We start from the raw sequence: 57,065 nt of genomic DNA, 5'->3' as shown, positions 1-57,065 counted from the left end.
CCGAGCCGCCGGTCGGACATGACCTCGGTCACGAGCGCCTCGTCGTCGCTGCGCAGGTAGGAGCCGGCCGAACCGGCGCGCAGGCCGCCGTGCTTGCGGGCGGCGTCGTCGATCAGATAGGTCAGCGCCTGCGGGATCGGGGTGCGGGACCGGCGCTGGAACAGGGCGTGCAGATCAGTGGCCGCATAGCCGATGTCGAGCGCCCGGCGCACGCTGGCCGCCGTGACCCGGTGCACGCTGGCGCCGCCCGCCGACTCCAGCTCGGCGACCGCTTCGAGCTCCGTCGCCAGCTCCGGCTCGGGCGGGCCCGGCACGACCACGGACAGGTCGGCCTGCACCAGCACGTGGTCGACGGGCGCCGGAACGAGCGCGTCGAGCGCCCGCACGGCCTCGGACGGCCCGGCGACGTGGTCGATGCCCAGCGGATCCGGGTCGTCGCCGCCGGACTGGAGCAGCCGGCCGTACGAGGTGAGCGACCCCAGCCCGGTCAGCCCCAGCAGCGCGGCGCCGGTCAGTGCGTCGCGATGGGCCTGCTCGCGGCCCCGGGCCCGGCGCGGCGCCTGCCACGCGAGCAGGGCGAGCACGTCGTCCGGCCGCGGCGCCGCACCCGGCGGAAGCCCGGCCAGCACGGCGAGCACCTCGCGGCGGGCCTGCGGGGCGCCGGACCGCTCGGCGTCGGGGGCGAGCGCGTTGATCGGACGGTCGCGCTCGTCGCGCTGCCCGACCAGGCTCGGCTGCCTGGTCATGATCAACCAGGCGTTGGCGAGCGTCTCCCAGCGCTGCGCGATGCTGAGCGCCCGCCACAGGTCATAGGCGCCGGTGGGGAGGAAAACCTCGGCCGCCCCGGTGATCTCCGTTTCGCCGAGCAGGCTCGCCGTGTGGGCGACCTCGAGCAGCAGGGCGGTCGACGGCTCGTCCACACCCACGGCCCGGCTCAGCCGCTTGAGATCGCGAACCCCCAGGCCACCGGTCTTGAGCACGGCGGCCGGCTCGGCGGCGAGGGCCTCGAGCAGCGTCTCCACGCCACGGACGGCCTCCATGCCCTGCCCCGCGCCGGCCGAGTCCACCGCCTTCGGATCGCGGATCGAGCTCTCGGGCGCCGGCGGGGACGGGCGCAGCTCACCCAGCGGCCCGGCCTCCCGGCGCAGCAGCATCCCGATCTCGCGCGGCAGCTCCACCAGCTCGCCGTCCGCCCGCGGCGCCCGCCCCACCTCGGAGACCGGCACCAGAACGTGATTGTCGATCAGCCACTGCACCGGCTCGGCGACCTTGCCACCCGCGCTCAGCGCACCCACGGGCGGGCCGGCGGCCAGGCGATCCAGGACCGCTCGCGCGCCGGCGGGGGCCGCGAGCACCGTACGGCGGAGTCTGGCCTTGTCCGCACACAGCGCCGCGGCCTGCGGGTCGAGATAGTCCGCGGGGCGCCCGAGGCCCGCCGGATAGGGCGACGTGACCTCGTCCACCGCGCCCACGACCTGCATCTGCTCCTCGGAGCCGTGCAGCAGGAAGCGGGCGCGGAGCCGGTCGATCGCCGCCAGCACGTCCGCGTCGGGCGCCGCGTCGGCGGTCAGCGCGAGAATCGCCGCGACCGAGGTGAACGCGGTCTCCTCGGCCCGGCTGAGCCGGGCGGCGTCGAGCACCGCCAGCGTGAACTCGTCCAGGGCGTCCAGGCAGCGAGCCACCGAGCCCCGGGACTGGGCGCGCACGGCGAGGGCGGACACATCGGCGGGCACGGGCACGACAAGATCAGGGCGCAGCTGAATGAGCGCGCCCAGGGCTTCGTCCGGGAGCGCCCGCAGCTGATCGGCGAATGCGGTGGCCATCGCATTCAAAGCTAGCCGCCGTGGGACCATGGTCATGGGTCCGGGGCGTGGCCGGGTCCCGCGACGTCGTCGTTCTCACATCGCCGGCGTCGCGAGAGAGCGACGACCAAGGGGAGTTCTCGTGGCTGCTGGAAAGAACATGCCGGGTACGGCGGTGCCCGCGGGCCGGGCGACGCAGGGTCCCGGGGGCCATGAGTCCCCGCTGAAGGACGGGCACCTGGAGGTGTCCGAGCTGCTGGCCGACCGGGCCGCCGCGCCGTCGCCGTTCGGGGACGACCAGACGTTTCCGCTGCCGGTCGAGAAGCTGACGTACACGCCGACCACGACTCCGTGACGGCTGGCTCCTCCTCCTCGCCCTCCTTCCCTGCCGAGGGTGCGGCTTCCTCGCCCGGGGGGTTTCTCCCGGGCGGCTCCTCGTCCGGCGGCTCCGCGCGGGGCGGCTCGCTTCCGAGCGGCTCGCTTCCGGGCGGCGCTTCACCGGGCGCGTCCCTTTCGGGCGGCTCCTTGGCTGGTGGCGCTCTTCCGGGTGGCGCCTCTCCGGCCGTCGGGTTCGATCTCGACATGACGCTGATCGACTCGCGGCCGGGGATCCGGGCGGCGTATCGGGAGCTCAGCGCGCGTACCGGCGTGTTTGTCGACGCCGATCTCGCGGTGAGCCGGCTCGGGCCGCCGCTCCGGACGGAGATCCGGCAGTGGTTCCCCGAGGCGCAGGTCGAGGAGGCCGTGGCGACCTATCGGGCGCTGTACCCGGACTTCGCGATCGCGCCGACCGTGCCGACTCCGGGGGCGGTCGCCGCGCTCTCCGCCGTACGGGCGGCGGGTTTGCGGGTCGTGGTGGTGACCTCCAAGCTGGGGCGGCTCGCGATCATGCACCTCGAGCATCTGGGCCTGCCCTACGACGAGCTCGCCGGCGACCTCTTCGCCGAGGGCAAGGCGGCCGCGATCACTGAGCACGGCGTCCGCTGGTACGTGGGCGACCACACCGGCGACATGATCGCGGCGCGCACGGCCGGCGTGCCGGGGATCGGGGTGGCGACGGGTCCGTGTTCCCCGTCCGAGCTGTCCTCGGCCGGAGCTGCCGTGGTTTTGCCCGACTTGACCGGGTTTCCGGGACTGCTGGCCGAGATTACGGTTGGGCCCTGACCCGCGCGCTGGATAACCTTGCCGTGAGCAATCGAGTCCATTGAGTGAAGTTGAGGTCAGCGGTGCCCACGGGTCGAGTGAAGTGGTACGACGCGGCGAAGGGGTTCGGGTTCGTCACCAGCGACGAAGGCGGGGACGTGTTCCTGCCCAAGGGCGCCCTGCCGTCCGGGGTCGCCGACCTCCGTGCCGGTCAGCGGGTCGAGTTCGGCGTGGTCGACAGCCGCAAGGGCGCCCAGGCCCTCGGCCTGAAGGTGCTCGACGCCCCGCCGTCGGTGGCCGAGCTGCGCCGCCGGCCGGCCGACGAGCTGCACGGCATGGTGGAAGACATGATCAAGGTGCTCGAGGCGAAGGTGCAGCCGGACCTGGGTCGCGGGCGCTATCCGGACAAGCGCACGGCGCAGAAGATCGCGCAGCTGGTGCATGCGGTGGCGCGAGAGCTCGAAATCTGAGGCTCCTACGAGACACGGCCGCCGGGACCGCCCGGCGGCCGTTCTCTTTGCCCAGATCCGTCCGGCCTCGTCGCCCGGCGTGGCGTGCTCGGCGTGCTTCTCCGCCCTGCTCGGCGCTTTTCGCCCGGCGTGGCGTGCTCGGCGTGCTTCTCCGCCCTGCTCGGCGCTTTTCGCCCTGGTCGGTGTGCTTCTCTGCGCTGCTCGGTGTGCTACCTCGTGCTGCTCGGCGTGACTCCGTCTGTCTGCTCGGCGTCTTCGCTCTTCGCTTCCTTCGCGAGCTCGCTGGAGTCTTGCGTGCTTGCCGTGGCGGGCTATTTCGTCAGCAGGCTCGGCACCGGCGGGGTGAGACCGGCGGCTGCCGCGCGGCTCAGGAGGGCGTCCGCCGCGGCCAGGCCCTCGTCGCCGAGCTCGAGGGTGAACTCGTTGACGTAGAGCTTGATGTGCTGCTGGACGACGTCGGGCTCCATCTCCTGCGCGTTGGCCAGCACGAATTCGCGGCTCGCGTCGGGGTCGGCCCAGGCCATGCTCACCGAGGTGCGGATCCACTCGGCCGCCTCGGCGGGGTCGACGGCGCCCTTGCGGGCCAGGATCGCGCCGAGCGGGATCGGGAGGCCGGTGTCGCTCTCCCACCACTCGCCGAGGTCCACGAGCGACGTCAGGCCGTAGCGCTGATAGGTGAAGCGCGCCTCGTGGATCACCAGCCCCGCGTCGAACCGCCCCTCGGCGACGCCCGGCATGATCTGGTCGAACGGCACGACCTCGATCTTGGCGGGCGCATTGTCGGCCGACCAGAGCCGGAACAGCAGGTAGGCCGTGGTGCGATCGCCGGGCACCGCCACGGTGGACCCGGTGAGGTCGCCGTCGTGGCCGTCGCGGGTCACGACCAGCGGGCCGCAGCCTCGCCCCAGCGCCCCGCCGCACGGCAGCAGCTCGTAGTCGTCGAGCAGCCACGGCAGTGCCGCATAGCTGACCTTGACGAGGTCGAACTCGCCCCGCTCGGCCGCGGTGTTGGTCACGTCGACGTCCGCGAACGTCAGGTCGACCGGCTCGGCCGCGGGGATGAGCCCGTGCACGAGCGCATGGAAGACGAACGTGTCGTTGGGGCAGGGCGAAACCGCCAGAGAAAGCGCCACGGCTTCACGGTAACGACGGATCCGCCGGGACACGCCCATGCGCCGGTGTCTGACTTGCCACAAGTTGTGTCCGCCACATCCCGTCTCCGTAGCCCCCGCAAGGGGTGACGGGCGGCTGACCGGCTTGCCGCCGTGGGGCACGCAGCGGCTTGTCCACAGAGTTATCCACAGGCCTTCGCGACGGCGTCGGTAAGCGCGGAGAATGCTTCTCGCAGGCGCCAAGCGGCTCGATCGCGGGGGCCGACCGGGTTCGAGACGGTGCGCAGCTCGACGAAGGCAACCCCCGCGCCCTGAGCCGCCACGGCGACACCGTGACCCTCCATCGCCTCGGCCACCGCTTCCGGAAAGCGGCTCCGCAGGGCATCCGCCGTGGCGGCGGTTCCGGTGACGGTGGCCAGCGTGAGCACGTCGCCGACAACAGCATGGGGGAGGGCAGCGGAGAGAGCATGGAGAAGCACATCATCGGCGGCGGCGACGCTGCTGCCGAAGCCGAGCTCCTCAATCGGCATGAAGCCGGGGCGACGATCCAGCGCGAGGTCGCTGGATTGTTCAATCTCCGCCTCCGCCGCCCGGTTTGCCTGCGCCGCCCGGTCCGCCCCTACGGGGTGGTTCGCCGCCGCGTTCGCCTGCGCCGCCCGGTCCGCCTCGACGGGCCGGTTCGCCGCCGCCGGGTTCGCCTGCGCCGCCCGGTCCGCCTCCGCCGCTGGGTTCGCTTCCGCCTCCCGGTCCGCCTCCGCCGCCGGGTTCGCTTCCGCCGCCTGGTCCGGCTCGCGCCGCGCTCCGGGCGGTTGGTCGGCGTTCGGCGCGGTGGGCGGGGCGGCCGGTTCGCCGGACTCGGCACCGAGATCGGCGGCGATGCTGCGCGCCCCGAGCACGGTGGCGCCGACGGGGGCACGCTCGGCGAAGCCTCCGGCGATCCCGGCACAGATCACGGCGTCATAGGGCAGTCCACGCGCCTCCGCGAGGGCCAGCAGCCGAGCCGTTCCCGCCGCGGCCGCCGCGGGCCCCACCCCGACCGGCTCGACGTGGACGATCAGCCCGGCATCCCGGTCCGCCGCGCCTAACTCACCTGACGTATGCGCTGTGGCCGCCGTGTGCGCCGCTTTCGCACTGCCCGCGGTGCCCCGGGCGTCTCCTGCATCCGGCGTGCTCGCGGGGTGCGCCGGTTTCGGGCTGGGCGGGGGGACTGTGGTGGCTCGATCGGCCGGAGTGGGGTCGGGGCGGTGGGCGGGTAGGCCGACGCGGACTGCGGCGGCTTCGGGTTCTACGGCGGTGACGATGAGGAGGCGGCGGATGGTGGGGGGCAGGGTCACTGGGGTGCCTCGTCGGGGTTGTCGCCGGGTGCCTGGTTGTCGGTGCCCCGACTGGTGCCGGTGACGTCGGTGCTGGTCGCCGAGGTGGGACGGTAGATGTGGAAGCCGGGCGGGGCGGTGCTTCCGGCGTGCGGAGCTGGCGTTCCGGGCTGGGAGCCGGCTTGCGGAGTGGGCGTTCCGGGCTGGGGGCCCGCGTGCGGGGTCGGCGTTCCGGGCCGGGGGTCGGCGTGCGGAGTGGGCGGTCCTGCCTGTGGTGCGGTGCCTGGGGCGGCCGGGGGTGAGGGTTGCCGGCGGGTGTCTTCTGAGTTTGTTCGGGAGAAGAGGCGGCGTTTGCGGGCCGGCTGCGGTGGGGTGGCGACGTCCGGGGTGGTGCGACGGGCCGGGGAGGCCTGGTCGGTGGGATTGATCATGGTGTCTGCGGCGGGTGGCGTGGGCGGGTGGGTGCCGGGCTCCGGGTGGTGGGGGCCGGGAGGCGTCGTGCCAGCGGGGGAGGTTGCGCCGCCCGCGGGGGCTGGGGAGGTGGGGATGGGGTTGTCGGGGGTGGCGTCCGGGCGGCCGTGGAGGCGTTCCTTGTGGAGGCGGCCGGCGATCAGGGCGCCTCGGACGGCGGCGGCGGTGGCGAAGGTCGCGGCGATGATGATGCCGAGGCGGCCGTCGAGGGGGATGATGCCGATCGCGCCGCCGAGGACCCAGGCGACCATGAGGACTGTTTCGGAGTGGGCGAAGGCGCTGGCCCGGAGGCATTCGGGGACGCGTTCCTGGATGCTGGCGTCGACGGCGAGCTTGGAGATGCCGCTGAAGATGCTTGCCACCAGGGAGAAGAGGGCGACCATCGGCAGCGAGAAGAAGATTGCCGTGAGGACGGCGACGGCGGCGGTCAGGGTCAGGCCGCCGGACTGCAGGGCTGCCGGGCGGCGGATGCGCAGGCGGGTGCCGGCCGCGGTCGCGAGGAAGGTGCCGCCGGCGAGGGCCGCGCCGACGAGGGCGACTGCTCCCTGGCTTCCGATGTCGTAGCCGAAGAACGTCGACGAGAGCCCCTGGCCCTTGACGGCGAAGGCCAGGTAGAGGAGCAGGAAGCCGTACAGGAATCGGAAGCTGGCGCTGCCGATCAGCGTGTTGATCACCAGGCTGCCGGACAGGGGCCGGTCCTCGCCGCGGGGCAGGCGCAGCATGGTGCGGAACGGGCGCGGGACGGCCTCGGGCGGGTCGGAGTCGGCGCGGGGTGGGAGGCGCAGGGCGATGACCACGCCGACGAGGAAGATCAGGGCGGCGACGCGGAGCGGCCACTGCGGACCGAACTCGAAGGCGAGCAGCCCGATCGGGGCCACCACCGCCCCCGCGAAAGTGCCGTAGACGCTGGCCCGGGCGCCGACCTGGGACAGCCCGACGCCTTCCGGGAGGAGGCGCGGGACGGCGGCCGAGCGCGCCACCCCGTACGCCCGGGAGAGCGCAAGCACCCCGAATGCCGCCGGATAGAGGCCCCAGTCGAGGAGGTTGTTGGCGATCACGTACGCCAGGAAGGCGCGACCGAGCATCGTCACCGCCAGCGCATAGCGCCGGCCGTGGCGGAAGTGGTCGAGCAGCGGTCCCACCACGGGGGCCAGCAGGGCGAACGGCACCATCGTGATGAGCAGGTAGAGCGCGACCTTGCTGCGGGCCTCGCCCAGCGGCACGTCGAAGAAGATGGTGCCGGCCAGCCCGATCGCGATCAGGGTGTCCCCGGCACAGGAGATGGCGTGCAGGTCGAAAAGCCGGATCATGCCGGTCTCGTTGGCCGCACCCCGCGCCCGGGCGCTGCCCACGCGGCGCGTCGCCCACACGCTGCCCAGCACGCCGCCGCGCACCAGTATCCGCAGCGCCTTGATGCTGGTGCCGACGGTGCGTCCGAGGGTGGGGAGCAGCGGCATCGTCCCATCCTTTCGCATTCGTGCCACCCGCTCCAGGCCGCGGGTGCGTATTCGGGGGAGTCGTTGCCGGTCCGGTCGGGGCGTGGGGGACAATGGAACCGTGACGACCAGGATCGCCGGAAGCCGTGCTGCCCGACTCGACCAGGTCTGCGCCGATGCGGTCGGGGTGGCAAGGGGCGCGATCACCGAGGTGGACGCCGAGGACGTCGGCGATCATCTCGAGGTGGTGGCCGAGGGCGACCGGGTGGTGACCCACTTCTTCGAGAGTCATCTCGCCGGCTACAAGGGCTGGCGCTGGGCGGTCACCGTGACGCGGGTGCCGCGCTCCCGGCACGTGACCGTCTGCGAGACCGTGCTGCTGCCCGGCCCCGGCGCCCTGCTCGCGCCGAGCTGGGTGCCGTGGAACGAGCGCGTCCAGCCCGGCGACCTCGGTGTGGGCGACCTCATGCCGACCGCGCCCGACGACGACCGGCTCGCCCCGGGCTATGTGCTCAGCGACGACGCCGCGGTCGAGGAGGTCTCCTGGGAGCTGGGCCTCGGCCGGCCCCGCGTGATGTCTCGCGAGGGCCGGATCGAGACCGCCCAGCGGTGGTACGACGGCGACGCCGGCCCCGAGGCCCCGATCGCCCAGGCCGCGCCGCGCAACGCCCGCTGCGGCACCTGCGGCTTTTATCTGCCGTTGGCCGGCTCGATGCGCACGATGTTCGGCGTATGCGGCAACCTGTACGCACCCGACGACGCCAAGGCGGTCAGCGCCGACCACGGCTGCGGGGCCCACTCGGAGGCCCTGCTGGGCTCGGCGGAGCAGCCGGTCGAGGAGCTTCCGACGGTCTACGACGACAGCGAGGTCGAGTCCGTCGCGGTCAGCCGCGCGCACGGCTCGGTCGAGAGCACCGAGCCCGCCGAGGACTACGGCCACAGCTGACCTTCGCGTACGTCGTCGGAGCACGTCGCGTAGGTCACAGCGGCCGAGGGCTGGTGGAGAGAGCCGCTGGTCATGGCCCGATGACTTCCGCTCGTGTCGGCGGATGGCGTCCGGTGGCCCGGAACGGGAGTTGGCGGAGGGCCTGATTGTCGTACGTGTGTTCGATGATGGACGCATGTTGGCAGACGTACGGCATCTCGGTCAGGACGCGGCGAAGCTCGCCGCGTCCCCGTTGTGGCCGCTTGCCGACGACGAGCTGACGGAGGTGCTGCGGGCGGCGCATCGCCTCGAGCAGGCCGCTCTCGCCCTGCAGGCAAATGTGGTGCAGCAGGCCGCTTCTCGGGGGCTCCCGCGAGCGCAGGGGCATCGCAGCACCGGCGGCTGGGTGCGCTCGGTGCTGGTGCTGGATCCGCAGCCGGCGCGGGAGCTGACCGCCTTCGGCGCAGCTTTGCAGCGTCCGGCGGTGCAGGACGCCGTGCTCGACGGGCGAATGGATCTTCGCCAGGCCGCCGTGGTCGCGGCGACGTGTGACGTCATTCCGGGAGAGCTGGCCGACTGTGCCGAGGTCGGCCTCGGTGACACTGCCGGCATCGTCGTGCAGGCCGAGGCGACGCAGATCGAGATGGCCGAGCGGTTGCCGGCGTACCAGCTGCGGCGCGTGGGCGAGCGGATCCTGGCGCACGTGGCGCCGGAGATCGCCGAGCGCATCGATGAGGCGGCTCTGGCCCGTCAGGAGGCGCGGGCTCATGCCCAGCGCGGACTCACCCTGGCGTCGCCGGTGCGCGGGCTGGTGCGGGTGTCTGGTCAGCTGGGAGTCGAGGAGGCCGCCATCGTGCAGGCTGCCTTGCATCCGCTGTGCACTCCGGCGCCTGATGATGAGCGCAGTCCGGCGCAGCGTCGTGCCGATGCTCTGACGGACGTGTGCCGGCTCGCGCTGCGTACGGGCGAGTTGCCGAGCGAGGGTGGCGAGCCTGCTCAGCTGGCGGTGACGGTTGCCTACGATCCGCTGACTCGCACGTTGGGCGGAGCGGTCACGGAGGCAGGGGAATGGTTGTCGGCGGGCGCTGCCCGGCGGCTCGCATGCGATGCCCGGGTGCTGCCGCTGGTGCTCGGTGGCGCCGGCCAGGTGCTGGACGCCGGTCGGAGCCGTCGGCTGGCGACCGGCTCGTTGCGGCGAGCGCTGGCAGTGCGCGATGGCGGTTGCGCATTCCCAGATTGCGGACTGCCTCCGCGCTGGACGGATGCGCACCACATTGTTCCGTGGAGTGCTGGTGGCGGGACAGCTTTGGACAGCTTGGTGCTGCTGTGTCGTCGTCATCATCGGCTGGCGCACGACGATCTGGCGGGCTGGCAGATCCGGCTCGGCGCCGACCGGTTGCCCGATTTCATCCCACCGTCCGCGCTGGATCCGCTGCAGCGACCCCGCCGCAACCTCTACCACCCGCGCCGGTAGACCAGCGCAGCGGCCGGTAAACCAGCGCAGCGTCGGACATCGCTGCGCTCTATGGCCCTGCGTTTCGCGCGTTCCTGCGTTGTCGCACGGGCGTGCGTTGTCGTGCGGGCGCGTTTTGGCGTGCGTTCCTGCGTTATCGCTTGGGCTTGCAACCGCGGTCGTGCGCGCTGTGTGCCGGGCGCTGCCGGCGAAATGGTGCTTCACGGCGGGTCGAGGGCCGGGGCGGCGGGCTCAGGACGGGTCGGTGACCGTGAACTCGGGGTGGGAGAGGGCTCGGCGGCGACGGCGGTTGGCGTCGTGGCGGAGCATGGTGATCAGCCCGGGGATGCCGACGACGACGCCGGCGACGCAGGTCTTCCACCAGAGGTCGGGGGCGCCGGCCAGCCAGCAGATCAGGGCGGCCAGGGCGAAGGCCGCCATGCCGCCCACGGCGAAGGGGACCATCGGCGGGTCGAGGGGGTCGGGGCGGGGCTTGCTGCCGGTGACCACGTCCAGGCCGTGCGGACGCGCGCCAGCGGTTCCGGAAGCGGGGGACAGGTCGGCCACGTCATGAGCGTACGTCCGGACGTGATCGCTCGTGGGGACGCGTGAGGGTTGTAACACTTCCGTTCTTTCACCGACTCCCCGGCACTGCTTCGATGCAGGTAGCAACGATCTTTCGAGCACCGCTGGGAGCTGCCCGTGTCCACTACCTCTGCCGAGACCTCGGCCGGGTCGTCCGGACGTACGCCGAGGAATGGTTTTGATCGGTATTTCGAGATCTCGGCCCGGGGCTCGACCCTGGGGCGGGAGATCCGTGGCGGATTCGCCACCTTCTTCACGATGGCCTACATCGTGGTGCTCAACCCGCTGATCCTGGCGGCGGGCGTGGACGCCACCGGCGCGCAGCTGCCCGTCACCGCCCTGGCCGCCGGTACGGCGCTCGTGGCGGGCGTGATGACGATCCTCATGGGCGTCGTGGCGCGCTTCCCGCTCGCGCTGGCGGCGGGGCTGGGCGTGAACGCGCTGGTGGCGTACGAGATCGCGCCCGAGATGACCTGGGCCGATGCGATGGGCCTGGTGGTCATCGAGGGTGTGCTGATCGCCGTCCTGGTGCTGACCGGGCTGCGGGAGGCCGTCTTCCGGGCCGTGCCGACCGCGCTGAAGACGGCGATCGGCGTCGGCATCGGGCTCTTCCTGATGATCATCGGGCTGGTGGACGCCGGGTTCGTGCGGCGGATCCCGGACGCGTCGGGCACCACCGTGCCGGTCGAGCTGGGCATCGGCGGGGTGCTGTCGAGCTGGCCGCTGCTGGTCTTCTGCGTGGGGCTGCTGCTGACGATCGTGCTTTTCGTACGGCGGGTGAAGGGCGCCATCCTGATCGGCATCCTGGCCACGACCGTGCTGGCGATCATCGTGGAGGCGGTCGGCAACATCGGCCCGTCGTTCGTGAACGGGCAGCCGAACGCCAAGGGCTGGTCGCTCAACGTGCCCACGCTGCCCGACAAGATCGTCGATCTGCCGGACCTGTCGCTGCTCGGCCACTTCAACGTGCTCGACTCGTGGGGGCGGGCCGGCTGGCTGGTCGTGGTGATGTTCGTCTTCACGCTGCTGGTCACCGACTTCTTCGACACGATGGGCACGATGGTGGCGGTCGGTCAGGAGGGTGGCCTGATCCGCCACGACGGCATGCCGCCGCGTACGCGCGAGATCCTGCTCGTGGACTCGGTCGCCGCAGCCGCCGGTGGCGCGGCGAGCGTGTCGAGCAACACGTCGTTCATCGAGAGCGCGTCGGGCGTCGCCGAGGGCGCCCGTACGGGTGTCGCGAACCTCGTCACGGGCGTGCTTTTCCTGCTGGCGATGTTCCTGGCGCCGCTGGTGACGGTGGTGCCCTTCGAGGCCGCGTCGACCGCGCTGGTGATCGTCGGCTTCCTGATGATGATGGGTGTCCGGAACATCGACTGGACCGACTACGAGATCGCGATCCCGTCGTTCCTGGCGATCACGCTGATGCCCTTCACCTACTCGATCTCCAACGGGATCGGTGCGGGCGTCATCTCGTACGTGGTCATCAAGCTGGCCGTCGGCAAGGGGCGCGAGGTGCACCCGATCCTGTACGGGGTCGCGGCGCTCTTCGTCCTCTACTTCCTGCGCGGCCCGCTGGAAGCCGTCCTGCTCTGACGAAAGTCACCGGGCGCCTCCGGACCGGGCGCGCCCGGTGACTACCGTCATACCTGTAAACGATGTCGTTAGCCAAGCTCATTAGCTAGGCTAAGTAACTGTGATGGAGCGGTCGGTGGCGGATCGGTTGACAGCCGAGGAGCTCGCTGTTGCGCTGCGCGAGGCGATTCACCGGCTCAACCGCCGGGTGCGCCAGAGTCGTCCGGTGGGCGATCTGACGTTCAGTCAGCTCTCCGCGCTGACCAGCCTCCAGCTGGCCGGGGCGCTGACCCCGCGCGAGCTGGCGGATGTCGAGCGCGTCCAGCCGCCGACGATGACCAAGATCGTCGGCAAGCTGGAGGACCGCGGGCTGATCGAGCGGACCCCGCACCCCACGGACCGGCGCCAGGTGATCCTGGCGGCGACCGAGGAGGGGCGGGCCGTCTACGGCCAGTTCGAGAAGCAACGCAACGAGTGGCTGGCCCGGCACCTGCGGGAGCTGACCGAGGACGAGCGCGACACCCTGCAGCGGGCGGCGCAGATCCTCCAGCAGGTGGCCAAGGCCTGAGGCGCGGCCGCCTCCCGTCGTTCCGTCACGTGGCGATGACGCGTACGACGTGACGAGGAGGCCACCTGGTGGCGCCAGTGGTGGGCACGACTTTCCGGTCCCTGCAGGTTCGGAACTACCGGCTGTTCAGCCTCGGCCAGCTCGTGAAGCTGGTCGGCGTCTGGATGATGTTCACGGCGCAGGACTGGCTGGTGCTCGACCTGTCCGGCAACTCGCCGGGTGCCCTGGGCACGGTGACCGCGCTGCAGTTCGTGCCGGTGCTGTTGCTCACCCTCTACAGCGGCAAGCTCGCCGATCGCTACGACAAGCGCAAGCTGCTGATCATCGCCAACACCGTCTTCGCCGTCACGGCGATCGTCTTCGCGATCCTGGTCGCGGCCGGCGTCATCGTGCTGTGGCACGTCTATCTGTTCGCCCTGCTCTTCGGCATCGCGAACTCCGTCGAGACGCCCGTGCGGCAGGCCTTCGTCTCCGAGCTCGTCGAGCTGCCGCTGCTGCCCAACGCCCTCGCGCTCTCCGCGGCCACCTTCAACACCGCGCGCATCGGCGGCCCGGCCCTCGCGGGCGTGGCGCTGGCCCTGGTCGGCACCGGGCCGGTCTTCGTGATCAGCACGCTGCTGGCGGTCGCGCCGATCTTCACGTACGTGGCGATGCGCCCCGCCGACCTGTACGGCAACGCCAGGCGCAAGAGCTCGGACGAGGCCCGCGTCGTCGACGGTCTCAAGTACGTGTGGCGGCGGCACGACCTGCTGCTGCCCGTGGTGCTCATGGCCGGCGTCGGCATGATCGGCTTCAACTTCCCGGTGACCCTGGCGGCCCTGGCGAAGATCAACTTCAACGCCGGGCCGTCGTCGTTCGGGCTGCTCACGACGGCGCTCGCGGTCGGCGCGCTCGCGGGTGCCCTGGCGGGGAGCGGGCGGCGCAAGCGGCCGGGCGCGTACCTCGTGGTCGGCGCGGCGATCCTGTTCGGGCTGCTCGAGTTCGCCGTCGGTTTCGCCCCGAACTTCGTGGTGGCGCTGGTTCTGCTGGTGCCGACCGGCTTCTTCTCGATCTATCTCGCCCAGGCCGCCAACCACCGGGTGCAGATGGGCGTGGACGCCGAGTTCCGGGGCCGGGTCATGGCGCTCTACGTGCTGGTCTTCCTCGGGACGACGCCGATCGGCGCCTCCCTGGCCGGCTGGTGGGGCGAGCACTACGGGGTGCCGTCGAGCATCTGGGCGGCGGGCATCTTCTGCTTCGTCGCCGGCATCGCGGCGCTGGTGTGGCAGCTGCGGGCCAGCGGCGACCGGATCGCGGTGCAGCGCGGTCCTCGGCGGCTGGTGCTGGTCCGGGCCGCGGAGCCGGGGCTCGAGCGCGCCGAGGGCGAGCCGGTGCCCGCGCCCTCAACGACGAACGTCGCCGCCGCGCCCGTCACGGAGCCCGGGGAGGAGGCCGAGTCCAAGCCCGGGCGCGAGCCGGAGGCCGAGGGCGAAAGGCGCCTGTCAGTCGCCTGACAGATGCGCGGAAGCCTCGGTGGTGGCGGCGACCGGGTCGGCTGCCCGGATCGCCTCCACCAGGCCGCTGTGGTCCATGTACTCCTCGGGGCGCAGCGCGACGCCGAAGTGCCCGCTCAGCGACTCGCGGATGACCTGACCCAGGTCCGCGTAGAGCTCGATCAGCACCTCGTTGTGCGACGCGGCGACGACCGCCCGGTGAAAGGCCGCGTCGCCGTCCACGAACCCGTCGCGGTCGCCGTCGGCCCAGGCCTGCTCGCGCTGGGCGTACAGGGTGTCGAGCCGGTCCAGGTCCGCCGCGGTGCGCCGGCGGGCCGCGAAGCCGGCGGCGGCGACTTCGAGGGTGCGGCGCAGCTCGCGTACGTCGGCGGGGTCGGCGGCCGCGAACCGGCGCTGCATCACGCCGGCCAGCTCGCTCGTCGCGGCGACGTAGGTGCCGGACCCCTGCCGGATGTCGAGCAGCCCGTTGTGGGCGAGCGCACGCACCGCCTCGCGGATCGTGTTGCGGGCAACGCCCAGCTCCGCGACCAGCTCGGGCTCGGTGGGGATGCGGGAGCCGACGGGCCACGCGCCCGACGTGATCTGCTGCCGCAGCCGGGCGATGACCCGGCCGGACAGTGATTCTGCTCGCGGGACCGGACCCATATTCATCCCATGATTCTATGATGGGTGGCATGACGACTACCAGCAGCACGCCGAGGAACGGCCGCGTGGCGACCGGCCGCACCGCCGGACGTGCCCTCGCGGCCACCGGACTGCTGCTGGCCGCGATCAACCTTCGCCCCGCTGTCACGAGCCTCGGCCCGGTGCTGGAGGAGGTGCGCGCGAGCCTCGGCATGAACGCGACCGTGGCGGGGCTGCTGACGTCCGTGCCGTCGGTGTGCTTCGCCCTGATCGGCTCGTCCGCGCCGCTGGTCGCCCGGCGCTGGGGCACGAGCGGGGCCGTCGCGATCGGCGTGGGTGCGCTCACACTGGGCCTGGCGGTCCGGCCCTTCGCCTCCGGTACGCCGCTCTTCCTCGCCCTGACGGCCCTCGCGCTCGCGGGCATCGCCCTCGCCAACGTGCTGCTGCCGGTCGTCGTGAAGCAGCGCTTCCCTGACAAGGTCGGCTTCATGACCGGGCTCTACTCGGTCGCGCTCAACCTCGGGGCGTCCGCCGCGGCCGCCGTGACTGTGCCGCTCACCTCGGCGTTCGGCGACGACTGGCGGCTGGGCCTCGGCGTCTGGGCGGTGATCGCGGCGCTCGCCCTGCCGTCGTGGATCATGCTGGCCCGCGAGCGCTCCGCCGCCCCGCCGCCGGCCGGCGAGGTGCCCGTCCAGTTGCGCCGGTCGCCGCTCGCCTGGGCACTCGCCGTGTTCTTCGGGCTGCAGTCCACCGCCGCGTACGTGATCATGGGCTGGCTGCCGCAGGTCTTCCGCGACGCCGGCCTCTCGGCGGAGACCGCGGGGCTGCTCTTCGCCCTGACCTCGGTGCTGGGCGTCCCGCTGTCGTTCGCGCTCTCCGCGGTCGCCGGCCGGATGCCCCGGCAGAGCGAGATCGTCGTCGGCATCGGACTGTTCGGCCTCGCCGGGTACATCGGACTCGCCGTCAGCCCGGCCGGCGCGCCCCTGCTGTGGGCGCTGTGCCTCGGCGTGGCGAACTGCGCCTTCCCGGTGGCGCTGACGATGATCGCCATGCGCGGCCGGACGCCGGCCGTGGTGGTGCGGCTGTCGGCGTTCGCGCAGAGCACCGGCTATCTGCTCTCGATCCCCGGCCCGGTCGTGGTGGGGGCGCTCTACGAGCACAACGGGACGTGGGGCATCCCGATGACCCTGATGGCTGTCCTCACGGTGCCGCAGATGGTCGCGGGCTGGATCGCCGGCCGGGACCGCCGCATCGGGTGACCGGCGGGAGGGAAGCGCCCTGGCCCGCGGGGGACAAGAGCCCGGTGCGCGGCGAATTCTGGCAGGTCAAGTCATCCGAATGGCTCTGTCTGTTCTCCTTCCGGAAGCCTTAGCGTCGGTCCGTGGCAATGACGCACATTGGCGTGCTTTCGACGGCGCTCCTGGTGTCGGCGCTTCTGCCGATCCTCGCGGCCGTCGTCCGCCTCGAGACGCGGGCCGTGCGGCGGGTGCTCGCCCGCCGGACGACGGAATGTCTGCCGCCCGCCGGCCGGACGCCGGAATGCCTGCCGCCTCCCGGCCGGACGCCGGGATGTCTGCTGCCCGCCGACGATGTGACGCTGCGCGTGCTGGACGAGTGGATGGGCGCTCCCTCCTGGGCGCCTGTGCCCGCGGCCCGGCCCCGCATCGAGGAGGTGGCCGCCGACCTGCGCCGGCTGGGACGCCAGCGGCTGAGCGGCCCGAGCTGCGAGTCGGTGCGCTGGCGGGATGCGGTGCTGCGGGCGTACGACGACCGGCTGTCGCTGGCCAGCGACGCGCTGGGCGTGCGCCACCAGCTGTCCGCCCTCGCCGGCATGGACCTCGAGCTGGAACGTCTCCGGGTCGAGGAGGAGCTGACAGCTGCGGGGATGAAGCTGCGCTGAGCGGCAGCCGTGCGATGGTGGCGGGATGCGGTTGTTCGTGGCCTTGTACCCGCCGGAGAGCGCGCGCCGTGATCTGAGCCGGCATCTGCGGCGGCGGCATCCCCGAGCGAAGCTCACGCCGGTCGAGAAGTGGCACGTCACGCTGGCGTTCCTCGGCGAGGTGGCCGAGGAGCGGCTGCCGGCCCTGCGAGCGCGACTGGCCGGGGTGGCCGTGCCGAAGGGCCGCGAGCTGCGGCTGCGCGGCGGTGGTGACTTCGCCCGCCGCGTCACGTGGGCCGGGGTCGAGGGTGAGCTGGACGACCTGGCCGCCGCGGTGCGGGACGCGGTGGAGCTGACCGACGAACGGCCGTTCCGACCGCATCTCACCGTCGCCTACGCCAGGGACGACGCGCTGACGAGCGCGCTCGCCGACTATGCCGGGCCCGGGTGGGCCGTGGAGGAGATCACGCTCGTCCACAGTGACCGGGGCGTCTACCGATCACTGGGCAGCTGGTGAAGCTTCCGCTGATCGGCCGAGGAGCGGATCGTGCGTGCGGTGGCGCCCGGCCGGCGGCGGGGCTCAAAAGCTCTCGCTGGCGGCGGGGCTCAGGAGCTCTCGCGGGCGGCGGGGCTCAGGAGCTCTCGCGGGCGGCGGGGCCGCCGCCGAAGAGCACGTCGTCCCAGCTCGGGAGGCGCTTGCGCGGCTTGGCCGACTCGTCCGCGTCGGTCTGCTCGGTGCCGGTGCGGCGGGGTCGCAGGACGGCGAGGCTCGGCACGGCGGGGACCTCCTTGGGGAGGTCGGCGTCGTCGTCGAAGGCCGACCCGGCGCCGCCGCCGAGCAGCGCGGCAGCGCCACCGGCGACCGGACGACGGGTGGTCTCCTGCGCCGCGGGGCCGAGCGAGCGGCCGGGGCGGTCGCTGTCGAGCGGGCGGTCGAGCGAGGCCAGCAGCGCGTCGCGGCCGGCCCGGATCGGGTCGCGGGTGGGCCGGGGCGCGTCGGTGGCGGGCAGGCCGCGGCCGCGGGACGGCTGCTCCGCGCGGGCGGGGGTGGGCAGGCCGTGGCCGCCACGCTCGCCGCGCTCGGGAGCGGGCTCCTGGCCGAGGATCGGGGTCGGGCGCTCGGCGCACAGGTATTGCGCCATGTCGTCGTGGGGCGAGACGACCTGGCGGCCCTTGTCGAGGTCCCACATCGCCTGGGCGGTCGCCTTGCCGGAGGGCCACGTGGCGACGATGCGCCAGGTGCCGTCGTCGCGGCGGAACGCGTCCCACGAGATCTTCTCGGTGTCGATGCCGTGCTGGGCGAGCCGGCTGTCGACCACCTCGGCCAGCGGCGCGCCCGAGTCGGACGTCTTCAGCCGGGTGCGGCGGGCGTGCTGGGCGAGCATGGCGCGCTCCTGCAGCACCGGGCCCGCATAGCGCAGGACGCGGTCGACGGGCACGCCGGCGATGCGGGCGACGTCCTCGGCGGACTCGCCCTGCCGGATGCGCGCCTGGATGTCGCGCGGTGACAGCGACGCCAGGGCATCCGCTGTGGCCACCGCCACCACGGTGCCTGTCGCGCTGGGCGCGCCGCCCTCGTGGTGCAGGGCGCCGCTGACCCGGTCGTCGATGGGCAGGGCGAGGAGCCGGCCGACCTCGTCGGCGAGCACCAGGGCCTGGCCGTCCTCGGAGAGGGCGACGAAGCGTACCGGCCGCATGCGTTGCCTCCGTCCCGTCGCTGGCCTGTCCCGAGAGTCAGCCACCCGGGCGCGTTTCCAGACACCGTACGCGCCTTGGTCACCCTATGGTGGTAAGCCACGCCGTCGAACTCATTGACCTGCGAAGATGATCTTACGAATTCCCGGAACCAACCCCATTTATACGTCCGGGATCCCGGCGCCACCAGGGCAGACCGGCAAGTGGGGCCGGACTGTGGCAACTCCCACCGTACGAGGGAATTGACAAGCCTCAGCCGTTGACCACCCGCCGGCTCGAGTACTCGGTCGCCCGGTGCGACGGGTACTGCACGAGGTTGTCGGGCACGTCGTCGATGTAGCCGCCGGACGGCTCGTAGGCCGGCCGCACCCGGAACTGCCGCCCGTAGTCCATCATCCCGTCGATCAGCCGGTCGACGTCCCGGGCGGGGCGCACGACGAGCCGCATGAACTGGCTGGTCATGCCGAGCTTGTTGCCGCACTCCCGGGTGTAGACGCCGTGGTTGGCCACGAGATAGTCGCGCAGCCCGGTGCCGGACCACTCGGTCGGCAGCTTGACCAGGATGAAGTTGCCCTGCGACGGGAAGACGGTCAGGCCCGGCACGCGCTCCAGCTCGGCGCCCATGTCCCGGCGGTCCCGGCTGAGCAGGCGCAGGCTGTCCTCGTACTCGGCCTCGTGGTCCTTGATCATGTAGACCACCTTCTCGGCGAGCGAGTTGAGGTTCCACTTCGGCAGCGCCTTGCCGATCTTGCCGGCGATGGCCGGGTTGGCCATGAGGTAGCCGAAGCGGATGCCGTGCAGGCCGAAGTTCTTGCCCAGGCTCTTGAGGACGACCACGTTGGGCCGGATCACCGCGTCGGGACCGACCGAGGGGTACTGCTCGGCGTCGGAGAAGTCGATGAACGACTCGTCGATGACGACCAGGTCGAGGTCGGCGAGCTGGTCCATGAACCGCACGACGTCCCGGCGCGGCAGGTAGCAGCCGTCCGGGTTGTTGACGTTGCAGACCACGGCCACGCGCGAGCCACGGTCGCGGATGAAGCCGACGTAGTCGTCCAGGTTGAGCCGGAAGCCGTCGCGCTCCTGCAGCGGGAACATGTCGACCCGCTTGCCCGTCTCCAGCGGCTGGTCGGTCCAGCGGCCGAAGGTGGGGATCGGGATCGCGATGCTCTCCTTGATCAGCAGGTGGTCGATCCACGTGATCAGCTCGGTGGAGCCGTTGGCCATCGCGACCGTCTGCGGGTGCAGCCCGAGCACGCTGGCCAGCTTGTTCGTGATGCTGCCGGAGTCGCTCGGGTAGTACTTCAGGATGTTCTTGAGGTCCCGGGACAGCTCGTCGAACATCTCCGGAGTCGGGAAGTACGGGTTGCACGGGATGCAGAAGTCGACGATCTCCACGCCCTCGCCGGCGCTGCGTGCCAGGTCGAAGTAGGACGCGCTGTGCGCACCCTTGTGCAGGATCGAAGTGTCGATTCCCGTCCGTGCCATGGCGACTCCGTTTCTCCGGCGACAGTGCCGCCCCTCAGTACGGGCGGCACCGCCGGAGAGTTCAGAGACGATCAGCCACGTAATCGATGCATCGAGTGAGCGCCTCGACGTCGGCCGGGTCGACCGTCGGATAGAGCGCCACGCGCAGCTGGTTGCGCCCCAGCTTCCGGTACGGCTCGGTGTCCACGATCCCGTTGGCCCGGAGCACCTTCGCGATCGCCGCCGCGTCCACGCCCTCCGCGAAGTCGATCGTGGCGACCGCGTGGGAGCGCAGCGCCGGGTCGGTGACGAACGGGGTCGCGTACGACGACCGGTCGGCCCACCCGTAGATCGCGGTGGCGCTCTCCGCGCTGCGCTTGACCGCCCAGCCGAGGCCGCCCTGCGCGTTCATCCACTCGACCTGCTCGGCCGCCAGGAAGACCGTGGCCAGCGCCGGGGTGTTGTAGGTCTGCTCGAGGCGGGACTGCTCGATCGCGGTCACCAGGTCGAGGAACTGCGGGATGTAGCGGCCCGAGGCCTTGATCTCATGGGCCCGCTCGATGGCGGCCGGCGACATGAGCGCGATCCACAGACCGCCGTCGGAGCCGAACGCCTTCTGCGGGGCCAGGTAGTAGACGTCGGTCTGGGTCAGGTCGACGTCGAGGCTGCCGCCACCCGAGGTCGCGTCCGTGAGCAGCAGCGCACCGGCGTCGGCCCCGGCCACCCGCTGCACCGGTACGGCGACGCCGGTCGACGTCTCGTTGTGCACGCTGGCGTACGTGTCGACCCCGGCCTCGGCGGTCAGGAACGCCGCCCCGCCACCGGGCGCCCGGTGCACCGTCGGCTCGGCGAGGAACGGCGCGTCGGACACCGCCTTGACGAACTTGGCACCGAACTCGCCGAACTCCGCGAACTGCGCCTTCTCCCGGACGAGGCCGAAGGTTGCCGTCTCCCAGAAGGCGCTGGTCCCGCCGTTGCTGATGATCACCTCGTAGCCGTCGGGGGCGGCGAAGAACTCAGCGATGCCGGCGCGCAGCCGGGCGACCTCGTCCTTGACCGTCCGCTGCCGGTGCGAGGTGCCCAGGTAGGTGGTGGCCACCCGGGCGAGCGCCTCGACGCCGGCGGGCCGGACCTTGCTCGGGCCGGAGCCGAACCGTCCGTCGACAGGCTTGAGGTCGTCGGGGATGCGGATCGGGTCGGTCACGGGGGGTCCTTCCGGAGGTGACTGGGCAGCTACAGGTTATGCGGGACCGAGTCCCAGCCCTCGACGTCCTGCGGCTTGCGGGGGCTCGGTCCTACATAACGCGCGCTGGGGCGCACGATGCGACCGAGTTTCTTCTGTTCCAGGATGTGAGCGCTCCAGCCGGCCACCCGCGCGCACGTGAACATCGAGGTGAACATGTGCGCCGGCACCTCGGCGAAGTCGAGCACCACGGCCGACCAGAACTCGACGTTCGTGGCGAGCACGCGGTCGGGCTTGCGGGCCCGCAGCTCGGCGAGGGCGGCCCGCTCCAGGGCCTCGGCGACCTCGAAGCGGGGGGCGCCCAGCTCCTTGGCCGTGCGCCGCAGGACGCGCGCGCGGGGATCCTCGGCCCGGTAGACGCGGTGACCGAAACCCATCAGCCGCTCGCCCCGGTCGAGGACACCCTTCACGTACGCCTCGGCGTCGCCGCTGCGCTCGACGGCCTCGATCATGTGCAGCACGCGCGAGGGGGCACCGCCGTGCAACGGGCCGGACAGCGCGCCGATGCCGGACGAGATGCACGCGGCCGCGTCGGCGCCGGTCGACGCGACGATCCGGGTCGTGAAGGTGGAGGCGTTGAGCCCGTGCTCGGCGGCCGAGATGAAATAGGCGTCGACGGCCTTGACGTGCCTGGGGTCGGGCTCGCCGCGCCAGCGCTTCATGAACCGCTCGACCACGGTCTGCGCCTTGTCGATGTCCTTCTGCGGGACCGCGGGCAGCCCGAGCCCGCGCGCGGCCTGGGCGACGAAGGACAGCGCGGTGACCGACACCCGGGCCAGGTCCTTGCGGGTCTGCTCCTCGCCGACGTCGAGCAGCTGGGACAGTCCCCAGTAGGGCGCGAGCATCGCGACCGCGGACTGCACGTCGACGCGGATGTCGCCCGAGTGCACCGGCACCGGGAACGGCTCGGCCGGCGGCAGGCCGGGGCCGAACCGGCCGTCGACCAGCAGCGCCCACACGCTGCCGAAGGAGACCTGCCCGATGAGGTCCTCGATGTCGACGCCGCGGTAGCGCAGGGCGCCGCCTTCCTTGTCCGGCTCGGCGATCTCGGTCTCGAAGGCGATCACGCCCTCCAGCCCCGGCTTGAAATCGGACACGATGCCTCCCTGAGCGCGTCGGCCGGACCGGCCGGGGGTTGGTTCATCTTTGCCTGACATCCGACTCACGGAAATGTGCTCTCCGCGACACCTATCCTCGCGGAGGAGCCGCCCGCGCGGAGGCGATCTAGGTTCGTAGGGCGACCCGCAGGAAAAGGAACCTTCGTGACTTCCCACCCAGCGTCACCCGATCGGATGCGGCGTGACTACACCGAGCACGCCCCGCTGCTCGAGGCCGATCTCGCCGCGACCTGGCCGGAGCAGTTCGAGCGCTGGTTCGCCGACGCGCTCGGCGCCGGGCTGCCCGAGCCCAATGCGATGATCGTGGCGACCGCGGACGCCGCCGGCCGCCCCAGCTCCCGGACGGTCCTGCTCAAGGGGTGGGACGCGCGGGGCTTCACGTTCTTCACCAACTACGGGTCGCGCAAGGGCACCGAGGCGGCCGCGAACCCGTACGCGAGCCTGGTCTTCCCCTGGCACCCGATGCAGCGTCAGGTGATCGTGGCGGGCCAGGTGCAGCGCGTGGACCGCGCCGAGACCGAGGCGTATTTCGCCACCCGCCCGCGGGGTTCGCAGCTGGGCGCGTGGGCCAGCGAGCAGAGCCGGGTCGCACCCGATCGCAAGACCATCGACGACGCGTACGCCGCGGCCGCCGCCCGCTTCGGCGAGGCCGGCGAGATCCCGGCGCCGCCGCACTGGGGCGGGCTGCGCGTCGTCCCCGGGACGGTCGAGTTCTGGCAGGGGCGCACGAGCCGCCTGCACGATCGGCTCCGCTACCGGCTCGACGGGCAGCGCTGGGTCGTCGAGAGGCTCCACCCGTGACCCAGGAGCCCGTCGAGGCCGCCGCGCAGGAGACGGTGGAGAGGAAGCGCAGCTGGGTCATCGACACCCGGCCGCTGCGCGGGGTCGCGTACAGGCGGATGTGGGTCGGTAACTCGATCTCCTTCTTCGGGTTCCAGTTCACCTCGGTGGCCGTACCGGTCGAGATGTTCGCGATCACGCACTCGTCGGCGTGGGTCGGCCTGCTCGGCATCGCGGGTCTCGTACCCCTGCTGATCTTCGGGTTGTGGGGCGGCGCGGCCGCCGACGTGGTCGACCGCCGCAAGCTGCTGCTCGCCAGCTCGACGCTCGCCTGGCTCTCCACGGTCGGGCTGCTCGCGCAGGCGCTGCTGCAGGTGCACAGCGGCGTGCTGCTGCTGGTGCTGACCGCGATCCAGTCGGCCGGCTTCGCGGTGAGCTCGCCGACCCGGCAGGCGATCATCCCGCGCATCGTGCCCAAGGACCTCGTGCCGTCGGCCAACACGCTCAACTACACGGCCACCACGGCCGGTGGCGTGCTCGGGCCGCTGGCGGCGGGTCTGATCCTCGGGGCGTGGTCGACCGACACGGGCGTCACGGTGGCGTACGCGGTGGATGCCCTGCTCTTCACGATATCCTTCTGGGCCACGTGGAAGCTGCCGTCGATCCCGCCGATCGAGCACGACGAGTCGGCGGAGAAGCCCAACGCCGGGCTCCGCGGCGTGCTCGTGGGCCTGCGCTTCCTGGTCACCCAGCCGGTGCTGCTGCTCTCCTTCGCGGTCGACATCGTCGCCATGGTCTTCGCGATGCCGCGGGCGCTGTTCCCGGAGATCGCCGCGGAGCGCTTCGGCGGCGGCTCGGCGGTCGGCTGGCTGTTCGCCGCGATCGCGCTCGGATCCGTGGTCGGCGGGCTCACCTCCGGGTGGATCGGCCGGGTGAGACGGCAGGGCGTGGCGCTCGTCATCGCCGTCGTCGGCTGGGGCGTCGCCATCGGCTTCGCCGGCCTGGCCCACTCGCTGTGGCTGATGGTGCTGCTGCTCGCGGTCGGCGGCGCGGCCGACCTGGTCAGCGCGGTCTACCGGCAGTCGATCCTGCAGGTGTACGCCCCGGACAGGCTGCGCGGACGGCTGCAGGGCGTCTTCACCGTCGTGGTGGCCGGCGGTCCCCGCCTGGGCGACCTGCGGGCCGGCGCGACGGCCGACATCACGGGCCCCGCCGCCTCCTGGGCCGGCGGTGGTTTCGTGGCCGCGGGCCTGGCGGTCGTGCTGGCAGCGGCCTTCCCCGCCCTCCTTCGATACCGTCCGCCGTCCGCCGAAGAAGTGAAGGGTTAATCTCTGCCCATGACCAACGTCGTCGCCGCCAAGTCGGGAACCCAGTGGACCATCGAGGCGGAGGGCCACAAGGCCACCGTCGTGGAGGTCGGCGGCGTGCTCCGCGGCTACTCGGCCGGGGACCACGAGGTCCTCGACGGCTTCTCGCCCGACGAGATGACGCCCGCCTCGGCCGGCACGATCCTCGCCCCGTGGCCCAACCGCATCCGCGACGGGCACTACACCTTCGAGGGAACGACCTATCAGCTGCCGCTGACCGAGCCCGCCCGGCACAACGCCATCCACGGCTTGGTCAACTGGTCCCGCTGGCACCTCGCCGAGCAGGCCGCCGACAGCGTCACCCTGGAGTACGACCTGCCCGCCCAGACCGGCTACCCGTGGTCGCTGACGCTGCGGACCCGGTGGAGCGTCTCCGCCGCCGGCCTGCGCTCGGACCAGGAGGTCGTCAACACGAGCGGCAGCCGGGCGCCGTGGGGCTTCTCCGTGCACCCCTACCTGCAGCTGCCGGGCGTGGCGGTCGACGAGACCCTGCTGCGGGTGCCCGGGCGCAGCAAGATCCTGGCGGACACCCGGCTGCTGCCCATCGGCGCGGTCAAGGTCGCCGGCACGGAGTTCGACTACATTGAGCCCCGCAAGATCGGCACCGCGGTGCTCGACACCACGTGGGGTGATCTGGTCCCGGACGAGGACGGCAGCTCCTCGGTGACGATCGCGGCGCCCGACGGCAGCCGGTCGGTCACCGTGTGGGGCGACGAGAACTTCAAGTGGTGGCAGGTCTTCACCGGCGACACGCTGCACGGCGAGCGCTTCCGCCGGTCCGTGGCGATCGAGCCGATGACGTGCCCGCCGGACGCGTACCGGTCGGGGCGCGACCTGATCGTGCTGGAGCCGGGCCAGACCTGGCGTGCCTCCTGGGGCGTCCGCCCGGCCGGGGCCTGACCCCGTGGAGTTCGACGAGGTCCTCCGCAGGCGCCGGATGGTCCGCACGTACGACCCGGACCGCCCGGTGCCGCCGGAGCTCGTCGACAAGCTCGTGCGGCACGCGCTGCGGGCGCCGTCGGCCGGCTTCTCGCAGGGCTGGGGCTTCCTCGTGCTGTCGGCGCCGGCCGATCGCGAGCGCTACTGGTCGGTGACCTCCTTCGGCCCGGGCGCGGACGACTGGATGCGCCGGATGAGCCAGGCGCCGCTGCTGATCGTCGCCCTGTCGAACAAGTCGGTCTATCTCGACCGCTATGCCGAGTCCGACAAGGGCTGGTCCGACCGGGACGAGAACCGCTGGCCGGTGCCGTACTGGGACGTGGACACCGGCATGGCGGCGCTGCTCATCCACCTGACGGCCGTCAACGAGGGGCTGGGTTCGCTCTTCTTCGGCGTGCCGGCCGACAAGGTGGGGGCATTCCGGGAGGCTTTCGGCGTTCCGGACGAATTCACGCCCGTGGGCACCGTGGCTGTCGGCTATCCGGCGCCGGACAAGAGGTCACCGTCACTGCGCCGGGGGCACCGCCCGGTGGACGAAGTGGTGCATCATGGCCGGTGGGCCGGGCGACCGGCGTCCCCCGGGGATGCTGTCTGACGTCGTCGATACGGCGGCGGCTCGCTAGGCTGACATGGGTATCCGCTTGTCCGCCGGGTACGGCCGTGACGTGAGACCGGAGGGGAGCGTGCCATCGTGATCTTCAAAGCCGTGCGGGACGGTGCGCCGTACCCCGAGCATCACACGACGCTGAAGTCGTGGGCGGAGATCCCGCCGCGGCCGATCCGGCTGGCCGACCTGATCACCACCAAGCGCGAGCTGGCCCTCGACAAGCTGCTGGCCGAGGACTCGACCTTCTACGGCGACCTCTTCCCGCACGTGGTCGAGTGGAACGGCGCGCTCTATCTCGAGGACGGGCTGCACCGGGCGCTGCGCGCGGCCCTGCAGCAGCGCAACCAGATCCACGCGAGAGTGCTGGTCATCGATTAGCTTGGGGGGATGTCCTCCCTCGACCTGCTCGATCTCGACGATCTGCTCACCGACGAGGAACGCGACATCCGGGCGGTGACCCGGCGCGTCGTCGACGACCTGGTCCGGCCGCGGGTGGCCGACTGGTACGAGCGCGGCACGGTGCCGGTCCGCGAGCTGGCCCTCGAGTTCGGCAAGCTCGGCCTCCTCGGCATGCATCTTTCGGGGTACGGGTGCGCCGGCGCGACCGCGGTGCAGTACGGCCTCGCGTGCCAGGAGCTCGAGGCGGCCGACTCGGGCGTGCGCTCGCTGGTGTCCGTGCAGGGGTCGCTCGCCATGTACGCGATCTGGAGGTACGGCAGCGAGGAGCAGAAGCAGCGCTGGCTGCCCGGCATGGCGGCCGGCGAGCTGATCGGCTGCTTCGGGCTGACCGAACCGGATCACGGCTCCGACCCCGGGAACATGGCCACGCGCGCGCGGCGTGACGGCGCCGACTGGGTGCTGACCGGCGGCAAGATGTGGATCACCAACGCGCCGGTGGCGGATGTGGCCGTGATCTGGGCGCGCTCGGACGACGGCGTGCTGGGCTTCGCGGTGCCGACGTCATCACCCGGCTTCTCCGTGCGCGAGGTCACCCGGAAGCTCTCGTTGCGGGCGTCGGCCACCGGGGAGATCGCCCTCGACGAGGTGCGGGTGCCCGCGGAAGCCCGGCTCCCTCTCGCCGCCGGCCTGAAGGCGCCGCTGTCCTGCCTGACCGAGGCCCGCTTCGGCATCATCTGGGGCGCGATGGGGGCCGCGCGGGACTGTCTGGAGACGGCCCTGTCGTACGCGCTCGCGCGCGAGCAGTTCGGGCGGCCGATCGCGGGCTTCCAGCTGACCCAGGCGAAGCTGGCCGACATGGCCGTCGAGCTGCAGAAGGGCTGTCTGCTGGCGCTGCACCTCGGCCGGCGCGCCGACGCCGGGGGACTGCGGCCCGAGCAGGTCAGCGTCGGCAAGCTGAACAACGTGCGCGAGGCGCTGGCGATCGCCCGCCAGTGCCGCACGATCCTGGGCGCCAACGGCATCAGCGGGGAGTATCCGGTGCTGCGGCACGCGAACAACCTGGAGAGCGTGCTGACGTACGAGGGCACGTCCGAAGTGCACCAATTGGTCATCGGGCAGCGGCTGACCGGGCTGAACGCGTTCGCGTAGGTTTTTCGCGGCGAAATTGTCGTACCGGGTCTCTACGGTGGGTACCAAGGATCGCAGGAGCGGTCCCCCTGGTGCTGCTTGCGAGGAAGGGGTGTCCCCGATGGCCGACAAGCCTGACGTCGACGAGCCCACCAAGGAATGGCCGGCTGCCGTGGACCCGGCGCCACCCGTCGCGCCCGCCGATCCGGCGCAGCCGGCCGACCCGCCGCCGGCCGCCCGGGGCATGAGCGGGTTCGCGCGGCTGCTGATCTTCACGCTCGTCGTGTTCGCGCTGATGGTGGCGGCCTGTCTCGGCCTGCGCGCGGTCAACGTGCTGCCCAGCTTCGACAACCCGTTCTCCGACAAGACGACCGACCGCAGCCAGCCCGTCCTGCTCCAGTCGATGCGCGACCTGAGCCGTTATGTCGCCGCGGACGGCTCGTTCCAGGTGATCGTCGACCTCCAGGAGAACAAGGAGAACATCCCCGACTTCCTGGTCAACCAGCGCACGCTCTTCGTCGGGGCGGGCACGGTCGAGTCCTACGTCGACTTCAGCAACCTCGCCACGGACGCGCTCACGGTCGACGAGGCCGCCAAGCAGGTGACGATCAAGCTGCCGCCGCCGGCCCAGGGCGACGCGGCCCTCGACATGCAGCGCAGCTATGTCGTGGCCGAGGAGCGCGGCCTGCTCAACCGGATCGGCGACGCCTTCAAGAGCGACCCCGGGCAGCAGCAGCGCGTCTACCAGCTGGCTCAGCAGCGCATCACCGAGGCGGCCCGGGCGAGCGGCCTGGACCAGCGCGCCCGGGAGAACACGGAGAAGATGCTGCAGAGCCTGTTCGGGCGGCTCGGCTACACGACGGTGACGGTCGAGTTCGCCAACCCCTGACCCGCCGGCCACGGCGAGCGACCACCTCCAAGGCCGAGGCCCGAGCGGTCAGGTGCGACGGCGGGCGAGGCGGTCGGTGGCCAGGGCCGCGGCGGTCAGGAGGGTGGCGGCGACGGTCAGGTGGGTGACGAGGGCGGGCAGCTGGGCGGCCGGCGGGCGGGTGCTGCTCAGGAGTTTCAGCATGGGGTTGATCGGCGGCAGGCCCGGGGTGAGCGGGATCGCGCCGATCACCAGCAGGGCCGTCAGGAGGGACCAGCCGGGCCGGGGGACGAGCGGGCGCGCGCAGAGCAGGCCCACCGCGATGCCGGTGCAGAGGGCCGTGGCCTGGGCCAGGACGCCGGCGGTCACGGCCGCCGGGGTGACGACGTGGTCGCCGGCGACGATCGGGAAGACGGTTCCCCCCAGCAGCAGGGCGAGGCCGGTCAGCAGGGCCAGGACGATCTCGGCGGCGAGCAGGCGACCGGGCCCGCCCGCGGTGACGGTGCTGACGGCTCGGCGGGCCGGGTCCTCCTGGTTGCGGATGGTGATCGTGAGCCAGCAGGAGGCGACGAGCAGGCTGCCCGCGGCGACGACATAGCTGCCGGTCAGCGGGCCGATGTCGTTGACGGTGAAGATCGACAGGACGCTCAGGTGCAGCAGCAACGGCGCCAGATAGCGCTGGCCGTGCAGCATGGCCGCCAGCCCGGAGCGAACCAGCGCGACGTGATGCCTCACGGGCGCGTCACCGCCGTCACGGACCAGCCGCCGGCCAGCGCGCGGAACAGCACGTCGTCGACGCGGGCGTCGTCCACGTCGAGTTCGACCCCGTGCGCCGCCGTGGCAACACTGCGTACCCCGGGCCAGTCCACAGATCCGCGACCGGTCAGCCGGATCCGGGCAGGCGGCGCCGATCCGGTCGCGCGCCGGTGCAGAGCGCCGTCCACCAGGCCGTACGAGATCGTGGCCTGCCCGTGCGCACCCGAGCGGTGGTCCGTCAGCAGCACAGCGGCGCCGGCGTCGCGTACCTCGTGCAGGATCGACGCGAGCACGGCGTGCGCCGGAGTGTCGAGGCCGGACCACGGCTCGTCGAGGACCAGCAGCGCCGGCGGCACCATGAGCGCCTGGGCAAGCGCCACCTTCTGCGCGTTGCCCTTCGACAGCGCGCGCATCGGCGTGTGCGGGCCACCCGCCAGCGACAGGCGGTCCAGCAGCTCGTGGGCGCGCCGGGTCGCCGCCCGGCTCCCGAGCCCGCGGATCCGGCCGACATGCGTCAGGAAGGCCACCGAGGACATGGCGTCCGCGCTGGTGAACCGGTCCGGGACATAGCCGGTGACGGGCGGGATGCCGCTCACCGTGCCGCGGGTGGGGTGGGACGCCCCGGCGGCCAGGCGCAGCAGGGTGGACTTGCCGGCGCCGTTGCCGCCGGCGACATGCACGATCTCGCCGGCGGGCAGGGTCAGGTCGACGCCGGAGAGGATCCACCGTCCCCGGCCGTAGCGTTTGCCGACCTCGCGCAGCCGTACCGTCACGGTGGCCAGCATGCGGCCCGGCGGCGGCGAGGCGTGTCCCCCGGAACGCGACAATCAGCGAGGGTCGTAGAGCAGCCCGGCCTCCGTGGCGAGGACCGCCAGCTGCGTCCGGTCGCGCACGTCCAGCTTGGCGAACATCCGGCTCAGATACGTCCGTACGGTCTCAGGGCTGAGGAACAGCTCGTCGGCGATCTGCTGGTTGGTGCGGCCGCGGGCGACGAGCCGGGCGACCTCCAGCTCGCGCCCCGACAGCACGGCCCCGGCGAACTCGTGCCGCCGGGCACGGGGCCGGGGGGTGAACTGCCCGACGAGCCGGGTCGTGACCTCCGGAGCGAGCGTGGCGTGACCGGCGTGCACCGTACGCACGGCATGCAGCACCTCGGCCGGAGCCGCGTTCTTGAGCAGGAAGCCGGCGGCTCCGAGGGCGAGTGCCTCGTGCACGTACTCGTCGAGGTCGAACGTGGTGAGCATGATGACCCGCGTCGCCGTGCCGGCGAGGATCGCGCGCGCCGCCGTGAGCCCGTCCGCCCCGGGCATCTGCACGTCGAGCAGGGCCACCGCCGGCCGGAGCGCGGCGACCAGCCGGGCCGCCTCGGCACCGTCGGCGGCCTCGCCGAGCAGGCGGAAGCCGTCCGTACGCGTGAAGAGCTTGCGGTACGCCGCCCGGAACCCGGCGTCGTCGTCGGCGAGGAAGACGCTGATCATCGCGGCAGCCGGGCCCGGACCTCGAAGCCGCCGCGCGGGTGGTTCCGCCACGTCACCGTGCCGCCCGCCAGCGCCGCCCGCTCCCGCATGCCGCGCAGGCCGAAGCCGAGGCCGAGGTCGCCGGGGCAGCCCGGCCCGTCGTCCCGGACCACGATCTCCACGGCGCCCGGGCCGTCCCGCACGTCGACCCGGCACGCGGCGCCCGGCGCGTGCCGGACGACATTGCTCAGCGACTCCTGCACGATCCGGTAGGCGCCGGGGTCGAGCGGCCGGGACAGGCGGATGCGCGCGTCGACCACCAGCCCGGCGCTGCGGGCGGAGGAGAGCAGGTCGTCCAGCCGGGCGGGGGAGCGCAGGCCCCGGACCAACGTCTGTACCTCGGTCAACGCCTCCCGCGCGTGGCTCTCGATCTCCGCGAGAGTGTCGCGCAACTCCCCGGGGCCGGCGTCCGGCAGCGCCCGGGTGACGCCCGCCTCGGCGCCGATGACCCCGAGAGCGTGCCCGACGACGTCGTGGACCTCCCGCGCGACGGCCAGGTGCACCCGGGCGCGCTCGGCCTCCCGCGCCGCGGCGACCTGCCGTCCGATCGCGGTGCCGAGCAGCCACGCGACGGTCAGCGCGACGACGGACAGCAGCGCCTGGCGGCCGAGCCCGTCCGGATCGCCGCTGGGCACCGCGGCCACCACTCCGAGGCCGGCGGCGAGCACCCCGAGCAGCGGTAGCGGGTGCCGCACCGGCCGGGTCAGCGCGAGGGTGAAGAGACACCAGGCGGTGGCGAGCATCGGGTCACGGCACAGGCCGAGCGCCGTGCCGAGCACGGTCGCCGCCGCGGTGACGAGGGTGGCGAGGCCGGGACGCCGGCGGTGCAGCACCACGGCCGCGCCGGTCACCACGGCCAGGAGCAGGCCGGAAACGGGACTGCCCGTGGCACGAGCCACGGGCAGCCAGAAGATCGCTGTGACGAAGACCGCTACGGCCGTGTCGAGCAGGAATCGCCGGAGCACGGCAGAAACGGTAACGCAGCGGTCACTCGTTGGGCAGGACGATCCAGAGTGCGAGGTAGATGAGGAACTGCGGACCGGGGAGCAGGATCGACACGATGAAGATCAGCCGCATCACCCCGGAGGACATGCCGAAGCGGCGGGCCAGGCCGGAGCACACACCCGCGATCCATCGGTCGTCGCGGGGCCGGGCCAGTCGGCGGGCGGTCATCTGTAGCTCACTCCTTCAGCTGGGGTGCTTTCCACGGTATGCACCCGTTTCCACCCCTCCCTCGGTCGCGAGGGGGAGAAAGCGGCTCACGTTCCCGTAAGGGCTCCCCGTACCCGAGCGGAAGGCACTGTTAACATCGGGGCAAATTCCGCCCCCTACTCTCTGCCACTTCGGGCGGTAAAAATGTGGGAGGGGTGCCTCGGTGACGCTCGCCGTGTTGTGCGGGAGCGCCGGCAACGATCTCAGTCCGGAGGCCGCTCGGTCGCTGGCTGACGGGCTCGAGGCCGCGTTGATGTCGGCGGGGGCCTCCCGGGTGATCCGTCTCGGCGATTCCGACATGCTCGGACAGATCGGCGAGCTGGCGCGGTCGGGCGAGCCGCTGCTCCTCTGCGCCGACGACCTGGTGGCCCACCCCAGTCTGCTGTGGACCTTGGCCACCGAGCCCGCCGGTCGCAGCACGGCCCTGGTCGTGGCTACGGAGAGTGGCGATGGCGGTGACCTTCGTGAGGACCGTGGGCGCCTCGTGCCGGCCGCCGACGGTCCCACCCGGTTCCTCGGCGCGCTGTTCGTCTCGGCCGCCGACCTCCCCTTGGTGATCCGCGCCACGGAGACGGCCCGGAGCGCCGGCGGCACCGATCTGCTGACCCGGGCGCCCAGCGCGGTCGACGCCCTGCTCCCCGTCCTGCTCGACGCCGGGCTGGTCCCGCTGGCGACCCGGGTGCGGCTGCTGCGGGCCGAGCGCGTGCACGACGACGCCGGGCTGGCCGCCGCGCTCGCCTCCGTGGCCGAGGTGGACGAGGACAAGGCCCTGCTCCGCCTCGCGGTCAAGGAGAAGGACGACTTCTTCACCACGTACGCGGTCAGCAGCTGGTCGCCGCTCGTCACGAAGCTGTGCGCCCGCCTGCGCCTGACGCCGAGCGGGGTCACGGCGGTGTCCGTGCTCTTCACCGTGGTCGCGGCGCTGCTCTTCTGGCAGGCGTCCCGCTCGGCGCTGGTGGCCGGCGCCGTCCTGCTCTACCTCGGCTTCGTGCTCGACTGCGTGGACGGCCAGCTCGCCCGCTACACCCGCAACTTCGGGGCGTTCGGCGGGTGGCTCGACACCATGGCCGACCGCTTCAAGGAGTACATCGTCTACGCCGGTCTCGCCGCGGGCGCCGACCGGATAGGCCTGAGCTTCGCGTGGCCGATGGCGATCGCGGCAATCCTGCTGCAGACCGTCCGGCACATGACCGACACCTGGTACGGCGCCCTGCACGACGAGGCGGCCGCCCGGCAGGCCGTCGGCACGGCCGGCAACGCCGACGCGGGTGGCGGCATGGGGGCCCGGCTCAGCCGCGCGTCGAACAAGGTGCAGGCGGACACGGGCTCGATCGCGTACTGGCTCAAGCGGATCGTCGTGCTCCCGATCGGCGAGCGCTGGGCGCTGCTCGCGGTGGCGGCGGCGGTCTTCGACGGCCGGGTCGCCCTTGCCGCGCTGCTCGGGTGGGGGGCGCTCGCTTTCGCGTACACGCTGGGTCTGCGGTCCCTGCGCTCGGTCTCGATGCGCGTCGGCGTGCTCAGCACGGTCGACACCTCGCGCCACCGCGACGACGGCCGGCTGGTCCGGGGCACGCTGAGCGCCGCGAATCTCCCGCATCCGCTGCTGGGGGCGGCCGTGGCGGCGCTCGCGGCACTGGCGCTGGTGGCGCTGCGGCCGGAGGGCACCAGCTTCGCGGCGGGCGGCTTCGACCTCGTCCGGGCCGGCGGCGCCGCGCTCTGGCTCCTGCCCGTCCTCGTGGTGGCCCTGCTCGGCGCCGGCGGGACGGCCCGGGCCGCGCACGACGGCCCGCTCGACTGGCTGGTGCCCGCCGCGCTGCGGGCCCTGGAATATCTGCTCGTGGTGGCCGTCGCGATGATCTGCGACGTGCCGCCGCCCGTGGTGTTCGCGCTGCTCCTCGTGCTGGCGCTGCACCACTACGACCTGACCGCCCGGATGGAGAAGGGCGCTCCTGACCCGCACGCCAAGCGCGCGCTGCTCGGGTGGGACGGCCGGGTCGTGCTGCTGGTGTTCTTCGCACTGGCGGGCGTCGCCGCCCCCGGGGAGCTGCTGCTCGCCGTGGTCGTCGGCGTGCAGTTCCTCACGGGGGCCGTAACCGACTGGCGCTCCGGAGGAAGCCGATGACCCTGCTCAGTGTGGTCCTGCCCGTCTACAAGGTGCAGGGATACCTGCGCCAGTGCCTGGACTCGCTGCTCGAGCAGCACTTCACCGACTTCGAGATCGTCGCCGTGGACGACTGCTCGCCCGACAACAGCGGCGCGATCCTCGCCGAGTACGCGGCCCGCGATCCGCGCGTCCGCGTCGTCACGCTCGCCGAGAACGCCGGGCTGGGCCACGCCCGCAACGCCGGCCTCGACCACGCGATCGGCGAGTACGTCTGGTTCGTCGACAGCGACGACTGGCTGGCCCAGGGCGCGCTCACCGCGGTGTCGGACAGGCTCACGGCGAGCCGGCCCGACGTGCTGGTCGTCGGCTTCGACCGGGTGCACTGGGACGGCCGGGTCACCGTGCCCGCCGCGTCGCGGATCCTGACCGAGGCGCCCGAGACCTTCTCGGCCCTGGCCTATCCGCCGATCCTCGAGGTGCTGCACGTCGCCTGGAACAAGGTCGTCCGCCGCGATCTGCTGCTCCGGCTCGGCCTGCGGTTCGAGACCGGCTGGTACGAGGACGTCTCCTACACGTTCCCGCTGATGGCCGCCGCCGAGCGGATCAGCGCCCTGGGCCGGATCTGCGTGCACTACCGGCAGCGGCGCACCGGGGCGATCACGCGCACCCTCGACGACCGGCACTTCGAGATCTTCGACCACTGGGGGCACGCGATGGCCCTGGTCGACAAGTTCGCCGGGGAGCGGGCCGAGGCGCTGCGGCCGCTCATGTTCCAGCGGATGATGTGGCACTACCTGGTCGTGCTGAAGAACGCGCAGCGGGTCAAGAAGTCGTCCCGCGAGCGCTTCTTCGCCCGCATGGCCGAGGACTACAAGCGCTACAAGCCCGCTTCCGGGTACGCCGTGACGGGCCGGGCCAACACGCTGCGGCACCGGGCCATCGCGCAGGGGTCGTTCAAGGCGTACCGGAACGTCATGCGGACCCAGCGCGTCGTGCGGCTGGCGCGGAAGGCGAAGAACGCGCCGCTGACCCGGGCGAAGCGGGTCGCCAAGAAGGGCCGGGACTCGCTGCTGCGCGCCTACTACAAGCTGCAGCTGCGGCAGCCGGTGGACCAGAATCTCGCGCTCTACGCCGCGTACTGGTATCGGGGGGTGACGTGCAACCCCGCCGCGATCGCCCGCAAGGCCGCGGAGATCGCCCCGAACGTCCGCAACGTGTGGGTGGTCGGCAAGGGGCGGGTGAAGTTCGTGCCGCCGGGCGTCGACTACGTGGTCGCCGGCACCCCGGAGTACTACCGGGCGCTGGCCCGGGCGCGCTATCTGATCAACAACGTCAACTGGCCCAACTGGGTGGTCAAGCGCGAGGGCACCACGCACGTGATGACCCACCACGGCACGCCGCTCAAGATGATGGGCATGGACCAGGCCGACCACCCGGCGGCGGCCAAGGACCAGAACTTCGAGGCGCAGATGCGCCGGGCGGACCGCTGGGACTTCAGCGTCACCGCGAACGCGCACACCACGATCGCGTGGGAGCGGGCCTACCCGTGCCGGCACGAGACCCTCGAGGTCGGCTACCCGCGCAACGACCGGCTGGTCACGGCGTCGGAGGAGGAGGTCGCCGCGCTGCGGGCGAAGCTGGGCATCCGGCCGCACGAGCGGGCGATCCTGTACGCCCCGACGCACCGCGAGTGGCTGCCGCCGGGCCGGGAGGTGCTCGACGTCGAGGCGCTCGCCGACCGGCTGGGCCCCGACACCGTCCTGCTGGTCCGGTCGCACTACTTCTACGTGGCGGCGGACCACCAGGCGCAGCAGTCGCGCGGGCGGATCGTGGACGTGTCGGCGTACCCGATCGTCGAGGATCTCTACCTCGCCGCGGACGTGATGATGACCGACTACTCGTCGGCGATGTTCGACTACGCGGTGCTGGACCGGCCGCTGGTCGTCTTCGCGCCGGACTGGCAGGTCTACCAGGAGCTGCGCGGGGTCTACTTCGACCTCATGGAGCTGCCGCCCGGCACGGTGGCGACCACCTTCGACCAGCTGGCCGACGTCTTCCTCACGGGGGAGTACGCCGGACCGGCCGCGGCGGCGCAGCGGGCGCGCTTCCGGGCGAAGTTCTGCTACCTCGACGACGGCAAGGCCGCCGAGCGCGTCGTGCGCCGGGTCCTGCTCGGAGAAGCGGCCTCTTAGCTGGGGATATTTACAATGACCGTTCGCCCGATGGCATTCGCCGATGCGGATGGTCACGCTAAGCCATCTTCGCACCTCAATCTCGGAGGTCGGCGGTGGCAACCGTTGCGCTCAAGGACGTCACGAAGGTCTGGCCCGACGGCACGGTCGCTGTCGATCGGGTCGGCCTCGACGTGCAGGACGGCGAGTTCATGGTGCTCCTCGGGCCCTCTGGCTGCGGGAAGTCCACCGTCCTGCGCATGATCGCCGGCCTCGAGGACCCGACGGCCGGCGACATCCTGCTCAACGGCGCTCCGGTGCGCGACGTCGCGCCCCGGGACAGGCAGATCGCCATGGTGTTCCAGGACTTCGCCCTCTATCCGCACATGACGGTCGGCGGGAACATCGGCTTCCCGCTCAAGCTGTCCGGTGTGGAGTCCGGCCCGCGCGACGAGCGGATCAGCGACATCGCCGGCGCCCTGGGCATCTCCGATCTGCTCGGCCGCAAGCCCGCCCAGCTCTCCGGCGGCCAGCGGCAGCGGGTCGCGATGGGCCGGGCGATCGTCCGGCGGCCGGGGCTCTTCCTGATGGACGAGCCGCTGTCCAATCTCGACAGCGGCCTGCGCGCCGAGCTGCGCAACGAGATCAGCGGGCTGACCCGCGAGCTCGGCGTCACGACGATGTACGTGACGCACGACCAGGCCGAGGCGCTCACCATGGCGGACCGCGTGGCCATCATGCGCAAGGGGGTCCTGCAGGACGTCGGTACGCCCACCGAGGTGTACGGGCGCCCGGCCACCCTCTACGTCGCCGCCTTCCTCGGCTCGCCCCGGATGAACCTGCTCGAGGCGACGGTGCACGTCCACCTCGACCGTTACATCGCCCTGCACCTCGGCAACCAGGCCTTGTATCTGCCGTGGCACGATCTGCGCGCCCGGGCCATTTCCCACTATCACGGGGAGCGGATCGTGCTCGGGGTGCGCGCGGAGGCGCTGACCCCGGTGACGCCGGACAGCCCTGGTGACGTGTTGCACGGCCGGATCCGGTACCTGGAGCACCACGGGCACGAGTCGCTCGCGTACGTGGACATCGGCGCGACCGCGGTCGTCGTGGACCAGCTGGGGTCCGGTGCGGCCGAGCAGCCCGCCTCGGGGGGTGCGATGCGCCGGCTCGGGGACGCGGTGCAGCGGCTCAAGCGGCGGACGGGTCAGGTGGCTCCCTCGGCCGCGCTCGACGAGCCGTCGGTGCTCAGCGATCCGGGGCGGCACTCGCGGCGGGCGGCGGAGCTGGCTGTGCGGCTGGCACCCTATCCGGCCGTGGCGCCGGGGCATCCGCTGGCCGTGCATGTCCGGCTCGACGCGCTGCACTTCTTCGACGGGCGGGGCGACCGGATCGACGTCGGCCTGCGCTGATACGGCACCGTTGCGGCGTGGCGCATCGATGCCAATCGTGCGGATCCTGTCTGATTTGTTGTTAAAAGCGGGCCCGGAGACCTGCCACGACGGCGGCACACAGCGTAGGCTGCACGGCGGTGGAGGACAGCGTCGGACAGAACGTGCTGCGTCCGGCTCCGGGCAGGGAGTCGCCGGACGCCGATCCGTCGTGGCGGCAGACCGGTGACGGTCCGCTGCTCGACCGGGTCTTCGGCAAGGATGACATCACCGTGCTGCGGCACGAGGTTCTCGACCGGCTCGGCCGGCTCGGGCTGGGCGACCGGCGGGACGGGTTCGTGCTCGCCGTCAACGAGGTGATCACCAACGTCGTGCTGCACGGCGGGGGCGGCGGCCGGCTGGTGCTGACGCGCGCGGGCGCCGATCTCTGGTGCACGATCACCGACTCCGGGCCGGGCATCCCGGAGGAGTTCCAGCGCCCGCCCGACGTGCCGGAGGCGTTCGACGTCGGCGGCCGGGGCATCTGGCTGGCGTACCAGCTGTGCGACGAGGTCACGATGGCGACCGGTCCGATCGGGACAACTATCGGACTGAAAATCTGTTTAATGACCTCCCACACCGCGTCTGACCTGGTAAACGGGCCGTCGTCGAGCGCCTGACGCGGGCGGGAAACGCCGTGGAAACGTCGTGCCGGGCTTTCCAGGGTGTCACGCGCGGCGGGCGACTACATTGGTCCAGTGTTCGGACTACCTCCTCACGTGACCACCTGTCTTTTCGATCTTGACGGCGTGCTCACCCAGACCGCCCTGGTCCACAACGCGGCCTGGAAGCAGACCTTCGACGTCTTCCTGCGGCAGTGGTCGGCAGAACATGCCCAGCCGTTCGTGCCCTTCGACTCCGGCGCCGACTACCACAAGTATGTCGACGGCCGGCAGCGTGCCGACGGGGTCCGCACCTTCCTCGCCTCCCGGGGCATCACCCTGCCCGAAGGCACCCCGGACGACGCGCCCGACGCGGAGACCGTCAACGGGGTCGGCAACCGTAAGAACATCCTGGTTCTGCAGAAGATCCAGGAGGGGGCCGTGCAGGTCTACCCCGGTTCCGTCGACTACCTGCGGGCCGTGGCGGCCGCGGGGCTGCGCCGGGCGGTCGTCTCCGCCAGCGCCAACTGCAAGGACGTGCTCGAGGCCGCCGGCATCGCCGACCTCCTCGAGGTCCGCGTCGACGGCGTCGTCGCCCGCGCGGAGGGGCTGCCCGGCAAACCGGCACCCGACACGTTCCTCTATGGTGCGAAGCTGCTCGGCGTTCCGCCGGAGAACTGCGCCGTCTTCGAGGACGCCCTGGCGGGGGTCGAGGCGGGCAGGGCCGGCGGGTTCGGTCACGTGATCGGCGTGGACCGGGCCGGTCAGGCCGACGCGCTGCGCGAGCACGGCGCCGACGTCGTGGTGCAGGACCTCGCCGAGCTCCTGTGAAGCCCCACACCCCCCAAAGTCTTATCTTCTCTTCTCACCGCTGAGAGGCACCACCGTGATCCGTGAACGGGCCTACCCCGTCGACCCCTGGCACATCCGGGAGACCCGGCTGGACCTTGACCTGCTGGCCCAGTCAGAGTCGGTCTTCGCCCTGTCCAACGGCCACATCGGCATCCGGGGGAACCTGGACGAGGGCGAGCCGCACGGCCTGCCGGGCACCTACCTCAACTCGTTCTACGAGCTGCGCCCGCTGCCGCACGCGGAGGCCGGCTACGGCTTCCCCGAGTCCGGCCAGACCATGGTCAACGTGACCAACGCCAAGCTGATGCGCCTGCTCGTCGACGACGAGCCGTTCGACGTCCGCTACGGCGAGCTGCGCTCCCACGAGCGCACGCTGGACCTGCGCGCGGGCACGCTGGAGCGGGTCGTCGAGTGGGTCTCCCCGTCCGGCCAGGGCATCCGCGTCCGCACCGTGCGCCTGGTGTCGTTCACCCAGCGCGCCGTCGTCGCGTTCCTCTACGAGGTCGAGCCGCTCAACGACACCGCCCGCGTGATCCTGCAGTCCGAGCTGGTGGCCAACGAGCAGCTCCCCATGTCGAGCAAGGACCCGCGCGTCGCGGCCGTCCTCGACCACCCGCTGCAGGCCGAGGAGGTGCTGGAGCAGCGCACCGGCGGCCTCCTGGTGCACCGCACCAAGGCCAGCGAGCTGCGCATGGCCGCCGCCATGGAGCACCTCGTCGAGGCGCCCGGCAAGCACGCGGTCACCACCGAGGGCCACCCCGACTGGCTGCGCACCACCGTGGCCTGCAAGCTCGAGCCGGGTCAGAAGCTGCGCGTGGTCAAGCTGGCCGCTTACGGCTGGTCCAGCAACCGCTCTCTGCCCGCCGTGCGCGACCAGGTCGGCGCGGCCCTCGCCAGCGCCCGGCTGGACGGCTGGGAGGGCCTGCTCGAGGCGCAGCGGGAGTACCTGGACGAGTTCTGGGACCACTCCGACGTCAAGGTCGAGGGCGACCCCGAGGTCCAACAGGCGGTCCGCTTCGGCCTCTTCCACACCCTGCAGGCCGGTGCCCGCGCGGAGCAGCGCCCGATCGGCTCCAAGGGCCTCAGCGGCCCGGGCTACGACGGCCACACGTTCTGGGACTCCGAGACGTTCGTGCTGCCCGCCCTCACCTACACCCAGCCCTCCGCGGCCGCCGACGTGCTGCGCTGGCGGCACTCGACGCTCGACCTGGCCAAGGAGCGCGCGCAGACCCTCGGCCTGCAGGGCGCGGCCTTCCCGTGGCGCACCATCCGCGGCCAGGAGTGCTCCGGTTACTGGCCGGCCGGCACCGCGGGCTTCCACATCGGCGCCGACATCGCCGACGCCGTCCGCCGCTACGTCTCGGCCACCGGCGACCAGGACTTCGAGCGCGAGGTCGGCCTGGAGCTGCTGGTCGAGACGGCCCGGCTGTGGCGCTCGCTCGGCCACCACGACCGGCACGGCCGCTTCCACATCGACGGCGTCACCGGCCCCGACGAGTACACCGCCGTGGTCGACGACAACATCTACACCAACCTGATGGCGCAGCAGAACTTCTACGCCGCGGCGGACGCGTGCAAGCGCCACCCCGACCTCGCGCGCAAGTTCGGCGTCGACGACGAGGAGTCCGCCTCCTGGCGCGACGCGGCGGCCGCCGTGCACATCCCCTACGACCGGGAGCTCGGCGTCCACCAGCAGTGCGAGGGATTCACCCGGCTGCAGGAGTGGGACTTCGAGAACACGCCCGCCGAGGCGTACCCGCTGCTGCTGAACTACCCGTACTTCGACCTCTACCGCAAGCAGGTCGTCAAGCAGGCCGACCTGGTCATGGCCATGTACATCCGGGGCGACGCGTTCACCCCGGAGGAGAAGGCCCGCAACTTCGCCTACTACGACGCCCGCACGGTCCGCGACTCGTCGCTGTCCGCCTGCATCCAGGCGGTCCTCGCGGCGGAGACCGGCCACCTGGAGCTCGCGCACGACTACCTGGGCGAGGCCGCCCTGATGGACCTGCACGACCTCCACCAGAACGCCCGCGACGGCGTCCACGTGGCCTCCCTCGCCGGCACCTGGATCTCCCTGGTGGCGGGCCTGGGCGGCATGCGCGACTTCGGCGGCAAGCTGTCCTTCGCCCCGCGCCTGCCCAGCCGGATCAACGCCCTCGAGTTCTCCCTGCTGTGGAAGGGCAAGCGCCTGCGCGTCGAGGTGTCGGCGGACGAGGTCACCTACTCGCTGCGCAACGGCGGCGGCTCGGCCACCCTCGACCTGACCCACCACGGCAAGGAGATCACGGTCACCCAGGTGAAGCCGGTCGTCGTGCCGATCCCGCCGGCGCCCCCGACGGGCCCGGCGCCGGTCCAGCCCGCCGGCCGCGCCCCGGTCCGGCGCGCGGTGTCGCTCTGACGCTGCCGCTCCGGAGGGCGTCCTCGAAGACCGCGCGGGAGTGGGTCACGAAGGCTCGCTCCCGCCTGGTCCACGCCACCATCCCGGCGGGGGCCGGGCCGGCCACGGACGTCGCGGTGCTCCAGAAGCGCTCGTTGCGATCCAGCCGCTCCAGGACGGCGGCCGGCAGCCCGTGCCGCCGGTCGCCCGTCAGCCCGTAGGCGTCGGCCACCAGGCGCACCTGCCGCGCCTGGTGCTCCGCTCGGCCGTGGCGGCATCGTGGGGCGCCGGGCGGGTTTGTCGGGCGCAACCATTTACGCAGGTCGCCGTGCGGCCCGAGCCGTTCAGGCGCCGCCCAGGCGCCTGGCTCGGGCCGTGCGGCCCTCGGCGTGAGCGGCGGTCTGCACCACCCACCCCGCTACGACATCGAATTTATGCTCTTGATCTTCAGCGCATGGACAGATGCACGTGGTTGGTGTGATCGCTGGACGGATCCCCGTTGCCGCGTGAGTAGGCCTTCCACCCGCTGCTCGGCAGCCAGATGCGCTTGAACCAGATCACGTAGAGCACGCCCAGCCGGTCGGCGTTGGTGATGAAGTAGTCGGCCAGGTTGTTGCCGTACGTGCGGCTGCTGCCGGTGGCGACGCCGCCGAAGCCGTTCTTGTCCGCGGCGAAGTCGCACGCCTTGCCCAACGGATGCTCGCCGGTGCTCTGCTCGCGGAAGCAGGCCACGAAGCGGGTGAAGCCGTCCTTCTTCGCCTCCTGCATGGCGTGCAGGGTGCGGGGCGAGATGCAGCCGCTGGTCGTCGGGTCGTTGAGGCTGCACGACTCGCTGGGCAGGGAGCCGTCGGAGTTGCGCGGCGCCGGTGCGGCCTGCGAGCTGTTGCCGCCGGAGGACGAGCCGCTGCCGCTGGAGGACGACGACGAGTCGGAGCCGGCATCGTCGTCGTCGGCCTCGGACTCGGCGGCGACGGCCGCGTTGTGGGCCTTGAGGGCGTTCTCGGCCTGGGTCTTGCCCTTGGCCATGAGGTTGACCTGGCGCTGCTGGTTGCGCACCTCGGCGTCGATGGCGGCCTTGGCCTTGGCCTGCTCGTCGCGGGTGGTCTTCAGGTCGCGGAGCGCCTTGTCCTGCTTGACGGCGACCTTCTCCAGCGTGTCGACGCGGTCGAGGAGGCTGCTGCTCTCGGAGGCCGTGAGCAGGGCGCCCACCGGGCCGAGGCGGCCGGTCTGGTACGTCTGGCGGACCACGTCGTCGAGCGCGGACTGGCGCGGGCCCAGCTCCTTGTCGAGCTCGGCCAGGCGGGTGGTGAGCTCCTGCTGGCGCTTCTTGGACTTGGCGAGCGCGTCCTTGGCCTCCACGAACCTCTTCGACGCGGAGTTGAGCGCCTCCACCAGGTCCTTCGAGCCGCCCTCGCCGTCGTCGCCGGAGTCGCCGGGCGCGGCGAGGGGGCCCGGGGCGGCCAGGGCCGGCGCGCCGGGGGCGGCGAGAGCGAGCCCGGTCGCGGCCACGAGCATGGCCAGGGCGGCCGCTAATCGTCGTCGAACAGGGGCGTGCTTCACGTGCGATCCTTCCCGTAAGACCGCCGACCGAGTTAGCTGACGGGTTCGGGACGGAAGTGATCCCTACCGCAGTCGACCTGCGGATTCACCCCATTGTTGCGTGGGTCCCCGGCTCGCCTGGCGGCGATTGGGCGGCGGCTCCGTGATGGAACCGTGACGAAGACTACCCATCAATTTCATGTATTCACAGCTGTCGCACTGTGCGAAGTCGACTAAACACTTTCCGTACGCCACTATGACCCACGTCACCGCATCGAGTGGTTACTCAAAGTCGTTGTGCCGTAACGGATACGGCTGATTTGACGAGCGCTGAGGAAACGGCTCTGGTCGGGTAAGCTTTCGGCCGGTCTCGCCCCGGCAGGTGCCGCCCGAACGGCGCCGGCGAGCCACCGCTCAATCACGGAAAGGTGAACCGGGGACCCGCGCAGTAATGGGGTGAATCCGCTGAGTCAGCGGTAGGGATCGCTTCCGTCCCGAACCCGTCAGCTAACCCGGTCGGCGGCTACCTGGAAGGAAACTGCATGACGGCAAGACCCAGCCGCCGATGGCTGATTCTCGCCTTGGCCACGCTCGTCACCGGTGGCCTGGTCGGCACGCCGGTGTCCCCCGCGAGCGCTGCCCCCGGCACCAGCCCGGACACCGCCGAGGAGGCCGACGACACCCGCCTCAACGACGTGCTCGAGAGCACCGGCCGGCGCTTCACCGAGGCGAAGAACGCGGTCGCCAAGTCGACCAAGCGGCAGCTCAACCTCTCCCTGCAGGTCAAGACCGCGGAGGAGCGGCGGGACAAGCTGATCCCCGAGGTGAACGCCGTCGCGGCCCAGCAGTACCGCACCGGGCGCATCACCACGTTCGGGTTCATGCTCGACACCAACTCGCCCACCGGCTTCCTGGACAAGGCGGTCTCCCTCGAGGAGATCAACAATCGCAACGACCACAAGCTGCGCGAGCTGAACGCCGCCATCGACGAGGTCGCCACGGCCAAGGCCCAGCTCGACGCCGAGGTCAAGGCCCAGAAGCAGAACCTCGCGGCCATGGAGAAGCAGAAGGAGTCCGCCGAGGACGCCCTCGCCCTGGTCGGCGGCAACGTGGTCACCAAGGGCCTGGTCGACACCAAGAGCAAGATCGCCGCCGCGGCTCCCCGCGACGCCGACGGCGAGTACGGTCCCCAGGCCTGCACGGTCGACGACCCGACCACGAACGGCTGCATCACCGCCCGTACGTTGCACATGTACAAAGAGGTGAAGAAGGCCGGCTTCAACCGCTTCGTCGGCTGTCACCGCGACGGCGGCCCGTTCGAGCATCCCAAGGGCCGGGCCTGTGACTGGTCCCTGGAGAAGAGCGGCTTCCGCGTCTACCACAACCAGGACACCTTCCAGTACGGCAACGACCTCATGGCGTTCCTGGTCCGCAACGCCGATCGGCTCGGCATCCTCTACGTCATCTGGAACCGGATGATCTGGTTCCCGGCCACCGGCTGGAAGACCTACCACGGTCCCAGCACGCACGAGGACCACGTGCACGTGTCGATGCTGTAGTACCTGCTTCCGCGCCCCACGAGCCCCCGCCCTCTCGCTGTTCGAGGGCGGGGGCTTTCGCGTACCCGTCGGCACTGGCGCCGACCTCCGCGCGCGCCCGGCCCTCACGGTCGGCGACCACTCCAGGCACCCCGGGCCGCGGTCAGACCGGGTGCGTGGCGGGCGGGGTGCCGGGGATGTCCTCCGGGGCCGGCGAGTTGTTCGCCCGCAGGCCGGCGATCAGGGTGTCGACGAGGAAGGCGAAGCTGCGGTCCACGTCGCGCGGGAGGCCGAAGCCGCCGGCGCTCTCGAGGGTGGCGAAGCCGTGCAGCGCCGAGCGCAGGACGCGGGCGGCGTCGGTCAGGCGGCTGCCGTGCAGGTCGAGTCCGGCGAGAATGTCGTACATGATCCGGAGGCCCTCGTTGGCCAAGCGGCGGTCCTCCTCGTCGTCCTCGGTGGTGGGTGCCCGCACGGTCGCGGCGTAGCGGCCGGGGTGGTCCAGCGCCCAGCGGCGCCAGGCGGTCGCGAAGGCGCGGATCGCCTCCGCGCCCGACTTGCCGACCGCGGCCCGGGCCGCGGTGTCGATCAGCTCGGCCCTGGCCTGGCTTGCGATCCCGTGCTGCAGGGCCTCCAGCGACGCCACGTGCTTGTAGAGCGACGGCGTCTTCACCCCGACCCGCTCGGCCAGCAGGCCCATGGTCAGGTTGGCGAAGCCGATCTCGTCGGCGAGCGCCGCCCCGGCCGCGACGACCGAGGCCGGAGCGAGGCCGGCCCTAGGCACGGGCGTTCGCCTGCAGGAAGGACAGCATGAGGGACACCACCTCGTCGGGGTACTGCGCGTGCGGGTAGTGCCCCGCCCCCTCGATCATCGCAAGCCGCCCCAGTCCGGCCGGCAGCGCGGCCACGATCGCCTCGCCCTCCGCCTTCGGGTCGGCCCAGTCGGGGTCCAGCGAGCCCTCGACGACCAGCACCGGGCAGCGCACGTTGCCCAGCTGGGCGCCCGCGTCGGCCGGCGTCGACTTCGTCATGCCCTGCAGGGCCTTCATGCGGCCCGGGCGGCGCAGGCCGGCCTCGACGCCGGCCAGGTAGGCGGTCCAGTCGGCGGGCTTCGCGCCCGGGTAGGCGCCGTCGAGGTACCTCAGCCAGGACGACAGGCTGCCCATCATCGCGCCGGCCAGCCGGACCGTGCCCTTGCGATAGCCGGCGTGGCCCAGGTCGCCCAGCTTGAACGACTGCGCCTTGGTGAAGGGCGCCAGCTCGACCACGCCGGTGATCAGGTCGGGGGCCTGGGCGGCCGCGATGGTGGCGGCGCCGCCGGAGATCGAGTGACCGACCAGCACGGCCGGGCCGCCGAGGTGCCGGATCAGCGCGATCAGGTCGCCGGCGATGTCGGTACGGGTGTACGACGGCCAGGCCGCGCTCGACTCCCCGGCGCCGCGCAGGTCCGTGACGGCGACCCGGTAACCGGCCGCCACCAGCCGGGGCGTGACGAAGCGGTAGGCGTCGCGGCCGTTGCCCATGCCGGGGGCGAGGACGACGAGCGGGCCGGTGCCGGTCACTTCGTACGCGATCGTGCCGTGCTCGACGGTCAGGAATGCAGTCATGGCTCAGTCCCCAGGTCGTGCGGCCGTTTGGCTAGCCGCGTTAGCTAAAAGCTAGCGCGATTAGCCAACGTCCGCAAGAGGGGGGTCGCCGGAGGCCGACGGCGTGGGCGAGGAGTTGGCGGACGGGGACGGGGATGTGCGGCTCGGTGGGGGTGTGGTCGGGGCGGAGGTGGGCGCCGACGGCATCGGGGACGGGGTGGTCGGCACAGGGCTGGGCGACGGCGAAGGCGGCCGCGACGGCGAAGGCGATGGCGAGCGCGACGGGGCAAGGCTTCTCGTCGGCCGAGGGATGCTCTGGATCGAGGCGGCGGCGGCCGAGGCGGGGTTCGTGGCGACCCAGCCGGCGATGAAGTGGTTCCAGGCGTCGGCCGGCGTCATCGCGTACGTGTTCCACACCGCCGCGTTGCTCAACTGCCCCGCGAAGTAGTCGCTGCCGCCGTTGAGCAGCGGATACCAGCCCGCGAGGCTGTCGCCGCCGAGCCGCCACCAGCCGGCGTAGTTCTGCGCCGCCGTCGTGCCGGTGGTGGTGATGGACTCGGCGCCGCCGTCGATGTAGAGCTTCAGGCCGGCGCCGGAGAGCGTGCCGACGGCGTGGTGCCAGATGCCGTCGTTGTAGGCCTTCGTGGAGGTGGCGCTGTAACGGGCGAGGCCGAGCAGCGGCGACGTCACGCCGAAGTTGATCTTTCCGTCCTTGGTCATGAAGAGGTGCCGGTCGTAGAGGGCCGAACTGCCCGTCTGCTTGTCGCCGAAGCCCACGAGCTTGCCGCCGTTGGTCGTGGTGGTCGCGAACCACGTCTCCACGGAGAGGACCTGCGGCCCGGGCGAGGCGACCTGGTTGCGCGTCGAGACGTAAGCGGTCGAACCGTCGAAGTACGTGCTCGTGCCGCAGATGCCCGGCACGCCCTGCGTGTAGCTGCCCTGGTAGGTGCCGGTGTTGGTCTTGGTGCTGTAGTCGACCGCGGTCGCGGAGCCGGTCTCGTTGAGCTTCCAGTAGCCGTCCGGCGGAGTCGCGGCGAGCGCGTCCGTGCACGTCGAGTACGCCGGGATCGCCACCTGACCGGGACCGGCGTACCAGGCGCTGCGGTTGCCGAGGTTGTCCGCCGCCGAGTACTGGTACTCGTAGCAGGTCGAGGCGTTGATGTTCGGATCGGTCCACGTCGTGCCGAGGCCGGTCGCCACGGTGGTCCACGTGGTCGCCGCGGTGATCGAGCAGGCGCCGCCCGGGGAGGCGACCGTGCCCGTACGCCGCTGCACGATCCCGGAGTTGGCGGCGATCCCGGAGCCGGCGTCCGTGCCCGGGGCGAGGGTCAGGGTCTGCGAGGCCCGCACGCGGAAGCCCGTGGCGTACGTGATCGATCCGCCGGTGGGCACCACGGAGTCCTCGACCAGGGTCATGACGGCGCTCGCGGTCAGCCCGGCGTTGTTGGTCGCCGTGACCGTCTTGTTCGTCGGGGCGGCGGGATTGGCGCTGCTCCACGAGTAAGAGCCGGCCGAGCCGGACCACCCGGTGCCGAGCGGGGCCGGATAGGAGTAGGACGCGATGCCCGAGGCGGGATCGGTGGACGAGGCGGCGACCGTAAACGAGCCGGAAGCCGACGCGCCCCGGTAGTAGAGGGTCTGACCGGAGGCGTACGTGCTGGTCCCGGCCGTGTAGGTGAACGTCGGCGCGGCCGGGGCGGTGGTGTCGACCTTCACGTCACCGGACTCGTACGTGACCGTGTTGCCGAGCCGGTCGGGCACCACGTACTGGTAGCGGTGGCAGGCCTGGTCGGGGGCGGTGTCCGCGTACGGGGAGGCCGGGTCCGTGGCGAGCACGGTGGCCGTGCCATAGCTGCCGCAGGCGCCGTTGGTGAGCGTGGCGCTGATCCGCTGCAGCCGCGCTCCCGAGGTCGCCAGCCCCACGCCGGCGTCGGTGCCCTTGGTGAAGCCGGCCGAGATCGCGGTCGTGGTCGAGTACCGGCCGGCGGTGAGACCGGTCGCGTCCACGGCACCGCCGGTCGGAGGCGCGGAGTCATTGGTCAGCGTCAGCACGGTGGCGGTCGTGTTGCCCGCGACGTCGGCGCCGGTCACTGTCACGGTCGGCGCGGCGGTGGTGCCGGCGGCCCAGGAGACCGGGCTCGACACGTACGGGCCGCCTGCCGGCGTACTGACGGTGGTGGGGGTGTGGGTGAAGCCCGTGGTCGTGCCGCCCAGGGCCGTGGCGCTGGAGGCCGGGCCGGAGAGGGAGTCGGTGACGGTGTTCGTGAGGGTGAAGGAGCCGGCGGCCGTACCCCGGTAGAAGACGGTGCCGCCGGAGAGCAGGGCCCCCGACGAGACGGCGACCGAGTTGGCGGGCGGGGTGGGGTCGAACTGGATCGTGCGCGAGCCCGCCGCCGACGCGTTGCCCGCGGTGTCCGTGGCGAAGAAGCGCACGGTGGTCGCGGACGACACGGAGAACGGGCCGGTGTAGGTCTGCGCGGTCCCGGACGACGTGGGATCACTGCCGTCGGTGGTGTAGCGGATCGACGCGACGCTGGTCGTGGCATCGATCGCGGAGAGCGTCACCTGTACGGGCGGAGCAGTGTTCCAGCCGTTCTGCCCGACCGGGGACTGCAGCGACGACACGACCGGCCCAGTGGTGTCGATCGTGATCGTGGTCGTGGCGACCGAGCCGTTGCCGCCCGTCGCGGTGACCGTGTGCGTGCCGTCGGCGGCCGACGGGATGCTGAGCGAGCTGATCGGCGCCCCGCCCGTGACATCGACAACCCCGGGGAAGCCGGTCAGCGAGGTGCCGGTGTCCAGTTGGTAGGCAACGGTCTCGTTCTGGCCGAAGCCGGCGAGCGTGCCGGTGGTGGTGACAGGGAACGGGCCCCGGAAGACGGTCTGCGCGAGCGTCAGGGTCGCCGTGCTCGTGGTGACTGTCGCGGACCTGGCACTCTCCGCGCCGGTCCAGTTCGCCCCGATGACGCCCTGGACCGACCAGCGCCACGACCCGGCGGGGACGCCGGTCTCCGTACACGACAGGGTGGCGAGCGTGCCCGAGCAACCGGGCCCGGTGGTCTGCACGACGCCCGTGGTGGCGTTGTAGCGGCGGACGACGTAGCCGCCGGCCGGCACGCCGTTCGAGAGGGTGACCGCGGGCCAGCTGACCTGCACCGCGTGATCGGCCCAGCGCCCGACCGTCGGGGTCGCCGCCGCCGGCACCTCCGCCGCGGTCCCGCCGCCGGAGCTGCCGGGCGTGGCCGGAGCCGTCCAGAACGCCCAGGCCACCCCGCCGCCGACCAGCAGCGCGCCGGCGACGAACAGCAGGACGACCCAGCGCCGGCTCATAAGCCGCTGCCCGTACCCAGGTAGACGCGGAAGGTCGCGCCCTGGCAGGCGTTGGCGGCGCTGCTGGACAGCGACAAGGCCCCGGTCAGTGCCAGGGTCAAGGAACCGGAGGCGGGCACGGTCCAGCCGCTGCCGCCGTTGGTCTGGGTGGTGTACGACAAAGCGCCCACCCCGCACGCCGAGTGGGTCGCGTCGACCGCGTAGCCGCCCGTGCCCTGGGCCGGGTCACGGGCGAGCTGCGGGACGCGGACGGCGTACGTGTTGGGGTTGGTGATCGTGACGGCGAGGTCGGCCGTCCCGCCGGGATAGAGCAGCCCGGCGGGAGTGCCCGGCGTCAGCGTGAGCGGGCTCGGGGTGCTCGCGGCGGCCGTCCCCGTGCCGCCGCCGGCCGTCGACCAGTAGCCGAACGCCGCCCCGGACGCGAGAAGGGACAGCACGATGCCGGCGAACACGGCTCGCTGCATGTCGTCCCTCCTCTCGCACCGGGGATCAGGACGCGGCGAACGCCAGGTTGATCGTGGCTCCCTTGCAGCCGTCCTGGTTGTCGTTGCTGTTCAGCATCTGGATCTTGGCGCCCTGCGTGGAGTCGAAGCTGCGGCTGCCGCTCGGGATGTCCTGGTTGATGCCGTTCGGCTGGGTGAGCTGGAAGTCGGCCGACGTGCACGGGCCGGCCGGCGCCGCGCCCGCCTTGGTGACGGACGCGATGCTGACCGCCACGTTGGTGATGTACTGCGCCGTCGGTCCGGGGTTGTTGATCGTGAAGCTGATCGGCTGGGCGGTGCCGCCCGGGGTCAGACCGGTCGCGCCCACGCCGGTCACGGTCACCGCGGTGTTGGTGCCCGCGGTGCTCGTGCCGGTGCCGGATCCCGAGGTGGTCCAATACGCGAAAGCAGTGCCGGCGACGAACACACCCGCTACCGTCGGCACCATGACGAGCGCCGCACGGCGACGATTCCGGCGGCGCTGCTGAACACTGCGCTTCGTGGCCATCAATCACTCCCCAGTCGAAACCCGATCAACGGCCGTCCCGCCGCCGTTCACCTGCAGGTTCGGACGGGCGCAAGATCGACTTGAGGAAAATCAGAGACAAGTTGAAAAGTCAGGCCATTCCGTACGGGGATCAACCACTGATACTGGGGTGATGGCGGACTGGATCTCGCGGCTCCCTGTGCCCGTCACCGCGTACGGGCCGCTGCACCTGCTGGCCCGCCGGGTGCACCACCTGGTCGACACGGGCCAGGCGCACGAGGCGCTCGCGGCGGTGGAGGCGTACCTCGTGATCGCCCGCTCCCTGCACGACGACAAGACGGCCCGCTTCCTGCTGCAGGGCCGGATGTACGCCCTGCTCGCGCTCGGCCGGGTGCGCGACGCCTTCCCCCTGGCCACGGCCCTGCTGGAGGCCACCGGCTCGGCGCCCGAACGGGCCAAGGCACTGTGCGACCTCGCCCACATCCACATGCTGCGCGGCCACTACGTCGACTGCCTGCGCAACCTGGCCCGCGCGAGTGTCCTGCTCAACGAGACCCCGCCCGGCGGCGACCGGCACCGCTCCGCCCTGTGCTCCTTCGCCGAGGCGGCCACCGCGGCCGAGCTCTACGAGACGGCGGCCGCCGCGTACGAGCATCTGCGCCACCGCACCTCGTCCTTCGACCTGGTCCACGCGGTGACGCTGCTCTACTGGGGGCTCCGCCTGGCTCACGTGGGCCGAGCCGACGAGGCCCGCGCCCGGCTGCGGCGCAGCGCCGAGCTGACCCGGGCCTGGCTGGAGACCAACCCCGACCCCACCGTGACCGCCGTGCACGCCCTCGCCCTCGCCAAACTGGGCGAAACCACCATCGCGGAGAAACTCGCCCGCCCGGTCGTCATGGAGCTGCGCGAGGGCGGCACCCACCAGTACGCCCGCATGGCCCACCTGGCCCTGGGCATCAGCCTGCGCGCCCACGGCTACCCCCGCGAAGCCCGCCGCGAGCTCATCGCCGCCCGCGACCTCACCGAGGCCGGCGCCCGCCCCGACGAGCGCCCGATCATCCGCTTCGAGCTCGCCCTGACCGCCCTCGACCTGGACGCCGGCCCCGCCAGCAAGGACCTCTTCGAGACGATCGAGGGCCAGGTCCGCGACCTGTGGCGGCTCCGCCTGCAACGACTCGCCATGCTCCGCCAGGCCCGCCAGCGCGAGGAGCTCGAAGCCGCCCGCAACCGCGCCGAGCAGGAAATCCTCCGCGACCACCTGACCGGCCTCGGCAACCGCCGCCGCTTCGACGACCTCCTCGACGCCATCGACCCCGCCGGCAGCGCCCCGCTCACCCTCCTCCTCATCGACCTCGACCACTTCAAAGCGGTCAACGACGCCCACTCCCACAGCGCGGGCGACCGGGCCCTGCGCGCGGTGGCCACCATCCTGCGAACCCACTGCCGCCCGGGGGACGAGGCGGTCCGCTACGCGGGCGACGAATTCGTGGTCTTCCTGCGCGCCGAGGGCGCCGCGGGCGCCGAGGTGGGCGAGCGCATCCGGGCGGCGGTCGCCCGAGCCGACATCCTGGCCGACGTCCACATGACGGTGAGCGTCGGCATCGCCACCTGGCGCCCGGGCATGACCGGCGAAGACCTGTTCCAGGCCGCCGACAACCGCCTCTACGCCGCCAAATGGAGCGGCCGCAACACCCTCGCGGCCTAGGGTCTGTGGATGTCGGTGGACTCCGGCTCGGCGGCGGCGTGATCCGCCAGACGCGCCTTAGTTTTTGCGCCGCCTGAGCACATCGGTCTTCCGGCGCTCATAGTTGATGACCTGGCGCCGCATGCTCGCCCCCTTCCGGTGCATCACAGCCTGTCATAACTGTCAGCTGCTCATGACGCCACCGCAAGGCGATCCGATGCTGTCGCATGCCGCAATCATAGATTGCTTCTAGTCGTAAGACAACTGGCGTTGTATAAGTGTACGAGTGACTACTCGACGACCGCCCATGGTGCGGACCGGGCCGTCCCGCGACGATGCTCATGAGATCAAGTTCTTTCGGCGCCATGTCGAGGACGATCCGCTGGAGATGGCGCCCGGGCGGGAGTTTCTCCGGGTGTGCGATCCGGCCGTGCGCATGAAGCTGCGCGCCACGCTTGCCGCCGTGGCCAACGCGCCGCCGCATCGGTTTGCCGGGGGTGGGTTCTGGGAGGCGATGCACGGGGAGATGACCGGGTGGTACGAGGCTCGGCGCGCCGGGCGGCATCGGATGCAGTATCGGCTCTTCTGTCTCATCGACACGGCGGCGATCGGGGCGGAGCGGCCGTGGCTCGTGGTGGTGGCCGGGCTGCGCAAGCCGGCCGGGACCGGGTTCGCGCCCGGTGACTACCGGTGGGTCAGGGCTCTCGGGGAGGAGTATCTGGCGCGGAATCCGCGGTCGGTGGTGTGAGGTGCGCGCGGTCCTCGGCGGGGAGCGGGGCGAGGACGAGCTGCAGGCCGAGGGCGGCGGCGAGCTCCGCCACGGTGCTCAGGGTCGGGTTGACGTTGCCGGCGGTGAGGAGGCGGCGCAGCGCGTCGGGGTTGGTGTCGACGGCGCGGGCGAGGGCGGCCTTCGAGAGGCCGGCGGCTCGGCGGGCCTCCTCGAGCTGGGCGATGATCCGGCTCACCGTGGCCTGGCGCACCGACTCCACGGCGTAGGTGCGGCGCAGGTGGGGATCCGCCAGATCCTCGGCCAGGTCGTCCCAGAAGGCACCCACGCCGGAACCGTAGCACGGATGTCACAACTCACGCTGAGTGATCGCTCATCGGGGCGGTGAGATAAGCCACGTCACGGAGCGTGCTGAGCGCTGGGCACTAGTCGGACAAGTCCGTTATCGGCTGTTCGGTGGAGGCGGGCCGAAGTGAAGAACTTTTACGGTTGCACCCGAATCACACCCCCTCAGCACCTGAAGTAGCCGGAGTGAGAATGCGCTTGTCCTTCCCCGCCGTGGTCGCGGCCCTCGTGAGCCTGCCCGCCGCGCTGGTCGCCCTCGCCGCCCCCGCGAGCGCCGCGACCGCCGCCGCTGCCCCGGCGTACTCGCTGGCCTCGGCCGTGAGCCCCGCGCCGCTGGCCGCCGCCGACTGCGCGAGCGACGCGACCTGCTTCGCCGCCCCGGCGCCGAAGGGCGGGACCGCCGACGACTACGCCGTGCTCGCCGCGCTGATCACGAAGGCCGCCGCGGTCGCGCCGGCCACGGTCGCGCTGCAGGAGGGGACCTACCAGCTGTCCAAGGGGCTGCGCCTGCCTCCGAACGTCAGCCTGCGCGGCGCCGGCATCGCGAAGACCGTCCTGCTCGCGGACCCGACGTCGAACTGGAAGAACTGGAGCTACAGCTTCATCGTCCGGCCCACGGACGACAAGGTCGCCGGCAGCAGCAACCTGGTGTCGGACCTGACGGTCAACGGCAACTGCCGCACCGGCGCCGGCGACTTCGACGACGCGACCATGCCGGGCCGCCCGGGCGAGCTGTGCGACTTCCGGACCACGCTCGGGGCCAGCACGAACACCGCCGGCGGCATCTCGGCCGGGGACCGCTGGACCGTACGCCAGGTGCGCTTCACCAACCTCGAGTACTTCAAGCTGTGGATCAACTACGCGACCGGCGTGCGGATCGTCGACAACCGCTGGGACAACCGGGGCGGCGCCGAGTCGGGCGACGAGGACAACATCGGTGGCGGCGGCCGCAACGACGGCACGGTGATCGAGAACAACCAGTTCGACGCGACGATCAACGGCAACAGCTTCGACTTCACCAACGCCATCCGTACGGTCGTCCGCGGCAACATCGTCCGCACGACGCCCGCTGTCGCCAAGGCGCGCGGGGTCGACGAGTACGGCAACATGTACTTCGAGGGCGTCGTCGGCGGCACGGTCAGCGGGAACACGCTCGAGGGCTCGCACATCGTCCTCAAGAGCAACGCCGGCTACGCGCACACCGGCAACAACAAGGACGTCACGAACCCGCGCGACATGGTCGTCACGGGCAACACGATCCTCGACTCGCACACGGTCGGCGTCGCGGTGGCGTACGACGACTACACCGACGCGGACGGCACCACGGGCACGCTCGGTGGCTGGGACGACTTCAGCAGCGTGGACACCGACCACGTCGTGCGGGCCGGCGGCAACAACGTCGTGCGGGACAACGTGATCGAGCGCTCGGGTGAGACCGGCATCATCGTCTACGGCATGACCGGCACCAAGAACGCCGCGGACACGATCACCGGCAACCGGATCGTCGACGCGGGCTTCGGTGGCTCGACGGCGTACAGCACGGGCGCGGGCTACTTCGACACGTCCGGCATCGGCCTCTCGGTCGGCGCCAAGGATGTCATCTCCGGCAACACGATCATCGACGACCAGGCCCACCCCACCACCTGGTACGGCGTCCAGCTCGGCGTCCGCAAGGGCAGCGCCAAGCCGACCTACACGACGGTGACCGGCAACACGACGAGCGGCGTCATCGGCTCGGCCGTGCGTACCGCCGCGAACGCCCCGGAGACGCCGGGCAACCTGACCGCCGCCGGGGACACGATCACCTGGGACGAGACGTACGCCTCGGGGAACGCCGTCGCGGGCTACAAGATCTACAACAACGGCCTGCCCGTCGCGACCCTGCCGGTGGGCAGCACCGAGATCCCGGGCAACCTGCTCGACGCCGACGCGTCCGGCCTCGAGAACACCGCGGCGGGCCTGGCCGGCTGGACCGCGGGCGGCTCGGGCACGAAGGTCGCCCGCAGCACCGCGGCCGGCGCCAACAGCGGCGCGTCGCTGCAGCTGACCGCCGCGACCGCGGGACAGATCAGCACGTACAGCAGGAAGGTCACGCCGGTCGCCGGCCAGACCTACACCTCGGTCGCCAGCTTCCAGGCCGGCAGCACCGCCCGCCGGGTCCGCGCCGGCCTCGCCTTCACCGATTCGAGCGGCAAGGTCACCCGCCTGGCCAGCTCGAACGCCTCGACGGTCGACGCCACCACCGGCTGGATGACCAGCGCCTTCTCGGCGGCCGCCCCGGCCGGTGCGGTCTCGGTCCAGGCGTTCGTCATGGTCGAGAACACCGTCGTCGGCGAGTCGCACCTGCTCGACCGGCTCGGCCTCGTGGCCGGCACGGCCACCGAGCAGTTCACCGTCCCGGCCGGTCTGACCGGCACCTACCAGGTCGTCGCCTACCGCACCGACACCGCCGAGAATTCCGCCGCCGCCACCGTGACAGCCCCCTGATCCCGGCGACCACTCAAGTCTGCAAGCCCCACCTCAAGCGCACATCAGGCCCGGCTCCGGAGCACCGCAAGGTCTCCGGGGCCGGTTCCGCTCACTGCGGATAGACAACCCCGGACTTCCCGCTGTACGGATGCCGCGTCCCGTCCGGCTCGTAACCGGTGTTGGGGGCGTCGAGCCACACCACGTACGGCACCCCCGACTGCAGCCCGCTGATCGTGGCGGTGACCGTGCAGCCCGTGGCGGCCGGCACGTTCTGCCACTGGTAGGCGGGCTGGTTGCCCGAGACCAGCGGCTGCTTGACGGCGGTGATGCGGTAGTCGGAGTTGAACTGCCGCGGCCAGGTCACCTTGAGGCTGCCCTTGCCCGGGGTTACCTCCATCGGGATCAGCACCGGGTTGACCGTCCAGCTCTTGGCGCACGCGGGGTCCACCGGCAGGAACGAGACCGGGGGCAGCACCGGGGAGCGGGAGGCCCCGGTGAAGGTGACCTTGGGGCTGGGTGTCGGGCTGCCCTGGTCGTACACGATCCAAGGGGTGCCGGGGGTGGGTGTCGCGCTCGCCGCCGAGCCGGGCGTGCCCGCTCCGGAGCCGAGCCCGAGTGCGCTGCATCCGCCGGCCAGCAGCGGGACGGCGAGCAGCAGCAGCGCGAGGAACCGCATGCCTTGCGATTCGGCAGCGACCGGGCCGGCGCTTAGCGACCCACCCGGAAGAGCTGGTGACCGGCCATCTCCAGGCCGTCCGCGGCCCTGGTGACAGGGGTACGCAGCCCCGTTTCGTCACGCAGCACCAGGCCGCCGTCCGCGGGGTGGTAGGTGCCCCTCGCGGTACGGCGGCGCCCGGCGATCCTGCCCTCGTACGAGCCGTCCCCGGCCAGGCACAGGCGCACCGAGCCGTTCGCGTTCTGCCAGAAGCCGACGAATCCGGCCGGCGGGGTGGCAGGGTGGTTCAGCGTCACCTCGAGCGTGTCGGTGCCGCTCAGGGCGAGGGTGAGCAGGGAGGCTGTGCCGAAGATCGTGGTGCTGGACATGACGCTCCGAGCGGTCGGGGGGATCAGGGGACCCCTCCTTTCGGCGCTCGGCCCGGCGCCATGAGCCTCACCCGCGGTGCGAACGAGGTGCGGAAAAGCCCCGCAGCCACCCCCTTGCTCCCGAGGGCGCGCTCCGGAATGCTCATCCGGCTCGTGGGAGTACCGATCGTGCGGGCAACGCCACCCGGAGGAAAGGACTGCCATGGACCGCGAGCCCCGCGCTGCCGGGTGGGACCGCCGGCTGCTCGTGATCTCCGGATCGCTGGCCGCCGCGGCCGTCGCCTGGCTGGCGCTCGCCTTCCTCACCGGTCCCGTCGGCCCGGAGCTGACCGGCTGGCTGGTCCCGCCGGTGG

52 protein-coding genes and 2 riboswitches (1 of these 54 running past the window's edge) are annotated in these 57,065 nt (G+C 71.9%); of the genes, 28 read left to right on the top strand and 24 right to left on the bottom strand.

The genetic code is table 11. The features are described 5' to 3' along the window. Positions 1-1,823: the 5' portion of a helicase-associated domain-containing protein gene (locus RBH18_RS11645; protein ID WP_306206783.1), read on the bottom strand. The gene continues 556 nt to the left of window position 1, outside the view; the window shows 1,823 of its 2,379 coding nt (coding positions 1-1,823); it begins with the start codon at positions 1,821-1,823; its stop codon lies beyond the left edge, outside the window. Positions 1,824-1,944: 121 nt separating this feature from the next. Between RBH18_RS11645 and RBH18_RS11640 the strand changes: the two genes are divergently transcribed. The 3 genes from RBH18_RS11640 to RBH18_RS11630 all read left to right on the top strand — a co-directional run bounded on the left by RBH18_RS11640 (position 1,945) and on the right by RBH18_RS11630 (position 3,415). Further along, positions 1,945-2,157: a hypothetical protein gene (locus RBH18_RS11640; protein ID WP_306206781.1), complete on the top strand. Its 213-nt coding sequence runs from the start codon at positions 1,945-1,947 to the stop codon at positions 2,155-2,157. A 170-nt stretch (positions 2,158-2,327) separates the two neighbouring features. Beyond that, positions 2,328-2,966 (top strand): HAD family hydrolase, encoded by a 639-nt coding sequence (locus RBH18_RS11635; RefSeq protein ID WP_372338902.1) that lies wholly within the window; start codon positions 2,328-2,330, stop codon positions 2,964-2,966. A gap of 62 nt (positions 2,967-3,028) precedes the next feature. Next, positions 3,029-3,415, top strand: coding sequence for a cold-shock protein (locus tag RBH18_RS11630; RefSeq protein WP_306206775.1), 387 nt, complete (start codon positions 3,029-3,031; stop codon positions 3,413-3,415). A 311-nt stretch (positions 3,416-3,726) separates the two neighbouring features. Here RBH18_RS11630 and RBH18_RS11625 read toward each other — a convergent pair whose 3' ends face one another. The 3 genes from RBH18_RS11625 to RBH18_RS11615 all read right to left on the bottom strand — a co-directional run bounded on the left by RBH18_RS11625 (position 3,727) and on the right by RBH18_RS11615 (position 7,768). Then, positions 3,727-4,548, bottom strand: a complete 822-nt coding sequence (locus tag RBH18_RS11625) for a 1,4-dihydroxy-6-naphthoate synthase (protein ID WP_306206773.1) — start codon at positions 4,546-4,548, stop codon at positions 3,727-3,729. A gap of 161 nt (positions 4,549-4,709) precedes the next feature. Continuing rightward, a complete protein-coding gene (gene mqnB / locus RBH18_RS11620; protein ID WP_306206771.1) occupies positions 4,710-5,861 on the bottom strand; it encodes a futalosine hydrolase in 1,152 nt (383 codons plus the stop codon). Further along, positions 5,858-7,768: an MFS transporter gene (locus RBH18_RS11615; RefSeq protein WP_306206769.1), complete on the bottom strand. Its 1,911-nt coding sequence runs from the start codon at positions 7,766-7,768 to the stop codon at positions 5,858-5,860. The genes mqnB and RBH18_RS11615 overlap by 4 nt, the downstream gene beginning before the upstream one ends. A gap of 82 nt (positions 7,769-7,850) precedes the next feature. Here RBH18_RS11615 and RBH18_RS11610 point away from each other — a divergent pair, with 82 nt between their 5' ends. Further along, positions 7,851-8,693 carry a DUF3027 domain-containing protein gene (locus tag RBH18_RS11610; protein WP_306206767.1) on the top strand — a complete coding sequence of 281 codons (843 nt, stop codon included), beginning with the start codon at positions 7,851-7,853 and terminating at the stop codon, positions 8,691-8,693. A 103-nt stretch (positions 8,694-8,796) separates the two neighbouring features. Then, positions 8,797-10,146 (top strand): HNH endonuclease signature motif containing protein, encoded by a 1,350-nt coding sequence (locus tag RBH18_RS11605; RefSeq protein WP_306206765.1) that lies wholly within the window; start codon positions 8,797-8,799, stop codon positions 10,144-10,146. A 231-nt stretch (positions 10,147-10,377) separates the two neighbouring features. On the opposite strand, the gene RBH18_RS11600 is transcribed toward RBH18_RS11605, so the two are convergent. Next, positions 10,378-10,590, bottom strand: a complete 213-nt coding sequence (locus tag RBH18_RS11600; RefSeq protein WP_306206821.1) for a DUF2530 domain-containing protein — start codon at positions 10,588-10,590, stop codon at positions 10,378-10,380. Positions 10,591-10,827: 237 nt separating this feature from the next. Here RBH18_RS11600 and RBH18_RS11595 point away from each other — a divergent pair, with 237 nt between their 5' ends. The 3 genes from RBH18_RS11595 to RBH18_RS11585 all read left to right on the top strand — a co-directional run bounded on the left by RBH18_RS11595 (position 10,828) and on the right by RBH18_RS11585 (position 14,346). After that, a complete protein-coding gene (locus RBH18_RS11595) occupies positions 10,828-12,306 on the top strand; it encodes an NCS2 family permease (protein ID WP_306206763.1) in 1,479 nt (492 codons plus the stop codon). Between the two features lie 103 nt (positions 12,307-12,409). Then, positions 12,410-12,853, top strand: a complete 444-nt coding sequence (locus tag RBH18_RS11590) for a MarR family winged helix-turn-helix transcriptional regulator (protein ID WP_306206819.1) — start codon at positions 12,410-12,412, stop codon at positions 12,851-12,853. A 68-nt stretch (positions 12,854-12,921) separates the two neighbouring features. Further along, positions 12,922-14,346, top strand: a complete 1,425-nt coding sequence (locus RBH18_RS11585) for an MFS transporter (protein WP_306206761.1) — start codon at positions 12,922-12,924, stop codon at positions 14,344-14,346. On the opposite strand, the gene RBH18_RS11580 is transcribed toward RBH18_RS11585, so the two are convergent. Beyond that, entirely contained in the window at positions 14,335-14,997 is a 663-nt protein-coding gene (locus RBH18_RS11580; protein WP_306206759.1) for a FadR/GntR family transcriptional regulator, read from the bottom strand. The two genes, RBH18_RS11585 and RBH18_RS11580, sit on opposite strands and share 12 nt — an antisense overlap. Before the next feature lie 23 nt (positions 14,998-15,020). Between RBH18_RS11580 and RBH18_RS11575 the strand changes: the two genes are divergently transcribed. The 3 genes from RBH18_RS11575 (at position 15,021) to thpR (ending at position 17,366) form a co-directional block, all read left to right on the top strand. Then, entirely contained in the window at positions 15,021-16,229 is a 1,209-nt protein-coding gene (locus RBH18_RS11575; RefSeq protein WP_306206757.1) for a CynX/NimT family MFS transporter, read from the top strand. Positions 16,230-16,357: 128 nt separating this feature from the next. After that, entirely contained in the window at positions 16,358-16,870 is a 513-nt protein-coding gene (locus tag RBH18_RS11570; protein WP_306206817.1) for a hypothetical protein, read from the top strand. A 25-nt stretch (positions 16,871-16,895) separates the two neighbouring features. Beyond that, positions 16,896-17,366, top strand: a complete 471-nt coding sequence (gene thpR / locus RBH18_RS11565; protein WP_306206755.1) for an RNA 2',3'-cyclic phosphodiesterase — start codon at positions 16,896-16,898, stop codon at positions 17,364-17,366. Positions 17,367-17,481: 115 nt separating this feature from the next. On the opposite strand, the gene sepH is transcribed toward thpR, so the two are convergent. The 4 genes from sepH to RBH18_RS11545 form a co-directional block, all read right to left on the bottom strand. Next, positions 17,482-18,546, bottom strand: coding sequence for a septation protein SepH (gene sepH / locus RBH18_RS11560; protein WP_306206753.1), 1,065 nt, complete (start codon positions 18,544-18,546; stop codon positions 17,482-17,484). A 250-nt stretch (positions 18,547-18,796) separates the two neighbouring features. Then, the gene (locus RBH18_RS11555) at positions 18,797-20,032 is read right to left on the bottom strand and encodes a pyridoxal phosphate-dependent aminotransferase (protein WP_306206751.1); all 1,236 of its coding nucleotides are present in this window, start codon (positions 20,030-20,032) and stop codon (positions 18,797-18,799) included. 61 nt (positions 20,033-20,093) lie between these two features. After that, positions 20,094-21,215, bottom strand: a complete 1,122-nt coding sequence (gene serC, locus RBH18_RS11550) for a phosphoserine transaminase (RefSeq protein ID WP_306206750.1) — start codon at positions 21,213-21,215, stop codon at positions 20,094-20,096. A 29-nt stretch (positions 21,216-21,244) separates the two neighbouring features. Next, a complete protein-coding gene (locus tag RBH18_RS11545; protein WP_306206748.1) occupies positions 21,245-22,351 on the bottom strand; it encodes a citrate synthase 2 in 1,107 nt (368 codons plus the stop codon). Positions 22,352-22,546: 195 nt separating this feature from the next. On the opposite strand from RBH18_RS11545, the gene pdxH reads away from it, so the two are divergent. The 7 genes from pdxH to RBH18_RS11510 all read left to right on the top strand — a co-directional run bounded on the left by pdxH (position 22,547) and on the right by RBH18_RS11510 (position 28,481). Further along, positions 22,547-23,173 (top strand): pyridoxamine 5'-phosphate oxidase, encoded by a 627-nt coding sequence (gene pdxH, locus RBH18_RS11540; RefSeq protein WP_306206815.1) that lies wholly within the window; start codon positions 22,547-22,549, stop codon positions 23,171-23,173. Next, positions 23,170-24,480 carry an MFS transporter gene (locus RBH18_RS11535; RefSeq protein ID WP_306206746.1) on the top strand — a complete coding sequence of 437 codons (1,311 nt, stop codon included), beginning with the start codon at positions 23,170-23,172 and terminating at the stop codon, positions 24,478-24,480. Before pdxH ends, RBH18_RS11535 begins: the two co-directional genes overlap by 4 nt. A 9-nt stretch (positions 24,481-24,489) precedes the next feature. Next, the gene (locus tag RBH18_RS11530) at positions 24,490-25,419 is read left to right on the top strand and encodes an aldose 1-epimerase family protein (protein WP_306206744.1); all 930 of its coding nucleotides are present in this window, start codon (positions 24,490-24,492) and stop codon (positions 25,417-25,419) included. Positions 25,420-25,423: 4 nt separating this feature from the next. Further along, on the top strand, positions 25,424-26,053 hold the full coding sequence (locus RBH18_RS11525) for a nitroreductase family protein (RefSeq protein WP_306206742.1): 630 nt from the start codon (positions 25,424-25,426) through the stop codon (positions 26,051-26,053). Between the two features lie 96 nt (positions 26,054-26,149). Then, the gene (locus tag RBH18_RS11520) at positions 26,150-26,443 is read left to right on the top strand and encodes a type II toxin-antitoxin system VapB family antitoxin (RefSeq protein WP_306206740.1); all 294 of its coding nucleotides are present in this window, start codon (positions 26,150-26,152) and stop codon (positions 26,441-26,443) included. A gap of 9 nt (positions 26,444-26,452) precedes the next feature. Continuing rightward, positions 26,453-27,613 carry an acyl-CoA dehydrogenase family protein gene (locus RBH18_RS11515; protein ID WP_306206738.1) on the top strand — a complete coding sequence of 387 codons (1,161 nt, stop codon included), beginning with the start codon at positions 26,453-26,455 and terminating at the stop codon, positions 27,611-27,613. 100 nt (positions 27,614-27,713) lie between these two features. Next, entirely contained in the window at positions 27,714-28,481 is a 768-nt protein-coding gene (locus RBH18_RS11510) for a DUF4230 domain-containing protein (protein WP_306206737.1), read from the top strand. Positions 28,482-28,529: 48 nt separating this feature from the next. Here the strand turns inward: RBH18_RS11510 and RBH18_RS11505 are convergent, their stop codons facing one another. The 5 genes from RBH18_RS11505 to RBH18_RS11485 are packed head-to-tail and all read right to left on the bottom strand — an operon-like array spanning position 28,530 to position 31,906. Continuing rightward, positions 28,530-29,195, bottom strand: coding sequence for a hypothetical protein (locus RBH18_RS11505; RefSeq protein ID WP_306206735.1), 666 nt, complete (start codon positions 29,193-29,195; stop codon positions 28,530-28,532). Beyond that, positions 29,192-29,989 (bottom strand): ATP-binding cassette domain-containing protein, encoded by a 798-nt coding sequence (locus RBH18_RS11500; RefSeq protein WP_306206733.1) that lies wholly within the window; start codon positions 29,987-29,989, stop codon positions 29,192-29,194. The genes RBH18_RS11505 and RBH18_RS11500 overlap by 4 nt, the downstream gene beginning before the upstream one ends. A gap of 54 nt (positions 29,990-30,043) precedes the next feature. Next, complete coding sequence (locus tag RBH18_RS11495; protein ID WP_306206730.1) at positions 30,044-30,694, bottom strand: response regulator; 651 nt, start codon at positions 30,692-30,694, stop codon at positions 30,044-30,046. Further along, positions 30,691-31,698, bottom strand: a complete 1,008-nt coding sequence (locus tag RBH18_RS11490) for a sensor histidine kinase (RefSeq protein ID WP_306206728.1) — start codon at positions 31,696-31,698, stop codon at positions 30,691-30,693. The genes RBH18_RS11495 and RBH18_RS11490 overlap by 4 nt, the downstream gene beginning before the upstream one ends. Before the next feature lie 22 nt (positions 31,699-31,720). After that, complete coding sequence (locus RBH18_RS11485; RefSeq protein ID WP_306206727.1) at positions 31,721-31,906, bottom strand: PspC domain-containing protein; 186 nt, start codon at positions 31,904-31,906, stop codon at positions 31,721-31,723. A 292-nt stretch (positions 31,907-32,198) separates the two neighbouring features. Between RBH18_RS11485 and RBH18_RS11480 the strand changes: the two genes are divergently transcribed. The 6 genes from RBH18_RS11480 to RBH18_RS11455 all read left to right on the top strand — a co-directional run bounded on the left by RBH18_RS11480 (position 32,199) and on the right by RBH18_RS11455 (position 41,505). Then, positions 32,199-34,067 (top strand): DUF5941 domain-containing protein, encoded by a 1,869-nt coding sequence (locus tag RBH18_RS11480; protein WP_372338903.1) that lies wholly within the window; start codon positions 32,199-32,201, stop codon positions 34,065-34,067. Beyond that, positions 34,064-36,241: a bifunctional glycosyltransferase/CDP-glycerol:glycerophosphate glycerophosphotransferase gene (locus RBH18_RS11475; protein ID WP_306206723.1), complete on the top strand. Its 2,178-nt coding sequence runs from the start codon at positions 34,064-34,066 to the stop codon at positions 36,239-36,241. The genes RBH18_RS11480 and RBH18_RS11475 overlap by 4 nt, the downstream gene beginning before the upstream one ends. Positions 36,242-36,336: 95 nt before the next feature. Then, positions 36,337-37,632 carry an ABC transporter ATP-binding protein gene (locus RBH18_RS11470; RefSeq protein ID WP_306206721.1) on the top strand — a complete coding sequence of 432 codons (1,296 nt, stop codon included), beginning with the start codon at positions 36,337-36,339 and terminating at the stop codon, positions 37,630-37,632. A 119-nt stretch (positions 37,633-37,751) separates the two neighbouring features. After that, positions 37,752-38,270, top strand: coding sequence for an ATP-binding protein (locus tag RBH18_RS11465; RefSeq protein WP_306206719.1), 519 nt, complete (start codon positions 37,752-37,754; stop codon positions 38,268-38,270). 78 nt (positions 38,271-38,348) lie between these two features. Further along, positions 38,349-39,083 (top strand): HAD family hydrolase, encoded by a 735-nt coding sequence (locus RBH18_RS11460; protein WP_306206717.1) that lies wholly within the window; start codon positions 38,349-38,351, stop codon positions 39,081-39,083. A 55-nt stretch (positions 39,084-39,138) separates the two neighbouring features. Continuing rightward, positions 39,139-41,505, top strand: a complete 2,367-nt coding sequence (locus tag RBH18_RS11455) for a glycoside hydrolase family 65 protein (protein ID WP_306206714.1) — start codon at positions 39,139-39,141, stop codon at positions 41,503-41,505. Between the two features lie 426 nt (positions 41,506-41,931). On the opposite strand, the gene RBH18_RS11450 is transcribed toward RBH18_RS11455, so the two are convergent. Beyond that, entirely contained in the window at positions 41,932-43,044 is a 1,113-nt protein-coding gene (locus tag RBH18_RS11450) for a coiled-coil domain-containing protein (protein WP_306206712.1), read from the bottom strand. Between the two features lie 6 nt (positions 43,045-43,050). Beyond that, positions 43,051-43,188: riboswitch (cyclic di-AMP (ydaO/yuaA leader) on the bottom strand. Positions 43,189-43,424: 236 nt separating this feature from the next. Next, a riboswitch (cyclic di-AMP (ydaO/yuaA leader) is annotated at positions 43,425-43,561 on the top strand. A 4-nt stretch (positions 43,562-43,565) separates the two neighbouring features. Here RBH18_RS11450 and RBH18_RS11445 point away from each other — a divergent pair. Beyond that, positions 43,566-44,582, top strand: coding sequence for a coiled-coil domain-containing protein (locus tag RBH18_RS11445; RefSeq protein ID WP_306206710.1), 1,017 nt, complete (start codon positions 43,566-43,568; stop codon positions 44,580-44,582). 142 nt (positions 44,583-44,724) lie between these two features. Here RBH18_RS11445 and RBH18_RS11440 read toward each other — a convergent pair whose 3' ends face one another. From RBH18_RS11440 to RBH18_RS11420, 5 genes are read right to left on the bottom strand one after another with little or no spacing between them, the layout of a single operon-like run. Further along, entirely contained in the window at positions 44,725-45,342 is a 618-nt protein-coding gene (locus RBH18_RS11440) for a TetR/AcrR family transcriptional regulator (RefSeq protein WP_306206709.1), read from the bottom strand. Next, the gene (locus RBH18_RS11435; RefSeq protein WP_306206707.1) at positions 45,335-46,165 is read right to left on the bottom strand and encodes an alpha/beta fold hydrolase; all 831 of its coding nucleotides are present in this window, start codon (positions 46,163-46,165) and stop codon (positions 45,335-45,337) included. Before RBH18_RS11435 ends, RBH18_RS11440 begins: the two co-directional genes overlap by 8 nt. 60 nt (positions 46,166-46,225) lie before the next feature. Next, positions 46,226-49,474 (bottom strand): LamG-like jellyroll fold domain-containing protein, encoded by a 3,249-nt coding sequence (locus RBH18_RS11430; protein ID WP_306206706.1) that lies wholly within the window; start codon positions 49,472-49,474, stop codon positions 46,226-46,228. Continuing rightward, the gene (locus RBH18_RS11425) at positions 49,471-49,938 is read right to left on the bottom strand and encodes a hypothetical protein (RefSeq protein ID WP_306206703.1); all 468 of its coding nucleotides are present in this window, start codon (positions 49,936-49,938) and stop codon (positions 49,471-49,473) included. The genes RBH18_RS11430 and RBH18_RS11425 overlap by 4 nt, the downstream gene beginning before the upstream one ends. A 25-nt stretch (positions 49,939-49,963) precedes the next feature. Then, positions 49,964-50,464: a hypothetical protein gene (locus RBH18_RS11420; protein ID WP_306206701.1), complete on the bottom strand. Its 501-nt coding sequence runs from the start codon at positions 50,462-50,464 to the stop codon at positions 49,964-49,966. 151 nt (positions 50,465-50,615) lie between these two features. Between RBH18_RS11420 and RBH18_RS11415 the strand changes: the two genes are divergently transcribed. Together RBH18_RS11415 and RBH18_RS11410 are read left to right on the top strand one after the other, a co-directional pair. After that, positions 50,616-52,148 (top strand): GGDEF domain-containing protein, encoded by a 1,533-nt coding sequence (locus RBH18_RS11415; RefSeq protein ID WP_306206699.1) that lies wholly within the window; start codon positions 50,616-50,618, stop codon positions 52,146-52,148. A 265-nt stretch (positions 52,149-52,413) separates the two neighbouring features. After that, positions 52,414-52,875: a hypothetical protein gene (locus tag RBH18_RS11410; RefSeq protein ID WP_306206697.1), complete on the top strand. Its 462-nt coding sequence runs from the start codon at positions 52,414-52,416 to the stop codon at positions 52,873-52,875. Here the strand turns inward: RBH18_RS11410 and RBH18_RS11405 are convergent. Continuing rightward, positions 52,823-53,182, bottom strand: a complete 360-nt coding sequence (locus RBH18_RS11405) for a helix-turn-helix domain-containing protein (protein WP_306206695.1) — start codon at positions 53,180-53,182, stop codon at positions 52,823-52,825. The two genes, RBH18_RS11410 and RBH18_RS11405, sit on opposite strands and share 53 nt — an antisense overlap. 203 nt (positions 53,183-53,385) lie before the next feature. Here RBH18_RS11405 and RBH18_RS11400 point away from each other — a divergent pair, with 203 nt between their 5' ends. Next, positions 53,386-55,686 carry a hypothetical protein gene (locus tag RBH18_RS11400; RefSeq protein WP_372338901.1) on the top strand — a complete coding sequence of 767 codons (2,301 nt, stop codon included), beginning with the start codon at positions 53,386-53,388 and terminating at the stop codon, positions 55,684-55,686. 91 nt (positions 55,687-55,777) lie between these two features. On the opposite strand, the gene RBH18_RS11395 is transcribed toward RBH18_RS11400, so the two are convergent. After that, positions 55,778-56,344 carry a hypothetical protein gene (locus RBH18_RS11395; RefSeq protein WP_306206693.1) on the bottom strand — a complete coding sequence of 189 codons (567 nt, stop codon included), beginning with the start codon at positions 56,342-56,344 and terminating at the stop codon, positions 55,778-55,780. Positions 56,345-56,376: 32 nt separating this feature from the next. After that, complete coding sequence (locus RBH18_RS11390) at positions 56,377-56,712, bottom strand: hypothetical protein (RefSeq protein ID WP_306206691.1); 336 nt, start codon at positions 56,710-56,712, stop codon at positions 56,377-56,379. Positions 56,713-57,065 lie beyond the last annotated feature (353 nt).

The organism is Actinoplanes oryzae, from assembly GCF_030757795.1.
GTDB lineage: Bacteria > Actinomycetota > Actinomycetes > Mycobacteriales > Micromonosporaceae > Actinoplanes.
This window is presented reverse-complemented; position numbering and strand designations above follow the sequence as displayed.

What these genes read in the sequence shown, in the direction of transcription:
- RBH18_RS11615 (WP_306206769.1), bottom strand. Translation starts at nt 7,768, where the DNA reads ATGCCGCTGCTCCCCACCCTCGGACGCACCGTCGGCACCAGCATCAAG.
- RBH18_RS11605 (WP_306206765.1), top strand. Translation starts at nt 8,797, where the DNA reads ATGGCGTCCGGTGGCCCGGAACGGGAGTTGGCGGAGGGCCTGATTGTC.
- RBH18_RS11600 (WP_306206821.1), bottom strand. Translation starts at nt 10,590, where the DNA reads ATGGTCCCCTTCGCCGTGGGCGGCATGGCGGCCTTCGCCCTGGCCGCC.
- RBH18_RS11590 (WP_306206819.1), top strand. Translation starts at nt 12,410, where the DNA reads ATGGAGCGGTCGGTGGCGGATCGGTTGACAGCCGAGGAGCTCGCTGTT.
- RBH18_RS11580 (WP_306206759.1), bottom strand. Translation starts at nt 14,997, where the DNA reads ATGAATATGGGTCCGGTCCCGCGAGCAGAATCACTGTCCGGCCGGGTC.
- RBH18_RS11575 (WP_306206757.1), top strand. Translation starts at nt 15,021, where the DNA reads ATGACGACTACCAGCAGCACGCCGAGGAACGGCCGCGTGGCGACCGGC.
- RBH18_RS11570 (WP_306206817.1), top strand. Translation starts at nt 16,358, where the DNA reads ATGACGCACATTGGCGTGCTTTCGACGGCGCTCCTGGTGTCGGCGCTT.
- thpR (WP_306206755.1), top strand. Translation starts at nt 16,896, where the DNA reads ATGCGGTTGTTCGTGGCCTTGTACCCGCCGGAGAGCGCGCGCCGTGAT.
- sepH (WP_306206753.1), bottom strand. Translation starts at nt 18,546, where the DNA reads ATGCGGCCGGTACGCTTCGTCGCCCTCTCCGAGGACGGCCAGGCCCTG.
- RBH18_RS11555 (WP_306206751.1), bottom strand. Translation starts at nt 20,032, where the DNA reads ATGGCACGGACGGGAATCGACACTTCGATCCTGCACAAGGGTGCGCAC.
- pdxH (WP_306206815.1), top strand. Translation starts at nt 22,547, where the DNA reads ATGCGGCGTGACTACACCGAGCACGCCCCGCTGCTCGAGGCCGATCTC.
- RBH18_RS11530 (WP_306206744.1), top strand. Translation starts at nt 24,490, where the DNA reads ATGACCAACGTCGTCGCCGCCAAGTCGGGAACCCAGTGGACCATCGAG.
- RBH18_RS11515 (WP_306206738.1), top strand. Translation starts at nt 26,453, where the DNA reads ATGTCCTCCCTCGACCTGCTCGATCTCGACGATCTGCTCACCGACGAG.
- RBH18_RS11510 (WP_306206737.1), top strand. Translation starts at nt 27,714, where the DNA reads ATGGCCGACAAGCCTGACGTCGACGAGCCCACCAAGGAATGGCCGGCT.
- RBH18_RS11495 (WP_306206730.1), bottom strand. Translation starts at nt 30,694, where the DNA reads ATGATCAGCGTCTTCCTCGCCGACGACGACGCCGGGTTCCGGGCGGCG.
- RBH18_RS11485 (WP_306206727.1), bottom strand. Translation starts at nt 31,906, where the DNA reads ATGACCGCCCGCCGACTGGCCCGGCCCCGCGACGACCGATGGATCGCG.
- RBH18_RS11480 (WP_372338903.1), top strand. Translation starts at nt 32,199, where the DNA reads ATGTCGGCGGGGGCCTCCCGGGTGATCCGTCTCGGCGATTCCGACATG.
- RBH18_RS11475 (WP_306206723.1), top strand. Translation starts at nt 34,064, where the DNA reads ATGACCCTGCTCAGTGTGGTCCTGCCCGTCTACAAGGTGCAGGGATAC.
- RBH18_RS11445 (WP_306206710.1), top strand. Translation starts at nt 43,566, where the DNA reads ATGACGGCAAGACCCAGCCGCCGATGGCTGATTCTCGCCTTGGCCACG.
- RBH18_RS11435 (WP_306206707.1), bottom strand. Translation starts at nt 46,165, where the DNA reads ATGACTGCATTCCTGACCGTCGAGCACGGCACGATCGCGTACGAAGTG.
- RBH18_RS11430 (WP_306206706.1), bottom strand. Translation starts at nt 49,474, where the DNA reads ATGAGCCGGCGCTGGGTCGTCCTGCTGTTCGTCGCCGGCGCGCTGCTG.
- RBH18_RS11425 (WP_306206703.1), bottom strand. Translation starts at nt 49,938, where the DNA reads ATGCAGCGAGCCGTGTTCGCCGGCATCGTGCTGTCCCTTCTCGCGTCC.
- RBH18_RS11420 (WP_306206701.1), bottom strand. Translation starts at nt 50,464, where the DNA reads ATGGCCACGAAGCGCAGTGTTCAGCAGCGCCGCCGGAATCGTCGCCGT.
- RBH18_RS11415 (WP_306206699.1), top strand. Translation starts at nt 50,616, where the DNA reads ATGGCGGACTGGATCTCGCGGCTCCCTGTGCCCGTCACCGCGTACGGG.
- RBH18_RS11395 (WP_306206693.1), bottom strand. Translation starts at nt 56,344, where the DNA reads ATGCGGTTCCTCGCGCTGCTGCTGCTCGCCGTCCCGCTGCTGGCCGGC.
- RBH18_RS11390 (WP_306206691.1), bottom strand. Translation starts at nt 56,712, where the DNA reads ATGTCCAGCACCACGATCTTCGGCACAGCCTCCCTGCTCACCCTCGCC.